The 57,671-nt window shown below is 35.4% G+C and carries 53 protein-coding genes (2 of these 53 cut by a window edge); 28 read left to right on the top strand and 25 right to left on the bottom strand.

The genetic code is table 11. The features are described from left to right. The 3 genes from O4O04_RS06470 to O4O04_RS06460 form a co-directional block, all read right to left on the bottom strand. A protein-coding gene (locus O4O04_RS06470) for an efflux RND transporter permease subunit (protein ID WP_272534947.1) crosses the window boundary here: on the bottom strand, nucleotides 1-1,448 show its start. Its footprint begins 1,528 nt before the window's first position; only the first 1,448 of its 2,976 coding nucleotides appear in the window; its start codon is at nucleotides 1,446-1,448; its stop codon lies off the left edge, out of view. A 3-nt stretch (nucleotides 1,449-1,451) separates the two neighbouring features. Beyond that, nucleotides 1,452-2,090, bottom strand: a complete 639-nt coding sequence (locus O4O04_RS06465; protein WP_272534946.1) for an ABC transporter substrate-binding protein — start codon at nucleotides 2,088-2,090, stop codon at nucleotides 1,452-1,454. Nucleotides 2,091-2,232: 142 nt separating this feature from the next. After that, nucleotides 2,233-2,550 (bottom strand): hypothetical protein, encoded by a 318-nt coding sequence (locus O4O04_RS06460; RefSeq protein WP_272534945.1) that lies wholly within the window; start codon nucleotides 2,548-2,550, stop codon nucleotides 2,233-2,235. A 269-nt stretch (nucleotides 2,551-2,819) separates the two neighbouring features. Here O4O04_RS06460 and O4O04_RS06455 point away from each other — a divergent pair, with 269 nt between their 5' ends. Then, nucleotides 2,820-3,254 (top strand): CoA-binding protein, encoded by a 435-nt coding sequence (locus tag O4O04_RS06455; RefSeq protein ID WP_272534944.1) that lies wholly within the window; start codon nucleotides 2,820-2,822, stop codon nucleotides 3,252-3,254. A 118-nt stretch (nucleotides 3,255-3,372) separates the two neighbouring features. Here the strand turns inward: O4O04_RS06455 and O4O04_RS06450 are convergent, their stop codons facing one another. After that, nucleotides 3,373-3,543, bottom strand: a complete 171-nt coding sequence (locus tag O4O04_RS06450; protein WP_272534943.1) for a hypothetical protein — start codon at nucleotides 3,541-3,543, stop codon at nucleotides 3,373-3,375. 719 nt (nucleotides 3,544-4,262) lie between these two features. Between O4O04_RS06450 and O4O04_RS06445 the strand changes: the two genes are divergently transcribed. The 4 genes from O4O04_RS06445 (at nucleotide 4,263) to O4O04_RS06430 (ending at nucleotide 12,290) form a co-directional block, all read left to right on the top strand. Then, nucleotides 4,263-6,050, top strand: coding sequence for a methyl-accepting chemotaxis protein (locus tag O4O04_RS06445; protein ID WP_272534942.1), 1,788 nt, complete (start codon nucleotides 4,263-4,265; stop codon nucleotides 6,048-6,050). A 152-nt stretch (nucleotides 6,051-6,202) separates the two neighbouring features. Then, nucleotides 6,203-11,449, top strand: coding sequence for a SpoIIE family protein phosphatase (locus tag O4O04_RS06440; protein WP_272534941.1), 5,247 nt, complete (start codon nucleotides 6,203-6,205; stop codon nucleotides 11,447-11,449). A gap of 5 nt (nucleotides 11,450-11,454) precedes the next feature. Then, nucleotides 11,455-11,931: a hypothetical protein gene (locus tag O4O04_RS06435; RefSeq protein WP_272534940.1), complete on the top strand. Its 477-nt coding sequence runs from the start codon at nucleotides 11,455-11,457 to the stop codon at nucleotides 11,929-11,931. Between the two features lie 2 nt (nucleotides 11,932-11,933). After that, nucleotides 11,934-12,290: an STAS domain-containing protein gene (locus O4O04_RS06430; RefSeq protein ID WP_272534939.1), complete on the top strand. Its 357-nt coding sequence runs from the start codon at nucleotides 11,934-11,936 to the stop codon at nucleotides 12,288-12,290. A gap of 390 nt (nucleotides 12,291-12,680) precedes the next feature. Here the strand turns inward: O4O04_RS06430 and O4O04_RS06425 are convergent, their stop codons facing one another. The 3 genes from O4O04_RS06425 to O4O04_RS06415 are packed head-to-tail and all read right to left on the bottom strand — an operon-like array spanning nucleotide 12,681 to nucleotide 15,831. Next, entirely contained in the window at nucleotides 12,681-14,969 is a 2,289-nt protein-coding gene (locus tag O4O04_RS06425; RefSeq protein ID WP_272534938.1) for a DNA polymerase domain-containing protein, read from the bottom strand. Nucleotides 14,970-14,975: 6 nt separating this feature from the next. After that, nucleotides 14,976-15,302, bottom strand: a complete 327-nt coding sequence (locus tag O4O04_RS06420; RefSeq protein WP_272534937.1) for a DUF8156 family protein — start codon at nucleotides 15,300-15,302, stop codon at nucleotides 14,976-14,978. Continuing rightward, the gene (locus O4O04_RS06415) at nucleotides 15,271-15,831 is read right to left on the bottom strand and encodes a hypothetical protein (protein ID WP_272534936.1); all 561 of its coding nucleotides are present in this window, start codon (nucleotides 15,829-15,831) and stop codon (nucleotides 15,271-15,273) included. Before O4O04_RS06415 ends, O4O04_RS06420 begins: the two co-directional genes overlap by 32 nt. A gap of 322 nt (nucleotides 15,832-16,153) precedes the next feature. Here O4O04_RS06415 and O4O04_RS06410 point away from each other — a divergent pair, with 322 nt between their 5' ends. The 5 genes from O4O04_RS06410 to O4O04_RS06390 all read left to right on the top strand — a co-directional run bounded on the left by O4O04_RS06410 (nucleotide 16,154) and on the right by O4O04_RS06390 (nucleotide 19,128). Then, the gene (locus O4O04_RS06410) at nucleotides 16,154-16,525 is read left to right on the top strand and encodes a nuclear transport factor 2 family protein (RefSeq protein WP_272534935.1); all 372 of its coding nucleotides are present in this window, start codon (nucleotides 16,154-16,156) and stop codon (nucleotides 16,523-16,525) included. A 114-nt stretch (nucleotides 16,526-16,639) separates the two neighbouring features. Further along, nucleotides 16,640-17,257 (top strand): succinate dehydrogenase/fumarate reductase transmembrane subunit, encoded by a 618-nt coding sequence (locus O4O04_RS06405; RefSeq protein WP_272534934.1) that lies wholly within the window; start codon nucleotides 16,640-16,642, stop codon nucleotides 17,255-17,257. Nucleotides 17,258-17,374: 117 nt separating this feature from the next. Beyond that, the gene (locus O4O04_RS06400; protein ID WP_272534933.1) at nucleotides 17,375-17,839 is read left to right on the top strand and encodes an AAC(3)-I family aminoglycoside N-acetyltransferase; all 465 of its coding nucleotides are present in this window, start codon (nucleotides 17,375-17,377) and stop codon (nucleotides 17,837-17,839) included. 245 nt (nucleotides 17,840-18,084) lie between these two features. Continuing rightward, a complete protein-coding gene (locus tag O4O04_RS06395) occupies nucleotides 18,085-18,687 on the top strand; it encodes a DUF937 domain-containing protein (RefSeq protein ID WP_272534932.1) in 603 nt (200 codons plus the stop codon). 36 nt (nucleotides 18,688-18,723) lie between these two features. Beyond that, on the top strand, nucleotides 18,724-19,128 hold the full coding sequence (locus O4O04_RS06390; protein ID WP_272534931.1) for a DUF4332 domain-containing protein: 405 nt from the start codon (nucleotides 18,724-18,726) through the stop codon (nucleotides 19,126-19,128). Between the two features lie 118 nt (nucleotides 19,129-19,246). Here O4O04_RS06390 and O4O04_RS06385 read toward each other — a convergent pair whose 3' ends face one another. From O4O04_RS06385 to O4O04_RS06340, 10 genes are all read right to left on the bottom strand, one after another. Beyond that, nucleotides 19,247-19,810, bottom strand: a complete 564-nt coding sequence (locus tag O4O04_RS06385; protein WP_272534930.1) for an SCO family protein — start codon at nucleotides 19,808-19,810, stop codon at nucleotides 19,247-19,249. A gap of 2 nt (nucleotides 19,811-19,812) precedes the next feature. Next, nucleotides 19,813-21,348 (bottom strand): methyl-accepting chemotaxis protein, encoded by a 1,536-nt coding sequence (locus tag O4O04_RS06380; RefSeq protein WP_272534929.1) that lies wholly within the window; start codon nucleotides 21,346-21,348, stop codon nucleotides 19,813-19,815. Between the two features lie 256 nt (nucleotides 21,349-21,604). Then, nucleotides 21,605-22,492 carry a hypothetical protein gene (locus tag O4O04_RS06375; RefSeq protein ID WP_272534928.1) on the bottom strand — a complete coding sequence of 296 codons (888 nt, stop codon included), beginning with the start codon at nucleotides 22,490-22,492 and terminating at the stop codon, nucleotides 21,605-21,607. 121 nt (nucleotides 22,493-22,613) lie between these two features. Continuing rightward, nucleotides 22,614-23,801 (bottom strand): Kelch repeat-containing protein, encoded by a 1,188-nt coding sequence (locus tag O4O04_RS06370; RefSeq protein ID WP_272534927.1) that lies wholly within the window; start codon nucleotides 23,799-23,801, stop codon nucleotides 22,614-22,616. A gap of 443 nt (nucleotides 23,802-24,244) precedes the next feature. Further along, nucleotides 24,245-24,862 carry a hypothetical protein gene (locus O4O04_RS06365; protein ID WP_272534926.1) on the bottom strand — a complete coding sequence of 206 codons (618 nt, stop codon included), beginning with the start codon at nucleotides 24,860-24,862 and terminating at the stop codon, nucleotides 24,245-24,247. Nucleotides 24,863-25,495: 633 nt separating this feature from the next. Further along, a complete protein-coding gene (locus O4O04_RS06360) occupies nucleotides 25,496-25,930 on the bottom strand; it encodes a hypothetical protein (protein ID WP_272534925.1) in 435 nt (144 codons plus the stop codon). A 300-nt stretch (nucleotides 25,931-26,230) separates the two neighbouring features. Continuing rightward, the gene (locus O4O04_RS06355) at nucleotides 26,231-26,863 is read right to left on the bottom strand and encodes a hypothetical protein (protein ID WP_272534924.1); all 633 of its coding nucleotides are present in this window, start codon (nucleotides 26,861-26,863) and stop codon (nucleotides 26,231-26,233) included. Then, entirely contained in the window at nucleotides 26,860-27,603 is a 744-nt protein-coding gene (locus O4O04_RS06350) for a hypothetical protein (RefSeq protein WP_272534923.1), read from the bottom strand. The genes O4O04_RS06355 and O4O04_RS06350 overlap by 4 nt, the downstream gene beginning before the upstream one ends. Nucleotides 27,604-27,629: 26 nt before the next feature. After that, entirely contained in the window at nucleotides 27,630-29,312 is a 1,683-nt protein-coding gene (locus tag O4O04_RS06345; protein WP_272534922.1) for an adenylate/guanylate cyclase domain-containing protein, read from the bottom strand. A 45-nt stretch (nucleotides 29,313-29,357) separates the two neighbouring features. Next, the gene (locus O4O04_RS06340) at nucleotides 29,358-29,609 is read right to left on the bottom strand and encodes a hypothetical protein (protein ID WP_272534920.1); all 252 of its coding nucleotides are present in this window, start codon (nucleotides 29,607-29,609) and stop codon (nucleotides 29,358-29,360) included. A gap of 85 nt (nucleotides 29,610-29,694) precedes the next feature. Between O4O04_RS06340 and O4O04_RS06335 the strand changes: the two genes are divergently transcribed. From O4O04_RS06335 to O4O04_RS06305, 7 genes are all read left to right on the top strand, one after another. Further along, complete coding sequence (locus tag O4O04_RS06335) at nucleotides 29,695-29,889, top strand: hypothetical protein (RefSeq protein ID WP_272534919.1); 195 nt, start codon at nucleotides 29,695-29,697, stop codon at nucleotides 29,887-29,889. A 79-nt stretch (nucleotides 29,890-29,968) separates the two neighbouring features. After that, a complete protein-coding gene (locus O4O04_RS06330) occupies nucleotides 29,969-30,784 on the top strand; it encodes a hypothetical protein (protein WP_272534918.1) in 816 nt (271 codons plus the stop codon). 47 nt (nucleotides 30,785-30,831) lie between these two features. Further along, on the top strand, nucleotides 30,832-31,143 hold the full coding sequence (gene trxA, locus O4O04_RS06325) for a thioredoxin (RefSeq protein ID WP_272534917.1): 312 nt from the start codon (nucleotides 30,832-30,834) through the stop codon (nucleotides 31,141-31,143). A gap of 141 nt (nucleotides 31,144-31,284) precedes the next feature. After that, the gene (locus tag O4O04_RS06320; protein ID WP_272536032.1) at nucleotides 31,285-33,321 is read left to right on the top strand and encodes a cAMP/cGMP-dependent 3',5'-cyclic-AMP/GMP phosphodiesterase; all 2,037 of its coding nucleotides are present in this window, start codon (nucleotides 31,285-31,287) and stop codon (nucleotides 33,319-33,321) included. A gap of 186 nt (nucleotides 33,322-33,507) precedes the next feature. Further along, a complete protein-coding gene (locus tag O4O04_RS06315) occupies nucleotides 33,508-34,638 on the top strand; it encodes an acyl-CoA dehydrogenase family protein (protein WP_272534916.1) in 1,131 nt (376 codons plus the stop codon). A gap of 181 nt (nucleotides 34,639-34,819) precedes the next feature. Further along, nucleotides 34,820-35,266 (top strand): hypothetical protein, encoded by a 447-nt coding sequence (locus tag O4O04_RS06310; RefSeq protein WP_272534914.1) that lies wholly within the window; start codon nucleotides 34,820-34,822, stop codon nucleotides 35,264-35,266. Nucleotides 35,267-35,289: 23 nt separating this feature from the next. After that, nucleotides 35,290-36,714, top strand: coding sequence for a hypothetical protein (locus O4O04_RS06305; RefSeq protein WP_272534913.1), 1,425 nt, complete (start codon nucleotides 35,290-35,292; stop codon nucleotides 36,712-36,714). Between the two features lie 4 nt (nucleotides 36,715-36,718). Here the strand turns inward: O4O04_RS06305 and thiE are convergent, their stop codons facing one another. From thiE to O4O04_RS06290, 3 genes are all read right to left on the bottom strand, one after another. Next, on the bottom strand, nucleotides 36,719-37,378 hold the full coding sequence (gene thiE / locus O4O04_RS06300) for a thiamine phosphate synthase (protein ID WP_272534911.1): 660 nt from the start codon (nucleotides 37,376-37,378) through the stop codon (nucleotides 36,719-36,721). Between the two features lie 258 nt (nucleotides 37,379-37,636). Continuing rightward, a complete protein-coding gene (gene pckA / locus O4O04_RS06295; RefSeq protein WP_272534910.1) occupies nucleotides 37,637-39,229 on the bottom strand; it encodes a phosphoenolpyruvate carboxykinase (ATP) in 1,593 nt (530 codons plus the stop codon). A gap of 195 nt (nucleotides 39,230-39,424) precedes the next feature. Further along, complete coding sequence (locus tag O4O04_RS06290) at nucleotides 39,425-39,691, bottom strand: hypothetical protein (protein WP_272534909.1); 267 nt, start codon at nucleotides 39,689-39,691, stop codon at nucleotides 39,425-39,427. Nucleotides 39,692-39,723: 32 nt separating this feature from the next. Here O4O04_RS06290 and O4O04_RS06285 point away from each other — a divergent pair, with 32 nt between their 5' ends. Further along, nucleotides 39,724-41,154, top strand: coding sequence for a glycogen/starch synthase (locus tag O4O04_RS06285; RefSeq protein WP_272534908.1), 1,431 nt, complete (start codon nucleotides 39,724-39,726; stop codon nucleotides 41,152-41,154). A 183-nt stretch (nucleotides 41,155-41,337) separates the two neighbouring features. On the opposite strand, the gene dusA is transcribed toward O4O04_RS06285, so the two are convergent. Both dusA and O4O04_RS06275 read right to left on the bottom strand, forming a co-directional pair. Further along, the gene (dusA, locus tag O4O04_RS06280) at nucleotides 41,338-42,498 is read right to left on the bottom strand and encodes a tRNA dihydrouridine(20/20a) synthase DusA (protein WP_272534907.1); all 1,161 of its coding nucleotides are present in this window, start codon (nucleotides 42,496-42,498) and stop codon (nucleotides 41,338-41,340) included. A gap of 122 nt (nucleotides 42,499-42,620) precedes the next feature. After that, nucleotides 42,621-43,274, bottom strand: coding sequence for a flagellar assembly protein FlaA (locus tag O4O04_RS06275; RefSeq protein ID WP_272534905.1), 654 nt, complete (start codon nucleotides 43,272-43,274; stop codon nucleotides 42,621-42,623). 104 nt (nucleotides 43,275-43,378) lie between these two features. Here O4O04_RS06275 and ompL47 point away from each other — a divergent pair, with 104 nt between their 5' ends. The 4 genes from ompL47 (at nucleotide 43,379) to rdgB (ending at nucleotide 46,212) form a co-directional block, all read left to right on the top strand. Next, nucleotides 43,379-44,452 (top strand): multi-beta-barrel domain surface protein OmpL47, encoded by a 1,074-nt coding sequence (ompL47, locus tag O4O04_RS06270; protein ID WP_272534904.1) that lies wholly within the window; start codon nucleotides 43,379-43,381, stop codon nucleotides 44,450-44,452. 115 nt (nucleotides 44,453-44,567) lie between these two features. Next, complete coding sequence (locus O4O04_RS06265) at nucleotides 44,568-45,293, top strand: ComF family protein (protein WP_272534903.1); 726 nt, start codon at nucleotides 44,568-44,570, stop codon at nucleotides 45,291-45,293. Continuing rightward, nucleotides 45,290-45,616, top strand: coding sequence for an STAS domain-containing protein (locus O4O04_RS06260; RefSeq protein WP_272534902.1), 327 nt, complete (start codon nucleotides 45,290-45,292; stop codon nucleotides 45,614-45,616). Before O4O04_RS06265 ends, O4O04_RS06260 begins: the two co-directional genes overlap by 4 nt. Then, a complete protein-coding gene (rdgB, locus tag O4O04_RS06255; protein ID WP_272534901.1) occupies nucleotides 45,613-46,212 on the top strand; it encodes an RdgB/HAM1 family non-canonical purine NTP pyrophosphatase in 600 nt (199 codons plus the stop codon). Before O4O04_RS06260 ends, rdgB begins: the two co-directional genes overlap by 4 nt. On the opposite strand, the gene O4O04_RS06250 is transcribed toward rdgB, so the two are convergent. From O4O04_RS06250 to O4O04_RS06240, 3 genes are all read right to left on the bottom strand, one after another. Continuing rightward, on the bottom strand, nucleotides 46,194-47,864 hold the full coding sequence (locus O4O04_RS06250) for a SpoIIE family protein phosphatase (RefSeq protein ID WP_272534900.1): 1,671 nt from the start codon (nucleotides 47,862-47,864) through the stop codon (nucleotides 46,194-46,196). The genes rdgB and O4O04_RS06250 overlap by 19 nt on opposite strands. A gap of 368 nt (nucleotides 47,865-48,232) precedes the next feature. Next, nucleotides 48,233-50,065 carry a SpoIIE family protein phosphatase gene (locus tag O4O04_RS06245; protein ID WP_272534899.1) on the bottom strand — a complete coding sequence of 611 codons (1,833 nt, stop codon included), beginning with the start codon at nucleotides 50,063-50,065 and terminating at the stop codon, nucleotides 48,233-48,235. A gap of 182 nt (nucleotides 50,066-50,247) precedes the next feature. Further along, nucleotides 50,248-51,888, bottom strand: coding sequence for an ATP-binding cassette domain-containing protein (locus O4O04_RS06240; RefSeq protein ID WP_272534898.1), 1,641 nt, complete (start codon nucleotides 51,886-51,888; stop codon nucleotides 50,248-50,250). Between the two features lie 80 nt (nucleotides 51,889-51,968). On the opposite strand from O4O04_RS06240, the gene O4O04_RS06235 reads away from it, so the two are divergent. From O4O04_RS06235 to O4O04_RS06210, 6 genes are all read left to right on the top strand, one after another. Then, entirely contained in the window at nucleotides 51,969-53,843 is a 1,875-nt protein-coding gene (locus O4O04_RS06235; protein ID WP_442915931.1) for an OmpA family protein, read from the top strand. 14 nt (nucleotides 53,844-53,857) lie between these two features. Continuing rightward, on the top strand, nucleotides 53,858-54,571 hold the full coding sequence (locus tag O4O04_RS06230; protein ID WP_272534895.1) for an LIC_11485 family protein: 714 nt from the start codon (nucleotides 53,858-53,860) through the stop codon (nucleotides 54,569-54,571). 10 nt (nucleotides 54,572-54,581) lie between these two features. Further along, nucleotides 54,582-55,523 carry a tetratricopeptide repeat protein gene (locus tag O4O04_RS06225; protein ID WP_272534894.1) on the top strand — a complete coding sequence of 314 codons (942 nt, stop codon included), beginning with the start codon at nucleotides 54,582-54,584 and terminating at the stop codon, nucleotides 55,521-55,523. 42 nt (nucleotides 55,524-55,565) lie between these two features. After that, the gene (locus O4O04_RS06220) at nucleotides 55,566-55,892 is read left to right on the top strand and encodes a hypothetical protein (protein WP_272534893.1); all 327 of its coding nucleotides are present in this window, start codon (nucleotides 55,566-55,568) and stop codon (nucleotides 55,890-55,892) included. 118 nt (nucleotides 55,893-56,010) lie between these two features. Next, nucleotides 56,011-56,772, top strand: a complete 762-nt coding sequence (locus tag O4O04_RS06215) for an electron transfer flavoprotein subunit beta/FixA family protein (RefSeq protein WP_272534892.1) — start codon at nucleotides 56,011-56,013, stop codon at nucleotides 56,770-56,772. Nucleotides 56,773-56,782: 10 nt separating this feature from the next. After that, a protein-coding gene (locus tag O4O04_RS06210; RefSeq protein ID WP_272534891.1) for an electron transfer flavoprotein subunit alpha/FixB family protein crosses the window boundary here: on the top strand, nucleotides 56,783-57,671 show its 5' portion. It continues 71 nt past the right edge of the window; the window shows 889 of its 960 coding nt (coding positions 1-889); it begins with the start codon at nucleotides 56,783-56,785; its stop codon lies beyond the right edge, outside the window.

The raw sequence follows: 57,671 nt of genomic DNA, 5'->3' as shown, positions 1-57,671 counted from the left end.
ACAGCGATAATTGCTCCGCTCAAAATTCCTGGAAATCTATAAAATGAATACAAAAATGCGGAAGGTGTCTGTTCTTTCTTGGTTAGAAGAAATGATGATCGCATCTTAGGGAAGAACTTAAATATCAAAACAATTTGCAAAGCAGTGACCGAATACATAGCAATTGCAATGATTATGATTCCATAAGTCGCGATAAGTCCGAACTCACTAAATCCTCGAAACTCCGATAGGGCGAGCACAACAAATGCTGATGTAGTCGTTAGCGCTGAGATAAAAGATGCAATACCTGTATGGTAAATTGTTGCTTTAATCGAACGAAGTGTATCTTGATCTTGACTGAACTCTTCTCTGAATCTATATAAAAACTGTATACCATAATCAATTCCTAAACCCATAAGAATTGACGCGATAATGCTTGTTACAGTATTCAATTGTCCAATAAATACAGCTGTTAGTCCGAATGAGAACAGTATCCCAGAAATCAATGAGAACATTAGAATAAAGATGAAAATTGGATTTCTAAAGAATAACAATAGCAAAAGTGAAATTCCAATCAAAGATGTAATCGCAATTGGCTTGAGAGCATTCATCAAAGTCTCATAGTCATCCAGATGCAGTCGATAAGTCCCTGTGTATCCGACTCGAACTCCTGACTTCTCAATTTCTAATTCTTGAACTATGTCTTTGAGTTTGCGATCCAGTCGTATATTAAATTCCGTGTCCGTGAATGATCCAACCGGCTTAATAAGCATAAGCAACATTCCCTTTTCCGGGGAAATATTGTATTCATCAAAGATATCTCTCTTCGCTAACTTTTGGTATTTTCCGAGAATATCATCAAACGTAGGATTGTATTCTTCATCCGATAAATTTATAAAAAACGGATTGGCTCTTTCTACTTCTTCATCAATTTTTCTTTTTACCCGCTTGCGGACTTCTTTCAAATCTTGATTCTGAAGGAATAGAGGCAATCTTTCTTGTAGGAAAGCTACATCATATCGATAGGAAATGTATTGAACAAATTCTTTTTCTTGCAATAATCTTGCATTCAATTTATCCGAAGTAGTCTTAAGTAATTTTTCTTGCTCCGTATAGTATTTTAGATTCTTAGATCTAATTGCAAAAGCAGAAGCGAGCTGTTGATTAGCCTTCTCAATATCACCTGACTTTCTTGTAACAAAAGATTCTTGCAAAGCCTCTGTCATACCTTTCTTATCATCAAACTTAAGACTTAGAATATAGAAACCATTGCCACCAATCATCTCAATAACCTTTCGAGTTTTGACGATAGAAGGATTATTCGGAGGCAAAAGTTCCATATTATTCGTGTTAACTGTCAATGTAGAAGTCTGCCAGATCGACAGACCAAGAAAAATAAAAAGAACGATGGATGACTTGATTGGGTTGAGTAGAACTTGTTCTACAACATTGGAAAGAAATTTTCTCATAATCTACTTTGTTGCTTCTCTTTGAACTAGCGCGATGGTTTTCTTGATTCCATTCTTCTTGATAGAAGGCTCAATCGAACGAATACGATTTGTCTCGGATGCGTATTTACCTTCGGATAAAAAATCCACGACATACCAAGAACCCTCAATCTCTTTTAGAATCCATGAAAAAGTTACTTTCTCCGATCCATCATATATAATGGAGGATCCTAGAGTTGCCGTTTTGCCTTTGAAGGATGGCTTTTCGTAATTGATATCAATCTTGTCAAAATACTTAAGCGCAATTGGAAAAGATCGGTTTATAATAAAATTTGAAATTGCGGCTTCAAATTCCTTTCGTTCTGATGCTGAAATTTTACCAGAAGATTTGAGCAATTGGTTGGAAAATTCAGGAACATGAATGAGCTGAATCGCTTTGTCATTTTTTTTATAACGAATGAATCCTATTAGTTTTTTTACGACTTTCGTAACTTGTTCATCAGCTTTGCCAACTTCCTCTTTATCTTTGGAGTCATTGGCTTCAACTTCTGTTGGCTTCGATTCTGGAAGAATATCCGAATCATTTGCCATAGCGGGCGATGAGAAAACTAAACTGATAAAAAAAAGATAAACTAAAAATTTATTAACTGATTGATTGATCATTATTGTTCCATCCATAAATATATTACTATTTGGTACCAGATTAATTCAAGAATCATCTGGTCATAGCTACAAAATTGTCGTTAGAGTGGATTTTTCGTCAATGGATTTAGGATTGAACTTAGAAATTTCCTTAAAATAAATTCTAGCCTGAGTCGCTCATCCAGGATGAATGTAAGATTTTGTAGAATTTTTCAATTGTAATGGTGAGGTTCTTTGATTTCCAATGCGGGGTCTCTTCGATTTTTTCCTGAACATGATGGACAACAGAACGTATGAAGGATGTCCTATCCGACTTGGCACTCATATTCAAAGCTTCCATTGTTACCCCACGTCGAACGAGTTCTTTCTTAAGGCTCGCAGAAATAAGCATAACGGCTTCTTCTTGTGTAAGTCTCAGATCCTGAATCAATAATTTGGCTGATTCTTGAATGAGACCTAGTTGTCTTTCGCTGATTCCCATACGATTGATATCCTCTCTGAAACTAGTAGTTAGAAATCCAATCTTTTGCAGTTTTTGTCAAGTGAAAAAATGACAATAATTCCTTAGCGATATAGCCGAAAGCAAGCTCAGCATACAAAGCTAAACATAGTTCAGTTATTTGTATGAGAGAACAAATTGTTCACAATTTAGCAAAAAAAATCGTTCCCTTCCCTATGTAAGTCTAAATAGCTATAGAGCATTCCATTTATCATAAGATATATGTCGTGACGTTTGGAGATTATGTAAAGATGAGAAACCGTGAAAATCTAGAAGTAGTTAAACGCAATCTAATGGACAGTAATGTAGTGATAGGCTTAGTCGGCGCAAGCTCCAATCCAAATAAATTTGGTAATATCATACTTCATCATATGCGAAACAAAGGATACGATATGCGACCGATCAATCCAAGAGCAGATTCTATAGACGGAATCAAGTCTTATGCTACCATTCAAGAACTCAGTGATGCTGCGACTCAATCAGGCAAAAAATTACAAGCGCTCAATTTTGTCTTACCATCAAAGCTCGGTGCAAATCTTATCGCTGAGGGTATAGCCGCAGGTGTGAAGGACTTTTGGTTCCAACCAGGTGCTGAAGGTGAAGAAGTGTATCAAAAAGCGAAGGAATCTGGTATTACACCTGTCTATATTGATTGTATTATGGTTGAGATGCCGACTAAAATCTAATTCAAAATTCTTTTCAAAATATAGTTAATTTTCTATGTATTCAATTCTCGCAATTGACTTCGGAAATTTCTATTTTCGTTTTATTATACAGAAATAATTATCATAGACTACACTAGTCTTATATTACTGCGTTTTCTAAAACTTTTTCAATCTCTTCCAATATTTTTGTTGCTTGGGCTGATCCGTTCTTTGCAAAAAGTTTGCATGCATCTCGAATTGTTTTTATATCAGTAAAGTTCATTTCTGTAATGGAAAAAGTTTTCGCTTCTTGTTGTATTTCTATTTTCATTAATAAATTATAAAATACTATAGAATACTCGCAAGCTCTTTTTTAAAACATTTAACCACCACAGCACAATTTCCTTCGGAAAGTTATGCTGGACAGGCAAAGGGTTCAAAGAATACTCAGAGTTGTGCAAAGGAAAGAATTACAAAAATACAAATTTAAGAATTTTATTTTAGTATTACCAAAACAATAAAAACCTTCACACTACATGGTACTATTTGTGAACTTTGTTGTAACCTCAGTGATCTTTGCGATAGCGAAGTGACTTCCTTCGTTCCGTCCAGTGGCCAGCTCGGTATGCCAAAGCCGTAACGAAGGAGCCACTTCGCACAATGTAGCTATCTATAAACTTTTCTCTACATCAACAAAATACTTCGTGAACTTTGTGCGATCTTTGTAATCTTTGTGGTAAACTCTCAGTATTATTTTTTCTCACACCACAGCACAATTTCCTTCGGAAAGTTATGCTGGACAGTCAGGTATAGGGCACCAAGAATACGCAAAGTTTTGCAAAGTGAAAAGTTAGGGAATGCAAATATAAATATCCCTATTAGTAATATTTTAATCCCTACTTGTATTTTATTTATTCAGATAACTATGATTACTGTATAATATTCAATTTTTTATCGCGAAGTCTTATTATATTCAAAAAATAATGTATTTTTTCTTGTAAACAAATTGTATATAAAATGACTGTTGAATCTTAGTTCCATTCAACACTTATGAATATAGATTTCTTTATTTTACGTTTATGCCTTAGGCTGGAAGCACAGACTTATGCACTAACACTGCCCACTGCAACTATTTTTGTTATTATTGCAGGCGGCTACGTCGGAGAGCGTTTAATTTCATTAATTCTCGGAATTATTATTGCAATTATTCTAACAATATCCATACCAATCTACCGATACTTCTGGCTCAAAAAAAGATTAACCGCATTTCAATCGAATAATCAATTTGAATTGAGATCAACAATGAAACATTTACTGAATTTTCCAAGGATTGAGATGAGATTCGTTACAATTCAATGGATCTTTGGAATAATATTATCGAGCATTATACTAAACCATTTTGGTAAAATGCAAAACCATGAAATAGTTGTTAGTATATTTTTATTTTTTATGATTTTCGGAATCAATGCAAGTTCTCATTATTTAGCAGCGGAAATTGAATGCATAGAGCTTCTAAGCCAGGAGGAATTTTCGAAAATAAAAATTGATTCATCTGAACTAAGACTTGTATCCATTAAACAGAAAACTCTCTTTATGATCATTTCTATTTTGCTGATGCCTCTGTTCTCACTATCTTATTTGCTTATTGTGAATAAAATATTTCCTGATTTCAACAATCCTTACCCTGTTGAGTACAGCTTACCTTTTTTTATAATATTTATAATTTTAACGAGTTATCTGGGTATTCGACTACTCATCAAATCAATAGAATTCAATGTAAATTCTCTTGCTTCAATCATAAATAATATTGCTCAAGGTAACACCAATTGTACTATGCCGATTATTTCGCTAGACGAATTGGGGCATATAAGCTTTTCAATGAATCAATTTATTGCAAAATTTAGAACTGTAATTTTGGCGATTGATAATCAGTCAAAAAATTTGTTTGAGCAATCCACTTCGCTAGTGAAAGCCGCTAGTGATCTGAATAGAATTACAACGGAACAAGCATCTGCTTATGAGGAAATGAGTGCGAATCTTGAAGTAATCACTCTATCTAGTAACGAAGTCTCTGAACAGGCGAAAAAACAATTAGACATTTCTTTAGAATCTTCTCGTGCCCTTGAGAATCTAAATTTATCCGTCGAGTCCGCTCGCAATGAATCTATAAATGCAAAAAATATTTCGGATATTGTAAAAGTACAACTCCAAGTTAACTCAGAAAAGATTAAAAATACATTAGCTTTTATGAATGATATTCAAGAAAGCACTCACAAAATTTCATCGATATTGATTATCATTCATGAGATTTCAGAACAAATTGGACTTCTATCCCTCAATGCTTCAATTGAAGCTGCAAGAGCCGGGGAACATGGAAAAGGCTTTGCAATAGTTGCAAGAGAAATTTCCAAACTTGGAGAGAATACTTCAAGCAACGCATCTCAAATTAGTCAATTCGTTAAACAAGCAGTAAGCAATGCCAAGCAAGGCATGACTTCGATTCAAGATGCTGCCAATTCGTTTGGATTAATGGAAGAAAAAATCAAAGAAACTATTCTGAGAATTAATACAATTTCAGACTTAACAGAAAATCAAATTGAAATTAGCAAAGCAGTTTTAAACCAATTTAATGAAGTAAATCTATTGGCTCAGGAAATTCGAAGTTCGACTGTCGAACAATCTGAATCAAATCTGGAAGTATCAACTTCCATTCAGAACTTGTCTATTGAAACCCAAAACCTAGCAATTAATTCCGAATTGACTCACTCAATTTCAAAAGAATTCAAACAACAATCAATTGATTTACAAAAGGAATTATCTTATTTCGAAATTCATTAAATAAAAAGGTCATTATAAATTTTTTAGATATTTTCCTTAGATATACTAACAAAACTTTGTTTTTTTCGAGGCAACAGAGTATCTAATTCATTTATTCAATATTATTTAAGCAATTATTTTGTAAAAGTTACACCAGGGAAGAAAAGTCACCAATGAAATACAAAGAACTCAAATTAATTCACAGAAATGAGAATACAACCATCAGTCGCTATTCGAATGATAATGGAGAACTCATAGTTATCAAGAAAGCTAACGGGAATCGAATTTCCGTGGTTTCTCAATTGCGCCACGAATACGAATTAACAAAAAAGTTAAAAATAGCTGGTGTAATCAAACCTATAAAATTTGTTTCGAATCCCGAAGAAACTTATCTAGCCTTCCATGATTTTGGTGGAGAAGTATTATCTGAATTTATGAGGAAGGCTAATTTAGATATTGATTCGATTTTAAAGATAGGAATCAATATAGCTAAGACACTCGGTGAGCTCCATAGCAAAGGTATTGTTCATAAAGATATCAATCCAGGCAACATACTTTTAAACGAAAATGATTTTAAAATTCAAATTATAGATTTTGGAATATCAACTGAAGTATCACGAAATGTTCAAAGTCTAGTCCCTCCTAAGGAGCTAGAAGGTAGTCTTCTTTATATTTCTCCCGAACAATCAGGGAGAATGAATAGAATTTTAGATTATAGAACAGATTTGTATTCTTTAGGAATAACAATTTATGAAATGCTGACAGGAATTTTGCCATTTAAATCAAATGATCCAATGGAAATCATTCATGGTCATATCGCAGTTATACCTAAATCACCTTCGGAAGTAAATAAAAATATTCCTACTATTCTATCTCAAATTGTCTTGAAGCTTTTGGAAAAGAATGCAGAGAATCGCTATCAATCGGGTTTTGGTTTAGCAGAAGATTTAATGAAATGTCTTGCGAATTTAAAAGAACTAGAAAGCTCAAATTTTCCATTGGGATTAAAAGACAATTCAGGTAGGCTTCAAATCCCACAAAAATTGTATGGACGAGAAGAAAAAATACATTTATTACTCTCAACATTTGAAGAGGTTTCAAAGTATAACAAACGTAAACTAATCATGGTAACGGGATTTTCTGGAGTGGGTAAGTCTTCTTTAGTTCAGGAAATATACAAACCCATAACAGAGAAAAATGGTATATATTTATCCGGCAAATTTGATCAATTTCAGAAAAACATTCCTTACTATGCCTTAACTCAGTTGTTCAATCAATTCTGCAATTATCTACTGCTAGAAGATCAAGAAGTTTTAGGAGTGTGGAGAACCAGAATTATGGATGGCATAGGAAACAATGCGAGGGTTCTCTATGAAATTATTCCTGATTTAGAATTGCTTCTTCCCAATCAACCGGACATTCAAGAGTTAGGAACTCAAGAAGCACGAACTCGATTCAACTTAACATTTCAAAATTTCTTTCAGAGTATATGCACAAAAGAACTTCCATTGGTTATTTTTATCGACGATTTACAATGGGCAGATACTGCATCTCTCAACTTACTTGCTTCATTATTATCTTCGGAAGCTAACCAATATTTCCTACCAATTGGCTCCTATCGAACCAACGAAGTAGACTCTAGCCATCCTTTAATATCAACTCTTGAGGAGATACGTAAGTCTGATGTTGAAATAATTGATCTCAAATTGGAAAACCTTACTACAAAGGATGTTGAGAATATACTTGTAGAATCATTGAAAACTAAACCGAGTTCTATAAGTGAACTATCTTCGCTTCTAGTGAATCGTACTAACGGGAATGCTTTTTTTATTAATCAATTTTTACTTTCCATGTATGAGGAAGGCCATCTTCAATTTGACCATGATAGTCAAGAATGGAAATACAATCTAAAAAATATCGAGATGATGCAAGTCAGCGAGAACTTAATCGAACTTATGACTTTCAAAATACAAAAGTTGAGTAAAGAGGCTCAACGTGTATTACAATTATCTTCTGTTATTGGGAATCAATTTGATTTGGAATTTCTTTCGATCATTCATGACAAAGAAGCTGCTCCCACTCTGGACGATTTATGGGAGTCTATTAAAGAAGGTTTGATTATACCTTTAAATGAAAATTACAAACATATTCGATCAGGAATGAAAGAAGGGATTCAATTTTCCGAATGTGAGTTCAAATTTTTGCATGACCGTGTTCAACAAGCTGCTTACAACTTAATTCCCGAATCAGATAAATTGTCCACTCATCTAAGAGTCGGGCAATTATTACTAAGCCAGACGACAACAGATAAGTTAAAAGATAGTATCCTCGAAATAGTAACGCAATTGAATATGGGTCGAGATTTGATTGAATCAAAAGCGGAAAAGATGCAATTGCTTGAGTTGAATCTGGAAGCGGCAAAGAAAGTACAAGCATCGAATGCCTACGATGTTGCAAAGAGGTTTATTGACATTAGTCTCTCGCTATTTTCTATGGATTCTTGGAAAACCCAATACGATCTATCATTAAAAGTATCAGAGTTTGCTGTAGAGATTGGTTACGTGTTGGGAAACAAAGAGTATTTGCTCTCTAACCATTCAGCAATCAAAGAAAATGCAAAAAGCATAGTCGATGTTATTCCGAGCGAGTTGAATTTGATATTGTATTATTCAAGTGTCGCTGAATTCGGAAATGCAATTGATCTAGGTTTATCCATTCTAAAGCAATTCAAAATATCTCTGCCTAGAAATCCATCTCCGGCTATCATTTTATTTAATCTATTGAAAACGCAAATTGCGATCGGTCGAATATTAAAAAAGAATAATTGGGAGATTAAAGATTTAATTAACCTTCCCGTGATGACGGATAAAGAGTCCATTTTAATTATTAAGGTTGTTTTAAATATAATCCCGTCTGTCTTTTTCTTATCTCCGAATCTATTTCCGCTTTTAGTTTTTTTCAGTATGAGATTTGCATTGAAAAATGGATACATTGTCGATTCAGCGACATGCATATCGTGCTATGGACTCATTCAAACAGCAGTACTTTCGAAATCAAATATTGGCTACGAATATGCTATGCTTGCGAATGCTATTCTTGAAAAGTTAAAAGTAAAGTATACCCTTCATATCACTCCAATAGAATTTGGGATCAGACATAGAAAAGAGCATTTTAGAAATAGCTTACCGTCTTTGCAAGATATGCTCTCCACTTCACTTAGCCAAGGATATTTACCTGAGGTTGGCTATTCTATCTGGCTTATTTTTCTTATCAAATATTGCAGTTCTACCGAATTGCAATCACTTTACACAGAAACGGTAAACCAACTAAAGCGTTCCGCACACTTGAATTTGGGAAGTGTTGATTCTGTACTTTTAACTTTTGCTAACTCAATGGTTAAGCGATTGGGAGAAAAAAAATATTCTGACTCAATATTAGAACGAACCGAATGGGAAGACCAACTTAAGATCAGGATTGAATCTTTGAATAGTTTTGATATTGCAGTTGTATCAGCACTTGGACTAGATTATTTCGGTCGTATATGCAACCATGAATTAGTTCTTTATACTTATTCAGTTTTTGTAAAACACAAGGATGCCATGGTTGGTTATCCTATAAACAACAATGTCTGGTTCTTCACAACCCTTGCGATGTTAGAAGCATTAGATAACAAAAGTCCTGTTAAAGAATTTACGGTCCAACAGATGAAGAAAATCATAAAGGTAAATTGCAAAGAACTAGAGCGATGGTCCATAGATGCACCCATGAATTACCTACACCGTTGGAGAATAATCGAAGCAAGATTATTGATCTATAAAAAAGGTTCACGAGATGCTATTGAAACTAAATTTGAAGAAGCTATAGCGCTAGCCAAAGAAAATGAATTTACAAATGAAGAAGCACTAGCAAATGAATTGGCATGTGAATTCTCATTAGCAAATGGGAAAAAGCAATATGCAAAATTGCATTTACGAGAAGCAATCGCCTTGTATTCAAAATGGGGAGCGAATGCAAAAGTTAATCAATTAGAGGAGAAATATCCAGATCTAATTGATAGAAAAAAAGAAGTAACACAACGACTCAATACAAATTCAGAAGAAGAATCTAAGTTGGGTCGAGCCACCGTAATTGAATCAAAACGTATCGATCCTTCCAATTTAGATTTTTATTCTGTATTAAAGTCATCTAATGCGATTGCTGAGGAGATTCAGCTAGATAAACTGTTAGCTCGAGTAACATCCATACTCGTAGAAAATGCAGGAGCCGAGAAAGGTTATTTCATACTGAAGGAAGAAGAATCATTCAAAATACAATCATCTTATATAGATGGAAAGATCAACGTCTTGCAAAATGAAAATTTAGAATCAAGTTCCAAGATTCCAATGTCAATCGTTAACCTATCTATTCGAACCAGAAAACTAATCGTTGTCGATGAAGCACTTAGAGATCCAAAATTCCAAAAAGATGAATATATAATCAAGAATCAACCGATTTCGATCTTAGTTATGCCAATCTTTCATAAGTCTGAAATGATAGGTTTAGTCTATATGGAAAATAATAGAAGTGCAGGTGTTTTTACAGCAAAGCATGCCGAGACTCTTCAATTGATTGCTTCACAGGCTGCAATTTCTATTGAGAATGCAAAGTTGTATTTGAATGTTCAAGAGGTTACTGCAGAAAGATCCAGAATTCAAACTGAAATGGAGTTAGCACAAAAAATACAAACATCATTACTTCCCGAAAAAGCAGAACTAAAAGGTTATGAAGTATTAGGCTATATGAAAACAGCCGATGAAGTTGGTGGTGACTATTATGATACAATACTCGGCGATGGGGAGAGACAATTCGCAGTTATTGGGGACGTATCTGGACATGGAGTCACTTCTGGTTTGATCATGATGATGGCTCAGACCACACTTCATACAATCATTCGAAATGACAAAGAAAGCAATACATCGCTTATTTTAACAAAGGCAAATCAAACCTTAACAAGTAACATTGCCAAACTAAAAGAAGAAAAATATATGACCATGCAACTTATTGAAGTTGAAGCTAATGGCAGAGTGAAATATTCGGGAGCACATTTGGATTCCATTGTCTATCGAAAGAATACAGCTACGATAGAGAGGTTGGAGAGCAATGGCTTTTGGCTTGGGATGGAGGACGACATTGCTCCTTTTTTAAAGGAACGAGAGGCTTCATTGAGTGAAGGTGATCTATTATTTCTATATACTGATGGAGTCACTGAAGCAACTAAAGATAACTATGAGCTATTCGGATTTGATCGTCTATCTGCTATTATCCGAACAAATGGTTCTAATTCACTTGAGGAAGTTAGAGATGCTGTATTAGAATCACTCAAAGGCTATGAAACGCCCGATGATGTGACAATGTTAATTTTAAAGAAAACGAAAGGCTAAGAGGAATGATGAGTACAAAATTACAGATTGAGATTGCACCAATGTGGTCAATAATCAGCGAAATCAAAGATAAAATTAGAATTGCAATGGCAGGTTTAAATCAAGGAGAGATTGATTTTGCAGTAATGACAGCTTCAGAGCTACTAGAAAATGCAATTAAATACGGAGTTGCAAACGAGAACATTTCCCAAGTGGGATTTGAATTCGACTTAGGAACGAACAAATTAATGGTGAAAGTCAAGAATGGAGTCAATGCAAATGACTCAGTTGATGATTTGATTTTCATGATGAAAAAGATCAAGAATACAGATAACGCTCGAATGCTTTATATAGAAAGATTACAAGAAATAATGGAAGATCCAGCACAGTCTGGAAGTCATTTGGGTTTGTATAGAATTATTAGTGAAGGTGGATATGATTTAGATTACAATTATAGCAACCAAACTTTAGAAATGATTGCTACAAAAAAAATAGGAGTATAAAAATGGATAACTTAAAAATCGAAAATTTTGAAATTAAAATTTCAGCACAAGGTGATTCAGTGATGATGCAATGGCTAGGGCGAAGCGAGTCAAGAAATCCAGCAGAATATCTTAATCCTTACTTAGAAAATTTCATAAGCAATATTCAAGGAAAAAACTTAGTAATTGATTATACAAAATTGGAATTTATGAATTCTTCAACTGTTCCTCCAATTATTAAGTTAATCAAATCTTGCTCAACGAATGATATAAAAGTTACTATTCATTTTAATAAGATAGTCGAATGGCAAAACGCATCATTCAAACCATTGCAAACTGTATGTATGAATTTAAAAAACATTAAGATAGAGGGTATTTAATGATTTATATTTATTGTAAATGTCAAAGTTTATATGCTATGCTCTAAATGCGATTTTTTGCAGCTTAAGCATCCGAGAAGCCAGATTAGATTCGGATGCGAATTTCATCGAATCCCTTTGTGCACTTTGTGCTGACCTCAGTAATCTTTGCGGTAGCTACGTGACTTCCTTCGTTCCGTCCAGTGGCCAGTTCGGTATACCAAAGCCGTAACGAAGGAGCCACTTCGCACAAGGTTGCTATCTATAAACTTTTCTCTACATCAACAAAATACTTTGTAAACTTCGTGCGGTCGTCGTAATCTTTGCGGTAAGTTATTCTTATTTTTTCTCACACCACAGCACAGCAGAATTTCCTTCGGAAAGTTATGCTGGACAGGCAGAGCCACGGAGCTAACAAAGGAGCTCAGTTACAAAAGGCAAGAGATGCTGTCTCTCTCTAAGACTTCGGAAATACTGCCATGTAAATAAATGCTCCGTAACTTCTTCTAGTGCTTGAACCAACATATCGCGGTAGAATTCTTTGTGAATGGAAAGTGATCTAGTATCTGCTAGACGAAGAGCGACTTCTTCGGGAATATACTCTCTCTTTTTTCGGTAGCCTTGAAGAACTAAATACTTGATCTTTTCACCTGCTTGGACAGTAATATTTTCATCTAAGAGAGCAGCGAGTGAGATTGTGGACGAATTGTTCGCTTTATATTTGTCTGGTGATTTCGTAATTGTTCTCTTTAAGAATAGATCAGCTAGTGCTACGCGATTGCTCTGCAGTTCGTTCTCGTAGTGATGATAAACCGTATCAATTAGATCGCGCTTTGCTATCAATTCATCCTTGGTGCTGCATGTTCCCATGATTTCCAAAACATCTGCTTGAAAGTTTTTGACAAAATTGGGAATATCTTTTCTGCGAAGAAAGATTCCACGAATTTTGAGCTCACCTGATGCAAATTTACCGAGATAACGATTGACCACGCCAATTTTGGAATCGATTTTGGATGCAGGAAATACCAACCAATCATAGATTCCTTCTACTTTGAGTTGGATCTTGGTTCGTTCGCCGATATTTTTGCAAAGAGTAGAAAGCTCTTCTTTTGAAAATTTCTCTTCATTTGGTTTAACAATAAAAATAGAATCTGTGATCGCGTGCAAAAAAGTATAGCCCGCATCCTCTGCCATCTCTTTTGCTAAGAGAAGAACTTCTCGCCCGATGGCTGTGACTGCTTCATGACTTTCGATTCTACCAAACTTAGCATTTCTATAACCGAGATAACCAAAACTTGTAACAAACATCCACTTTAGCGAATTCTGTCTTGCTTCATAAATTTCTGCATTGGGTGATTTGCGTTCAATCTGTTCTTTATAGTATTTTCGTCTAACAAGTAGTTTATCGAGAGCTTCTGAGACAACACCTCGCCTCTTAGCGCATACATGAAAGCTCGTCCCAGGAATCAGGAATTCTGCTTCCTCAACAGTACAACATGGACAATTGACAGTTTCGGGACTAATATTGTAATTGGCCATGATAGAGGGATACATCTGAGCAAAGTCAAGTTGTGTTACATTTTGTAACAGAGAACCATAACTTGTATCGGGCAGACATACGAGTCCACCCTTATCGACTCGTATCAATTCGTATGCAGACTTAGGTCTCTCAAGAGCTGACTTCTGCCAAGGCACGAGATAATTCTTACGCAGGGCAACATCCATTTCAATATTTGTGAGAGCTGTTCCCGTGCTGGAACGTGCCATTTTCTGAATAGGAATTCGGCTGAGTCGTGCAAGCTCGATTACACCATTGATAAAGGATTCTTTATAGACAAAAGAATTGGACACGTCGATATGCAATCTACCAAACAAAGGATAGTTAGGTGCTCTGTAGATAGTCTGACCGTATGATTCGAAACTCGTACCTAGAGTCTGGATTTTTCTTGTGATTGCGTAAGGATCTCTGTCAAAAAGAAGCTTGATTCCATAGCTCTGAGACATTTGAAACAAAAATGGAAAAATCGCTTGATCTCCAAAAGAGCTAAGAATTATATCGGGATCCTTTTCGCGAAGAATCTCATTGATGCGACCGAGTAAATCTCTTGGATCAGGACGAAAGACTTCTTCGTTGTATCCTTGTGAATTGGAAAAAACCAGAGGATTGGACTTCGAATAACCGATTCGATGATTGGTTTTGAAGCTGAGTTGTAGAATGCGAAAATTCGGAACAGTATATTCGTAATCCTGAATATTTGTAAGTGATACAATTTCTTTGATGCGGGAGCCTTCATGTAGCACGCGAACTTTTGCCAGAGGAAAAAGTCCCTTAGAATAGAGATAGGATGTCGTGATATCAATATCCGAATGGTAGATATCCAATTTCTCGTAGAAGGCATAGAGCTTCTGATAGATTCGCTTGAGGACAGATGGTCTGGAAAGATGGATCTCTAGAACGGATCGAATCTCATTTTTGTAAAAATCCAACTTATCAACTCGCTTAGGTCGAGATCGCAGTGAGTTGAGCTCAATTAGGCGAGCAATAAATTTCTTCTCGTAAGCCTCACTTCCCGAAATATAGAAGGATGGGTAGTAAACATCCTGGAAACACCGAAGCTCATCCTCGCCTTGGATCCAAAGAGTAATATTGCCTTCCAAATCATAGAGATCAAAAAGTATACCCTCAAAGCTCGCGACCATGGAACACTAACAAGAATCAGTAGAAGTCTGGTCAAGATCGGCATGGTCGATACCCCTCGCACGAATTGACGCAATATCAGCTTCAAGCTTGGCAAATTTCTTATCCATATCATTCAATGTTGTCTTAACCTCAATGAGAGATGATAGCAAAATCGTCTCGATCGAATAAGGATTGGATGCCATGACTCCAGCCGCCAAATGCCCCTTAGCAGTTCGCATGATATCGTCAAATGCCTCTTGATGCTTACGCGCAAGTCCACGACGAAAATCTCCAAAACGTTCGTCAGCTAGACTCTGAATATTACGAGAATAAGGACCTACTGTTCTTCCCATTATCAATCTCCTTCTGTCTGATTGGTTCAATCAATTTACAGTGAACTGCTTCTTTTAGATGTAAAATATACGTGTCATAAGCTAACTCTTCTTTGGTTCTCGATTCCGAAATCAAAAGGGAAAATCCCTCTTCTTGCAACTGATTGAATTTTGCAACCAAGCTCTCGAGTAAGAACCTGCGTTCATCCTCTTTAATATCTTTGTCAAAAAATTCCTTAGACGGAGCAAGAAAGGCATAGAGACGAGACTTTCGTTCTAAGTTATCACGATCCAGCAGTAGGCCGTTGATAAAATCCATAAGTTGGTATGGGGTAAAAGCCCTCTGAACAAGCACTTCATGCAAGACGGGAAAATCCAAACCCTTGGTTGAATCTGCCAATCGAAATGCACGAAAACTCATACCACAATCCACCACATGAATCGAAACACCCTTCGCACTCAAAGAAGCGAGTAGCTCGTGCGTGACATGGTTTGCCTCCTTACCAACAAGAAGGATTGCGTTTTTTGTGTCGGAAATTGAGGATTCCATAAAGTTCAATATAAAACTTCGACAAATCAAGTAAACAAATAAATAGTAAATATAAGTATGCTTAAAAAATTTACCGAAATGGCAAGCTCGCAATAAGAATATTTCTGAACTGGCTCCTTATTTGATGACACGAGTAATGTGACATAATTTATTCCCGTCCGCTTATGCCAGCAGGGAACATGATTCCCTCGTTGATTGATGAAGATTGCAATGAGAATTACAAAGTCCAAATCACAATCCCATGAATATACTTTTTAGATTGAGGATGCAATATTTCTTTCAAAAAAGTTGCCTTCTCATAAGACAATTTAAAATAAAATAAATGAACATTCTCAATACTATCACAGAAAATGAAGATCAATTAATCATTGCGATGAAGTTAGGAAACGTATCCGCACTAGACAAATTGATTCACAAAGATTTGGTCTTCACTATTCCTAACGGACAAACCGTAACAAAAGAAATGGATCTCGAGAACTATAGAAAGGGTTTATTTAAAATCAAAGAAATCACACTCAAAGACAGAAAAATAACTATCGTTGATAATATTGCAATTGTAATTTCCGTTATACATTTAGAGGCAAGTTATGGTGCTCATGAAATTAATGGAAATTTTAGCTATATGAGAATATGGAAAGAATTCGATCAGAATTGGCAAATAATCGCAGGCAGTTCTGTAGAAATCATAGAATGAAAAATTCAAAATTATAGAAAACAATCAGATTTTCCATTTGACAGGCTTACAGTGTAATCCAAGTATGATCTATATTAGGATCTTTTTTTGATTTTATAAAAAAAGGAAAATACATTGACAACTAAAAAACTTCATTACATTTCAGGAATGGTAATTACCCTCTTCGTCGGGTTGCATTTATTCAATCATATATCCAGTATTTTTGGTGACGCTATACATATTGAGATCATGAATACTCTTAGAATTTTCTATCGAAATATAATCATAGAAACAATCTTACTCAGCGCCGTGGCAGTGCAGATTTTTTCTGGAATAAAACTCTTTAAAAACAAAAGAAAATCTGCTTCAAACAACTTTGAGAAACTTCAGATTTGGTCTGGTCTTTATTTAGCATTCTTCTTTGTGATACATATTGGTGCCGTTTTGACAGGAAGAACCTTGCTCAACCTCGATACAAACTTCTACTTTGGTGTTGCCGGCTTAAATTCCTTTCCTTTCAATCTCTTTTTCATACCTTATTACAGTCTTGCGATCATTTCTTTTTTTGGACATATTGCAAGCATTCACAGCAAAAAAATGAAGATTAGCATTTTAAACCTAACTCCCAAAGTCCAGGCTAAATTCATCTTCATTTTCGGAATTTGTATCACTGCTATGATTCTATTCGGATTAACAAACCATTTCCAAGGTGTGGAAATTCCCAACGAATACAAGATACTAATTGGAAAATGATGACTGTATAAATTAAAAATCGAATTTTTCAAAAATCTAGCAAATCGATTTTTAAATTAGAATCTCAAGAAATATCTTGATTTTATTTTCGATCAATGTATTTCTATATTAAAAATTATGCTTATTGAATACAAAACATTGGATTTTGGTGATGTAGCCTTGCTTCAAGAACTGAACTTTCTTTTTGGTGAAGCTTTCGAAGACCCAGAAAGATACCATCATTCGCCTCCCAATAAACTTTATCTCGAAAACCTCCTAAAAAAAGATAACTTCATTTGCTTGGTCGCGCTCGAAAATGGAAAGGTTCTTGGCGGTTTGGTCGCTTACGTTCTTGAAAAATTTGAAATGGAACAAAAGGAAATATATATCTATGACCTTGCTGTAGCTGAGCTCTACCGTCGAAAAGGGATTGCGAGAAATCTAATTTTAGAATTGAAAAGAATTGCGAGCGATAAAAATGCCTATGTGATATACGTTCAAGCGGACTACGGCGACGATCCCGCAATTAAGTTATATGAATCCCTAGGAATTCGGGAAGAAGTTTTGCATTTTGACATAGCAGTGGACCAAAAGAATCAATGAATGGAAATGTTTAATATTGTAATCGATATTTCGTTTACAGAAGCATATAATATCCGACTTTTCTTTCAAGCATTCAATACCTTATAAATAAATAATTACAAAATTTAAAAAACAAATTCGTGTTGGATTTAGTTTTGAATTTTCCTCCAATACCAATCTAAAATAAATCAGTTTAAAAACAAAAATTATCACCCGAAATAAATAAGTTTTTGACATTTTAGAATATAAAATTAATTTCAACCACTATGAGTCTACAATTATTACCTACAATTCTTGAACTTCTGAATGGATCAACCAGTGATCAGATGTCAAGCAAACTCGATCTCAATTCAACCCAAGTAACCACAGCTGCAACTATCGCAATACCTTTGATTATACAAGCTATGTCCAAGAACTCTCAAGAAGAGAAAGGAGCTGAAAGTCTTGCTAAAGCATTAGCAAAAGACCATGACGGTTCAATTTTAGAAAACGTAGCTGGTTATATAGAAAAAAGTGATCTTAAAGAAGGACAAGGAATTTTGAAGCATCTTATCGGATCAAATAGTTCTGGAATCGCGGAAACTATTGGCACAATGGCTGGTATTGATAAAGATAAGTCAACACAGATCCTTTCTATGCTTGCTCCAATTGTTCTTGGTCTTTTGGGTAAATATATGACACAGAAAAATTTATCCCCAACTGAGCTTGCAGCAAATCTCGCTGAAGAAGAAAATGAAGTAGGTTCTGCTGTTCCAGGCGCAGTTTCAATGTTCAAAAGCCTACTTGATAGTAATGGTGATGGGCAGATCGGTGATGATGCTTTAAAAATCGGCGGTCAGCTTCTGGGCGCATTTTTAAAGAATAGATAATTTTTTATTGAATAGAAGAATAAGGAAAACAACTAAATGGCAAAATTAGAAGAAGTAGAAGGTATCGGACCTAAATATGCTGATACATTACGTAAAGCTGGAGTAAGATCAACAAATGATTTACTAAAGAAAGGCGGAACTCCCGAAGGAAGAAAGCAAATTGTAAAAGACTCAGGAATTAGTGCGAAATTAATTCTTGAATGGGTGAATCATGTGGATTTATTCAGAATCAAAGGCGTAGGATCAGAATATGCAGATCTTCTTGAAGAAGCAGGCGTTGATTCAGTCGTTGAACTTTCAAAAAGAGTGCCTAAAAATCTTTATGAAGGAATGCTCGCAACCAATGCAAAGAAAAAATTGGTTCGAATAGCACCTGCACTTGTTAAAGTAGAAAGATGGGTTGCTCAAGCGAAGAAGCTTCCAAGAGCAGTATCTCACTAAAAAAACCTTTAAACAAGGTTCTGATTAGAACGAGCTCTATTCTTATTTCTTTTGTCTGTTCTTAGAATACGCATTAGAAAAAAGATAGAGCTTATTTTATTGTATTGTATTGAAAATTTCAAAGTAATTTAGACAATTTTTGAGAATTTTGCACGATTGGCAAAATCTTACCCTCATTGATATCATTCAAAATATAGGCCTCTGATCCATTTGGAGAGGTTAATATAAAATCACCTGAATGGTGACTATTCATTCCTTGGTATAAGAACAATTTTAGTTTTCTAAGGGAATTTGCAGGATCGCCAAATTTATCTATATAACCGGTCATTTTATAATTTTCATTCGTTTGAGAATCCAGATAATCTTGTAGTTCAGACGGAGATAGCAAAGGATCCGTTGATAAAAATACCAATTGGATATTTTCTCTTTTGAAAATTGGAGATAACGAATACATCTTCTGTATAGCGACTGGACAAGTTGAACCACATCCAACAAAGCCAGAGTAAATTAACGTCCAATGATCTGAACTTCTAAGATCAAGAGTATTCCCTGATTGATCGATCCAGTGATTCTCCAAGTCTATATTTACTTCTCTTGCACCAAAAATTGAACTAACATCCACAATAGAAAATAAAGATATACTAATTATCCCGACTATAACTCCTATGATCTTGAGTTTCATAGCTATGACTTCAACGCATTTTCTAAATTCTGGACATCATCTCGAATCAATTCAAATATTTTGCGGCTTTCCTGAATTGAATCAGCGATTGTTGACGTTGTACTTAGATTTTCTTGTGTTTTGAGATTTATATCTAAAATCGATTTGGATATTTCATCCATGCTATGAGCTTGCTCTTTGGAAGAGACCTGGATTTCATTGGCAAATTTGAAAAACTTTTCAATAGCTGAGTTCTGATTAGAAATCAAAGATTTAGTCTTCTCAATCTCTGTGGATATTTCCAACGAAGACTGAACGGAACTTTCAATACTCATTAGGAATTTTTTTTTCTTCTCATCAATTTCGATTGTTTTGTTATAGTTCGATTGAATAATATTCGAAATTTTATTAGAAATAGTGGAAATATCTTTTGTAGCCTTGGCTGTAGAATCGGCGAGCTTTGCAACTTCTTGGGCAACCACCGCAAATCCACGACCAGCATCTCCTGCCCTTGCCGCCTCAATAGATGCATTTAATGAAAGTAGATTCACTTTGTCCGCTATGTCTCCGATTAAATTCAAAATTTCGTTCATACTTTCTGAATCTTCTACACTCGTTTGCATTGATCGAAGCAAAATTTCAAAATTCGAACCAGTTTCCTTTACATTCGAAGCTGCTCCGTTGATTAAATTTCGATTTTTATTTATTTTTTCTACAAATTGATTATTCTGATTCTCCAACTGGTTGTTGAGCTGGATAATATGATCTATCTCTTGAATTTGTTTATTGGCACCTACAAGCATATGTTGAGTTGATGCAGCCGTTTCTTCTGTTGCAGCGGAAATTTCTTCTACATTCGTTGATTGATCCGCAAAACTCGAACGAAATTCTGCGGTAATTTTATCAATCTTATCTGCATTATTCGAGAAATCAATCGTATTTGTCTGAACTAGATTAACGATCCTTTTTATATTCCCTGACATTTCCATGAGCGTATCATTTGTATTAATTTGCTTATCAATCTCCGAGCGAATCACATAAGCCAGATAAATTAAAATAGCAGTTTCAAAAACAACAAATCCAGCATGGAGAAAGACAATATCCCATCCACAACCATAATTGAATACACGAATAGGAATTTCGTTGATTTTGATTTCAAGAGATTGAAGCAAATTTCCAGCAAGATGATGGACAGCAATAAATCCCGCAGTAAATGGCAGAATTTTCCAATCCATATATATCAATAGAAAAGCCAAGGCACCAAAAATATGAAAATGCATTTCTATCCGACCCAATTGCGCATGGATCAAGATTGCAGAAAAGCTCATCAAAAACAATCCATTCATAAAGGATAAAATATATTTGCCCTTAAAAATATAATGAGAGATAACAATCAATAATCCTAAAGCGCAGCTCATGATTCCAACCTGATAGATGGTTCCGTGATCCCAAGCAAAGAGTAAACTAATTGGTATATGCAGTAGGAGAAGAATTAGAAAAAATTTATCGGATTTATGTCTGCGTGATTTTATAATTTCTGAAGATTCGTTGGATTTCATTGTCTAAAGTCCAGACTTTAATAAGCGCTTGTGCGAGACAGAATTTTTTAAGAAATAATTTATTTTAGCTTTGTGAACAGTTTGCCATAACTGATCTAATATACTAATATTTCTATTTTATTACATTATTTAAATTAGATTTTGATAAAAGTATATCAAAATTATTACAATTTTACATTAATTAAAACGATCGTTCAACAACATCTAAATCTATCTAGAGCTAATTTTATTTAGAGTTTTGATATTTCCAATCTGATCATAAATTTTCTAACTCCGTGATGCGCTTTCTTCGATACGAAATTTCATCCAAAATCCACGGTGCATGAATAGACGTTTGAACTTTTTTCTCAATTGAATTATAAATTTTATCGATTGCTTGTGACTTTCCAAGATCTATATTTTCTCTCAATCTTATATCAGATTGCAACAATTCAAACAATACACGGTAAAACTCTTTACCTTTGGAGTTAAGAGATAGTTTCTCAAATTTACTATATATTAATGAAGCTTGGTCAATACAATTCTCATCTATCAATAAATCGAAATGCAAACGAATGAAAACAATTGTTGGCATAGGAATTTTGATCTTGGCATCATCGCGCTTCAATGCACCGCTTAAATAAGAGAATTCTTGTTTTGAAGGACATCTTCCAGTTTTTAAAATATCATCAATTTTTACCCAAGTATATTTTTCCTTTAAGAAACCCGAAGATTTGTTATTCAAGTTACTTAATTTCTTATTTACTCGATCAAACTCTTTTTGGTCATTCAGCCTTCTTGCAAAATACAACTGATAACCTAGGACTGTACGGTAAGTTCCATAGTGCTCATTGGATTTAGATACCAATTCTTCTTCCATCTTTCTCAACACGTTCTTAGATTCTTCAACGTATCCATATCTCTCTAAAATATTAGAATAGTATAATTTAATGGTAACGTCATCCCAGAATAAAGCCAAATAATCTTCGTATTTGCCGATAAAGTCTTGCGGGTTAATCTCAAAATAACCGTCATGCAAATCCATGAGTTGGTTTCTTTCGGAACTGTACCTTTCTGATTCATGGACGTCATTCGGACTGATTGCATAGGCTGAGAGCAGACTTATTGCAGCTAATAAGAATATTTTGATCTTGAGCATTTGCATATTTAAGTATAACCTAAATTATTACTACAATCTAATGACTAGTTATATCAAGAACATATTTTAAAAATTCACTGTTTGAATAAATAATCGTATAAAAATAAATTAATCAATGTAATTTTATCTATGGCGTTGCTAAATTTCGGCCACCAGTAATTAACACATTTCCATCATTTAATAGAGTTGCATTCTGGCCATGTCGCGATCTTGTCAATTGAGGACCTTCGATAAAAGCGTTTTGCACGGGATCATAGAATTCGGATCTATTCAAAGCACCTTTACCAGATCCCCAAAATCCTCCAGTTAGCAAAACTCGGCCATCGTTTAGGATTACTGGCTCCCGATCGATAGCAGCATTATTCAATTTTGAAGTTATTAATGAAATAGTGTTGGTTGTTGGATCATAGATTTCAGCCGTATCAATAAAGGCTGTTCCGTTTCGGCCAGAAGCAATCAACATTCTTCCATCTAAAAATTTTACTACATTAGGTGAATTTCTAGCAACCGTCAGTTGATTCTTTTTTTCAAATTCTAATGTGATTGAATTTAATACATCAATACTTTTTAAGTCATCGGTTCCGTCATTTCCGCCAAAAATAATTGGTATTTCTTCATTCGTATTCAATAATCTAATCCCAAACTCTCTAGCTTCCACTAAATTTCCAATTGTAGTAAATGATTTAGTTGCTGGGTCGTACAATTCCATTTCCTTTCTTGCCATTCTAGCTTTCGGATCATAACCTCCCACAATTAGAACTCTTCCATCGGCAAGTAAACTGGCTCCATGACTGCACCGACTGTAATTCATAGACCCAACCACAGTGAATACTTTCAAATTGGGATCGTATATTTCCGCCTTGTCCAATGCCGACTCTCCAAAAATACAATAGCCACCAGCAATCAGCACAGTTCCATCCTTCAAAATAGTCTGACTGTGTAAGTTTCGCCTGAAATGCATATCAGGTAATCTTTCCACAGCATTGGTCGAATTATTATAAATATCTGCAGATGAGTAAATTCTGTTTGCGCCGCTAGAGCCACCAGTAATCAACACATTTCCATTTTTGAGCAACGTTGATTTGTGTTGAATTTTAGCTTCAGACAATCGAGAAGTATTCATTTCAAATAGTTGCGAATTAGAATTGAAAATTTCTATTGAATCAAAATATCCAATTCTATCATTACTTAAATTTATCAGAGATAGAAGAAGTAAGCTGTAATCATCGTTTTCTTCCTTTTCACAATTTATAGTATTGAAGATCAGAATAAAAACTAAGATATTTCTTATTGCATACTGATTGAATTTATACATTTACTTTTACCAACCTTTTGGAAAAAATCAAAACTACAGACTAACAAACAATCGAATCTCTATATTTGCATCAAATCCTAGGACTATTACCATTTACTCCCGTTAAAAAGAAAGCTAATATTCTATGTTATGCGTGATGATTAGACTATTCATATTTAGAGTCAATCATAAATATTGACTATTTGCAGCAATCAATTTAGCTAGCGATATATTTTGAACAAAAGATTTTCATAAAGAATATCTAATCTTTATATCTTTTCGAAAAAAATATTAAAATCAACATTAAGTCAAATTGCAATGCAAAGCAATATAACATTAGATTATATTAACTATTCAAATACAACAATATTCTTAATTTTCCATACTCTACTCTGCCTTACTTGAACTCAGAATTAAGCTCTACTGAAAACCGATATTGCCTCAATTGACTTAAAATCTAAAAACTAATATTGCAGGTAGTATTCTAAACTTTTTCCAGTATCAAGGTGCAATTTGATTTTGATATCATTTTCCTGTTGGTCGAAAAGCATGAACGCTTGGTAATTTTTGAATTCCCGATATTTCGTTTGCACTGGACTTCTTACCGCCTTCATCAAGGAGAAATTTTCATCAAAAAATATTGAATATTTTTCTTTAGGATTTTTTGGAAACCGACTATGAAAAATAAATCTACCATCTGATTTGAATTCTACAATATCGTATCTTATGAAAAATTCACACTTCGTTTTCTTAGATTCAATTGAGAGAATTTCATTGTCTTTGATAGAAAGAAAATCGACCTGAATGATTTTTTTATTTTCGGATTTTGAAATTTCATTACATTCAATAAACTTTTTAAACTGAAAGTCTGTAACTCTCACATTCATGTCCCGTGAAAGATGATCAATGTCATCCAGAATTTTAACCTTTGTTTCAAATAAACCAAATTCACTAGGTTGATAATTGTATTGTACTATTTTAGCAGAATCAAAAGTACTACAAGAATGCATTAGAAATAATAGACTGAGGTATAGAACTAATCTAGGGACTAGCTGGAATAAATACTTAAATTTGTTGATCATTTCTTTCATAATTTCAAACTAGCTATCTTATAACCAACCTATCACTAAAAGATATTGCAATCCAATGAATGAATCAATGTATACATTAATTTATGCTATACTATCTTGGAGACAATTTCCAACTTTGTCATCAATCTTTAATTTCATCCTGATATTTCGGTCCAATTCCATTATTTGCTTTGGGGTATTTTTTCTTTAATGAATTATATTTAACGTAATCTGTATTCTGATAGCAAGGCTCTCCATTCGCAGTCTCGACGTAACAATCAGTATAATCTAGAAAGCTCAAGACTTTGCAACTGCCCAGCAGGAAAAATAAAATATAAAAAGGAAATCTCATCATTTTCAAGTCAAAAGTATAATTTACTTTCTCATATACCGCTCCTTAAATATCGAGTTGCTGGACGGAATTTTTGGATAGTCCTTTCGCAATGTTTCGTAATTTACGATATCCTTATAATGGTAACAGCTTTCTTCCTTAAAATTCTCTACATAACAATCATTATATCTATTTTGCTTAACGTATTCCTCTGTTACCAAACAGTCAAAATAGAAAAATATATTCAATATAAAGATTATTTTCCACATATTAGCATTTACTGAAAAGGTAGGATGACATTGATCATATAAATACTACTTTAGATCGCATGCCTGAATCTCTCCTTCCGTGTTTGAATTGTCCAAAAAATACATTTTCTTAACATCACAAATATTTTCATAATAAAGCAATGCCGTATAGGCTGAGCTATTTCTTTTTCTAATCGAATTTAACTCAATTATAAGACTATTGATGCAATTGTTAAAACTTTTCTTCTCATACCTTGGTTCACGGCAAAATCTATTTTCTATTTGATAATCAAAATCTAGAAATTCAAAAAAAAATGCTTCTTGTCCAATATTCTCTGAGAAAAGCAATGCAACAAGTCTCAGCCTACTTTTTGCCTCTTCATAAGAATACGATTCATCTCCTGACACAGCTATGTTCTGACTGCAAGAAACATTTATTATCGCAATTATATGAATGATAAAAAATGCCCTAATCGTATTATTAATTGCGATTGATTTCATTATATTCTTCAGTATTATTAAATTCACTAGAACTGCTAAATCTGATTCTTACCAACGCAAATATTCTATATAGACTGCGCAGATTCCATTCATAATTCACTGTTATTTGCAAGTGATAAGAATTTCAGCTGCTATATTTTTTAATATAGCAGTAATTATATCCATTATTCTTTAAATTTTCATTTGCTTTCAAGCAATTAATACTTACAAAAATAAAAAAAATAATAATTATCACTATTTTTCCAAACCTTAACATTGAGAAATTCTCAGGTCTAATATATCGAAATTTTAAAATCCCAATTAGTAATTGTATTCTGATTGGTCTGTTGAATCTAGAAATTTCAGATTCAACTCCTCACCATTGCTATTCTTCAAGGTAACATTGATATCATTTTTTGCGAATTCAGAATCAATAAAGAATAGGACTCTTGTATTCTCGATTAGACGGAAATCAGAGAATCCCGCTATGCCTTCGATATATTTACTATAATTTTCTTTTGGATTTTCAGGAAAAATTCTAGATCGAAAAGAGTTTCCATTTGCAATTTTTACTAGATTGTATTTGGAATAAACACGGCAGTAACCGTCCTTTACTAGAATATTACTGATCTCTGGATATTTGAGATTATGAATATCTAGAACAATCAAATCTCTAAACCGATCGGGATCTCTTAGGCATATTTCAATATCTGACATGATTTTTTCATTGAATTCGTTGTTCAAATCGGACAAAATCAAACCAAACTCAGAATCCTTTACTATATTTAATGAATATTTATATTTTTTCTTTAAACCAATATTTTCACTCGATTCATATGCCTTTGCAAAATTTTCTAGTCTACTTTTTTCGGAAAAGCGAAAAGAGAAGCAACAATTCGCTATATTGAAAACTGATACAACTATGAATAGATGAATCCATTTTCTACCGTTCAATCGACTAAGCAATTCGTTTTAGCTAGAATCTTTTCTGGATCTATATCTAAAGCTGGTTTTTTATAAAGAATTAGAATTTCTTTTTTCTCTCTTGAGGCGATTTCAATTTCCTTACCAATTTCCATTTCACTGGATTCTAACTTGGAAGTAAAAATCGGATTCGAAAAGCTATTTTCTGGTTTCGTCTCACCGGACGTTGCTAGGGAAATAACATCATCAATATATTCAAGACCCTTACATTTATTTTCTTTGGCGCAAGCAACAATGGATCCGACCACTAATAATGTACTAACTGAAATTACAGATATGTTATAAGCATTCTTTAAATTACCTTTCCAATTGATGCATTTTATGGATTTAGGATAATCTAATGGAACAATGGGTGATAGTGATTCATCACGATAATTGACAGATAGATCTTGTCTGACTATCTTCTTATTTTGCTTTGTAGAATTTTCTATGATCGCAATTGTAATTATATAATTACTAGAGAGATGATATGCTGCGGAATCGATATTATCCACTACAAGATTATGAAATAATCCATAAATCAATTTATCGGATGGCTTGAGGTATAAGATTTCATACTGAAGACCATTTTTCGTAAAGGAATGTTTTTGCTCGATTTCCCAATTATTTGTAGATTTAGAATTCACGGGAAGTACGATAGTTTGCTCTTGCTTATCAGCACTAAGACAGCTCAGCAAGAGAAAGGAAATGAGTAATAGCTTAGATTTCATTTCTTTCTCTGCTAGGTGACTGAATTTCAATATCCATAGAATTCTTCTCGTTGAATTTTACCAAGGCTTACTCCAGAAAGACTCAACTCTTCGGCAATTTCTTCCACAAATACTGGATTACCAGTTATATAGAAAATTGCTGAATGGATATCATTGACTTGCCTTGCTATCATGCCCATATTCAATCTGCCTTTTTCGTATTTTGTATTCCAATCCTTGGGAACGGCGCTCGTTATAGTTGGGCAATATCGAAATCCAGTATCTTCAGAATCAAGTCTCACCCATTCCTTGTAATAAATCAACGAATCAAAATCTTTACTGGATTGAAGAAGTAATATATCATTCTCCGGAAATAAATCCAATCGATTGCGAATCATACTGTAGAATGGAGTAATTCCAATTCCTCCTGCAATAAAAACATGCTGAATATTCGGCATCGGATAGAAACCTAGATTTCCCATAGGCTCGCTTGAATAGACCGACATGCCTTTTGTCATACTTAGTAGTTTTTTCTTATATTCTGAATTGGTATTTTTAGTAATGATTCGGATTTCATTTTCTTCTGGTGTGGACGAGATCGAGAAGCTATGACTCACCATTTTACTCAAGTCCAGTGACTGATTCTCTACGTTTGAATCTAATTCAGTTTTAGAATTGAGATCCAAATAGATATCAATGAATTGTCCAGGTTTATAACTGAATTGAGGCGGTTTATCAAATGCGATAGAATAAATTTCCGAACCAATCGACTGAATCTCTCTCAATTCCAGTCTTCCACCTTGGTTCAAATATTTTCGAACTTCTTCTCGATTAACAGCTTTAACTTCGTATAAATGAAATTTTCCCGTCTTCCCTTTGAGTGGTGCGATAAACCTTTTACCGATCGTTACATATTGATTCACATGGTCGTATACTTGCTGGCTAATTAGAATAGATACTCCAGCTTTCTTGGTCATGGATTCAACGCGACTCGCTTGGTTTACGGCATCTCCAATTAAGGTAAAAGCTGCATTCGAATGATGGCCTAGCTCTCCCACGATAACATTTCCGTAGTGAATTCCAATCCCAATTTTGAATTCGTGATTAAGTTGCGACTTCGCATATTCGTTGATGCCTTCTAGAGCGTCTATCATTTTGAGACCTGCATCAACAGCACGTAAACAGATAGAAACTGGGTCATTTTGTTTTAGACCAAAATTCGCCATCAACCCGTCTCCAATGTATTTATCCAGATAACCACCGTTATCCAGAACAATTTGTCCCATCACCTCGAAATATCGATTGAGTATATGGATAATATCATAAGGAAGATTGTTTTCGGAAAAAGTAGTAAAGCTTCTTATATCACTGAATAGAATTGCTAAATTATCTTCCCTTCCAGTTGTTTTTTGCTTGCGAAGTTTTATATCTTCATAGTCTAGATTGTCTCGAACTAAGAGCCGAATTTCCACATCGCCTTGGACTTTTGCCTGACAACCCAATCGAATTCCATCTTCAAAACCACGCTCTAGTATTAAGTTAGATTCTGCTTCAGTGGGTTTAGATAAATGTTCAGGATTCTTTAAAACCAAAAAACGACACGTTGAACAACGTGCGTTTCCACCGCATGCATGAAGATGATTTATTTTATTTCGAAGGGAGAGCTCAAGAACAGAAACTTCAGCTTCCGTTTCGATCAATGTATCATTGTTATATTTAACTTTTATCATAGGGATGTGTCCCTATTCTATTTGAATCAAAAGAAATGAAAGGATTTAATAACGAGAAGCTTCTGGAAAAGGTGACTTAGGCTCATCAGCAAAGCGAACCCTCCATTCCCATTCTGGAGCATTTAAATGGACCCAACCCGCACCATGATCCCACAATCCTTCTGCAAATAGATCAGAAATAATATGTGAATTCATATATTTGTAAGACTCCATTATGTCTAGTAGGTCTCGCTTCTCAGGGAGAACGAAATAGGGAGTCGCCTGCGGTTTTTCAGCCATTAGAATCAGGTTGGGCATCTGAATCCAAAAGTCCAATTCTTTTTATAAAAAATGCTTGCCCAACTTTAATTTTGAGCTATAATTAGCCCATAAGGAGATACTAATGGAAATCGGAAGTCAAAACATTCACCCAGGTCATCCTCTCACGACTCAAGCTAATTTGAAAACTGAGATGCAAGTGCAAGATAGAGGTCCAGATTCAATCCCGCCTGTATCCCAATCGAATTCGAGCTCGGAGTCAAATACAAGTTACGACAATACCAAATCCCAAGGTAGATATTTAGATACAAAAGCTTAATCTCTCTTTGCTCTTTTGCGGAATAGATGATCGATTTCTTTATTCTGGCCAAGATTGATCCGATAATTGTAAAGGTATCATGGCTTTAACTAAAGAGCAAAAACAAGAATTCAATGAAAAGGTAGCCGAGTTCAAGGTTGCCTTAGACGAGCTAAAAAAAGAGCTCAACGTCTACAAAATCCAACTCAAAAAAAATCCAGATATGTCTCCCTATTATAGTATTGCGATGACTCTCAATACGATTAAGACAATCAATACGAATCTTTTGGTTAATGACCTCTCTGTTGCCATTCAAGGAATCAACGCAGTCAATTATTTGGAGACTGCACGTAAAGAAATCTATAACGCAATATCCTATCTTGAGCAAGCTATTGGTAACGAAGTGGAAGGATCTCTAAACGAGAATCGGGAAATGCTCGACAAGATGACTCGCATCACTCCCACCCAGCGACTCAATTTGATAAAAGCTCTAAAAGAATGCATAAAAAAAACCATCAATGCATTTGGAACCAATAGTAAATGGAAATGGAGTTGGCCCGAAGTTTCTTATCGAATGGTCGGAGCGGCAAAAAATATTTTTGACTTTCGAGATTTCGAGAAAGGAAAAGATTTAGACAACCCCAATTATTATGTACAGCGCGAACACTTTAATCTCATCATAGAACTTGCCAACTCAGCAGCTCAAGAATTTAGATCTAAGTTCGACTTATCCACACAAGAGACAGGTGATCTAAAAAGATCGATTATTTTATTGGATTTGAATCGTCGAATATTCCAAATCACAGGTGAGACTGATGATTTAGAGAAAACGAAAACAATTATTGAGTCATTGAAAGAAAAAGTTGAGTCATTAGAAACCTCCGATGAAGAGAAAAAGAAAAAAAAGAAAAAATAGACTGGGAGAGTCCACAGTCCAATTATTGACTAGGAAAGGAGAATTATATGGCTATTGCTGAAGTAAATGACGCAAACTTCGATGTTGAAGTCTCGAAAGGACTGGTATTGGTGGATTGTTGGGCGGAATGGTGTGGACCTTGCAGAATGGTTGCTCCAGTCTTGGATGAGTTGTCTGGAGAAATGGCAGATATTTCCATCCGTAAGCTCAATGTTGATGATAATCAGACAACTGCACAGAAATTAGGAATCCAATCTATTCCAACTCTCCTGCTTTACAAAGATGGGAAATTAGTAGATAAGATGATCGGTGCACTTCCTAAACCTCAAATCAAAAAGTTCATCGAAAATCATAAATAGAAGATAGGTTAAGGCGGTAGAACATTGGTAGTAGCTTCGGAAAAGAAAGAATACATTGAATTACCTAGAGGAGGATACCTAGTCGATACCTCTGAAGGCTATATTCAATTTGGTTCTCCTCCAGAAACCATCAAAGATACGATGGATTTCGAGAAGAAGTCGCCATTGGTCTACGTATTACCTAATAAATTTTTTAATGTAGATAAGGGGATTTCAGTTGCTGAATTGGAATTTCCTATCTACTATAACTTTTTCCTTCGCAAAAAAAAGACTTATATTATCTGCACACCAGAGCAAAAACTCCAACTAACAACTGTTCTTAAAGAATCGCTAATGGGTCCAGAAATCGTGGATCTTGCTAGTGAATATATTGATGGTGAGCAGACTTATGGATATCCAGACATGGTTGCTGAGATGGCATTCTTTAGAAGCTATAAAAGCCTAGACGATGTCGTTGAATTTGTATTGTTCGAGAACAATGCGGTAAATTTTGGAAATGTCAATATTTTAAAATTGGAAAGTGGTGATTTCAATCTTTCCGACAAAGGCAAAACATACAATATCCCGGGTGAAGTTGGATTCCATATCAAGTATGACATTGGCAAGAGGCTTGAAGAACCGTTCCAAGCACCATTGCTCGGAATTACCTGCCTTGGCCCGTCACATGGATTTGATCCAGATGACAATACGTCTGGATTTATTTTATGGATCAATCACCAAGGAATAATGGTTGATCCACCTGTAAATTCAACTGAATGGCTTCGTGAATCCAATGTGAATCCTAAGCTAATCAATATCGTAATATTAACACATTGTCATGCAGATCATGATGCTGGAATCTTTCAGAAGATTTTGGAAGAAGGTAAGATTACTATCTATGCCACTCCTACAGTAATGGAGAGTTTCCTTCGCAAATACTCAAGCCTAACATCCATTCCTAAGAAAGAATTGATGGAATTGTTTAATTTTATGCCAATCGTAATCGGCAAACCAACTATGATTGGAGGAGCTGAATTCCAATTCCATTATGCGTTGCATTCCATTCCATCTACAGGATTTCGTTTCTTTTTTCACGACCAATCATTTCTATACACATCCGATCACTTAAACGATCCAGATGTCTTGGACAAAATGCACGCCGAAGGATTCTTACCTGAATCTAGATGGCGTTACCTAAAGGACTTTCCTTGGGATCCAAATATCATCTATCATGAAGCGGGAGTTCCGCCGTTACATACTAAGATTTCTTATCTGGCATCCCTTCCCCTTGAGATTCAGAAAAAAATAACCGTCTACCATATCTCCAAAAAAGATATGCCAAAAGACTCCCATCTAACACTTGCTACTTTCGGAATTGAGAATACTCTATATCCAGAGATTACACCTCCCTTTTACCAGGAAGCTTACAATCTTTTGGATATTCTTTCACAGATTGATATTTTTCAAGGTTATCCAATTGAGAAAGCCAAAGAGTTTTTGTTGATTGTAAAAGAAGAAAAATACAAACGTGGTGAGCAGATCATCAAGAAAGGCACTCCCGGAGACAAATTCTACATCATCGCATCGGGCAATGTAAAATTTGAAGGATTGGGCGCAGATAAAGATACTCCAATCAAAAGATACGGAACCTATGAATATTTTGGTGAAGCATCACTGATATTGAATACACAGAGACAAGCAGATGTATTCGCAGAAACGGATACAGTAGCTCTCACCATAGAAAAAAGCAAATTTTTACAATTTATTAGGGGCTCAGACCTTAAACAAAATCTCGAGCGCCTAAACGAAGTTAGAGAATCGAATTCTTGGAAAACTTTGATGGCCTCGAAAAACTTTCGTGGTGTTACGAGCCATCAGATCACTCAATTAGAACTCATCATGTTTCCCAAGCATTATCCTGCACACTCAGCACTCATTCGTGAAGACGAACCTTTTGACAGTGGCTTTATCATTCGAGATGGAAACATTGATGTTTTTAGAAATGGTAAGTTGGTGAGAGAATTGGGTGTTGGTGATTTCGTTGGCGAGATCTATAAATTAACCAAAAAAATGCCATCCAGTTATACTTTTGTTACCAAGTCTGACTGCGAAGTTTATATACTTTCTCAAGACGACCTAGTGCAATACCTCAAGAAAAATCCTGGTGTTTATATGCGTATGAACGCAGTGTATGAATAATAGGAAATTTTTTCTGAACTGATACGTGAACGGATATCTAAATTCATTCATTGTTGATAAAAAGTGGAATGAGACTTGGATTGGAATTCCGAACTAATATCATTTTACAAAATTTTCCTTATTAAAATAAAGTCACGTAATAGAACAAACAAATAGTTTTGTTAATAACAATAAATAGGAGTCTCCATGGAGAGAATCATAGAGTTTACAGAAGAACATAATCAATTTCGTGAGATGACACGGAAATTTTTTGAGACAGAAGTCGCACCTCACCATGAAGAGTGGGAGAAAGCACATATAGTACCTAAGGCAGTTTGGCGCAAAGCTGGAGAGAACGGTCTACTCTGTCCAGATATTCCTGAAGAATACGGCGGATCAGGCGCAGATTTTCTTTACAATATTATAATCATCGAAGAATCATCAAGAGTGGGGAACAGTGGATTTTTTATTTCCTTACACAATGATGTAATTGCCCCGTATATTGCAACATATGCAAATGAAGAGCAGAAAAAACGCTGGTTACCAAAATGTTGTACTGGCGAAAGCATACTTGCAATTGCTATGACCGAACCTGGAGCGGGATCTGACCTCAAGAGTCTTCGCACGCAGGCAGTAGATAAAGGCGATCATCTTGTAATCAATGGATCCAAGACTTTTATTTCCAATGGACAGCTTGCTGACCTTATAATAACAGCAGTTAAACATGATAACGGAACAATTTCCCTTGTTATGATTGAAGAAGGTATGAAAGGATTCGAGCGCGGAAGAAATCTTGATAAGATCGGACTGAAAGCTCAAGATACTTCGGAATTGTATTTTCATGATGTAATAGTTCCGAAAGAGAATGTTATTGGTAAGATGGGACAAGGCTTTCGCTATCTTATGCAGAAACTTGCTCAAGAAAGACTAGTTCTCGCAGTTGCAGCGGTCGACGCGACAAGACATGTTCACAAAATCACACTTCAGTATATAAAAGAACGTCATGCTTTTGGAAAAAAAATCGGCTCATTCCAAAATACCAAATTCAAAATGGCTGAGATGGCCACGGAATTGGAAATGGCACAAGTATTCTGTGATCAAGCGATTCGTTTGCATATGAAAGGTGAGAACATTACAGTAGAAGCTTCTATGGCTAAATGGTATGCCACTGAGATGCAAAAGCGACATACTGATGAATGTCTTCAATTCTTTGGAGGTTACGGATATATGATGGAGTATCCGATTGCTCGGGCATATCTTGACGCCAGAATCCAAACTATTTATGCGGGAACTACCGAGATTATGAAAGAAATTATCGGCAGGTCTTTAGGACTGTAAAATATCAGAAATTGACTTTTACAATTTTATGATAAACTATGCTTGTAGATAGTAAATACAAGCGTAGTGCTAAAACCTGGCAAAATTCTCGAACGATTAATACTTTTTATAATTCACATTTTTACTTTCTTTAATTTTTACAAGACTCTAAATAATCATAACTTAAATATGGAGTTTAATTATGAAAATTGTAAATCAAATAGTGACAATTTCAATTTTTGTTTTAATGATCTCACAGATTACTCCAGTAAAAAAATCTATAGGAGAATCAAAAGACTATAAAAAATATTTTCAATCGATAGAATTAAATTTCTTTGATTCAAGTTATGATATATTTAAAGAATTATTGGATATACGAAAGTCAATCAGACCTGAAGATCATATTCAAATTGTCTTACTGACAGAAAATAAAAACCCAAATATTCTCTACGATAATTTATCAAAGTTTGCCCTTACTCCCAACCCCATAGAAATAACATTTGTCAAAAATGTAGAAGAGTTTCAAAATTATGATAGTTACCATTTAGTAATTTTTCCAAAGATTGATTTAGCTTTTGGCAAATATTTAAAAGCTGATTATTATAAACTTCAAGAAACAAAAAACTTAGTTCTATACAAAAGAAAATAAATTCGATTGATTACCAACCATTCATGAAAAAATTCCTTTGCATACTTCCAATTGGCTTTTTATATTTTTATATTACCAATCTAGTTGTTTTAAATTACAATTTAGGTCATGGCTCAAACTCGATTCACTGGATCTTGCTGTCAATATTTATAATTTTTGCTTTTATTATTATAACAAAAAATGGATACAAACCAAACCAATATAAATTTAATTCATCTGATTCAAACTATACTGTACAGAGCATTTTAAAGAAATTTAAATTTAAAGTATCATACAATTTCTTAGCGAAATGTTTAGTCATAGCCTATTCTATTTATTTATGCAATTTATACTTTTCTCTGTATTCAATAAATCCGCTTGGACAATGGGATGCCTACGTTATGTGGAATTTTAAGGCTTTCAATTACTCAGCTAGATTTTTAGGAGATCTTCCCTTTATTTTATACCAAGAAGATCTAACCTTTCATTCTGATTATCCTATATTCCTTCCTATTTTTCTTTCTTATTTCTTTATACTGAATCAAAATTATACAATTTTTATACCGATCGGTTTTTGCATATTGTTATATATCTGCTACATAATCATGATTTATAAATCATTAAAAATTAGTAACGTAACTGATTTCCTATTCGGATCAATTTTCATTTTGATTAGTTTTGCTATTCCAAATTTATGGACGATGCTAACCGATCAGTATGCGGATCTCCCACTCGCTATATTTATAATGCTTGGGATATTTTTTTATTATGAGTCTGTTTTTAGATTCTTTACAGACAAATTATTGATAAATATTTCGGAATTCAATGAAAAAGAGAAAGGCAATCAAAACAATTTCTTTTTACAGGGAATGGAATTTAATTTTATTTTATTTCAAATTAGTGCTGGGATATGTTTTGGTCTTCTGCCAGGCATCAAGAATGAAGGTGGAATCATCTATTTAGTTTTTTTAGTTTATTTCTTATTTTCTTTCATCTATTATTACTTTGTCATCAAAATTCCTAAAACTCGATTTTATCGAATCCTACCCTTTATTTTAAGTCTCTTGATAGTTGGAGGATTATCTTTTGTTTTAAAGTCACTCGCTCCAAAAACAATTGAGTCAGATTTTCCTGCTTTATCAAATATAGTCCTCAATCCTTCTGGATTACTTGATTATTTCAATTCTGAACGAATATCTTTAATTCAAAAATATTTTAATAATTATTATTTAAAGAACACATTTTTAATACCATTAATATCTATTCTGCTAATATTACGTAGCAAGACCAATGCATGGAAATCAATTATTCTACCGCTAATCGCAATATCATTTATCTACACAATATTTTTCTTTTTCTCACTCAGGGAATTAGAATGGCATTTAGATACGGCATTTAATCGAATTCATACTCAATTGATTCCGTCCTATATTTTAGTAGCAATCATGAGTTTGTTTGATGACAAATGACAATTCAGATTTTCATTGATAAGATATTTCTGAAATCTTCGCAAACAGATTTTGGATTTTCTGATGTAATGATTTCTGATATCACAGCTAAGCTATCAGCCCCAGCATTTATAACTTCACTTGCGTTTAATCTTTTGATTCCTCCAATTGCAACCAATGGAATATTTGTTCTAGCTCGAACTAAACTAAGACCATCTAAATTCCAGGCACCTAATGTGTCCGTTTTGGTCGGAGTAGAATAGATCGGACTCACGCCCAAGTAATCAATCTGAACCCGTGAATGTATCTCGAGTGCATGCTCCAAATCTTCTAAGGATTCAATCGACCATCCGATTATTTTATCTTTTCCAAGAATTCTTCGAGCAATTTCTACAGGCATATCACTCTGCCCTAGATGGACTCCGTCCGCATCAAGTGCCAAAGCTAAGTCAACACGATCATTGATTAAGAAAAGGGTTTTGGTCTTTTGACAGATTTCATGGATTTTTTTTGCTTCAAGCCAATGAGTAGAATATTGGAAATTTTTTTCCCTGTATTGAACTATTTGTACGCCACCTTCTATAGATTCTTCGACTATGCGAGCGAGCCTGCCCTGGGGAGCAAGACTTGAGTCAGTCACTAAATACAAGGATTGTTTTGGGAAATTGAGTCGTGGCGATTCCATTCAGTTATTCTTATAGAAAATAGTTGTTCCGATTCTTAATTTTCAACAGCTCAATGAACTGTAAATTCTTTGGTGATGAATTATAGATAATAATAGATATTTATCTACAATTAGAGATATTTTTAGATAAACTCTATTGAAATAAACTGTTTCTAATGTTTCAGATTTTGTCTGAACAAAAAAAATCCTGGATTCACATTTTCTCGTGTATCCAGGATCCTTTGATTTTAAAATTTAGATCGAAAGTTACTTATAAAATTATAACTTTGGACCAAATTCAGTAAAATCAAAATCCTTAGAGCCAGTTGAATATTTTTTGAAATTCTCAATAAACATTCCAGCAAGTTCCTTCGCAGTTTTATCATATTCTGCTTTATCCGCCCAGGCAGCTCTTGGATCTAGTAGATGATCATCTACTCCAGGAATGGATTTAGGGAACTCAACTTGAAAGATCGGATGTTTGATAAATTCAGCCTTCTCAATCTCACCATTGAAGATCTCATCCAGAACTTTTCTTGTAGCAGGAAGAGACATTCTCTTGCCTACTCCGTACTTTCCACCCACTAATCCAGTGTTTACGAGGTATGCTTTTACATTATGTTTTCTCATCTTCTCACCGAGCAATTTAGCATAGTATGTTGGATGGAGTGTCATGAATGCTTGACCAAAACATGCAGAGAAAGTAGCTTGTGGCTCTTTTACACCACGCTCTGTTCCAGCAACCTTAGCTGTATAACCAGAAAGAAAATGATACATCGCTTGATCAATAGTGAGCCTGGATACAGCAGGTAACACACCAAAGGCATCATATGTCAGGAATACGATATTGTTTGGATGTCCGCCCTTGCCCGATGGTTCAATATTATCAATATGGAAAATAGGATAAGAAACTCTTGTGTTTTCAGTCTTTGCTGCAGAAGAGTAATCAACTTTTTTAGAATTTGGATCATAGACAACATTTTCCAATAAAGCATCCTTACGAATCGCTTTGTAGATGTCTGGCTCAGTTGCTGGATCTAAATTGATGGTTTTTGCATAACATCCACCTTCAATATTGAAGATACCATTGTCATCCCAACCATGTTCGTCATCACCGATCAACTTACGATGAGGATCTGTTGATAGAGTAGTTTTACCAGTTCCTGATAATCCAAAAAATAGAGTAGTGTCTCCATCCTTTCCAATATTTGCAGAGCAATGCATTGTAAGAATATTTTTGAGAGGAAGGTAATAATTCATTACTGAAAAAATTCCTTTCTTCATCTCGCCGCCATATTCTGTCCCACCAATGATTGCGATTTTTTTCTTAAGATGAAAAATAACAAAAACATCAGAATTCAAGCCATGCTCTTTGTAATCAACGTTCTTCACGCTACTTCCATTGATGATAGTAAATTCCGGTAAAAGATTTTGAAGCTCAGATGCTTCAGGACGAATGAACATATTGGTACAGAAATGATGTTGCCATGCTCTCTCAGATACAACTCTCAGTGACAGTCTAGAGTCTTTGTTCGCTCCAGCAAAACCATCGAAAACATAGATCGATTTGCCTTTGAGGTGGTCTACGACCTTCTTATACAATTTATCAAAAATTTCTTCAGAAACCTTCACATTCACAGGTCCCCACCAAAGATTATCTTTGGAGCTAGGCTCTTCTACGAAGTATTTATCTTTTGGAGATCTTCCAGTGAATATCCCTGTATCCACCATCATGGTTCCATTGTCAGAAATTACACCTTCTTTGTTTTTTGTTTCGTGTTCATATATTTCTTGGTATGGAAGATTATGAAAAACTTCTGCGGGCTCGATTCCGAGTTCTGCGAGTCCTTTGATCTGCGTTGAAATTGCCATGAAAAACTCCTCTGCTGTCTATTAATCTAGAATTTTACGAGATTCCAGGGAGTCAATCGAAAAAAGATAAGCCCACTGCAGAGAATATAAATCCTATCATTTAGAATTTATATAAATAGCATATAATCTCTGAATCTACTCTAGTATGTGGATCTTGGTTTAGAAATTATTTATCTATTTGTCATAGCTACTTTGCTAGTTATCTCCAATTGGAGAATGTCTCAGATCGTTCGAATCCCGTTCCTCTAGGGAATGCGAATGCTCAAATGATTTGCTTTCTATATTCAATCTATCTTTGCCTAAATTGTGAATATCGGCTGGACTCATGCATTCATAGGATAAACCAAATGCCAAAGTAATCAATCCAGAAGCAAAATACGAAGCAGACGGAAGCTTGATCTTCATGGAGATTAGACTTGGTTTTTTCTCACAGAAATTCGAATAAAAAGAATTCGCAAGCAATCATGGCTCCTTCGATATTGGAGAAAATTTATATGAATATCTTCCATACAAGTGCAGAATTCTATCCTTATATAAAAATGGGTGGGTTATCCGATATGTTAGCTTCTCTTGCCAAGGAAGAAGCGAAAAACAATAAAGTCATGGTAGCACTTCCCATGATTTCCGGACTTCAAGATCAGCCTAAATTTACTGGTAAAAAATTTTCATGCATCCATCCAAATGCTGTTATCGGGAGCGAATCTTCATTTATTTTGAGAGACTCTATATTTCTTGAAGCCAAAATTGGAGATGTATACTTATATTTTTTTGATTCTCCTCTGTTTCGCAATCTCAATCGTATATATGAAAATTCTAATGAACATTATAGTTTCGCATTGTTTTCCTATGCATGTTTCCATTTAAGTCTCGAATTAAAAGCAGACATAGTTCACTGTCACGACTGGCATACTGCAATCACATCTTATTTCCATTCATCGTCTGTCGATGGACTTCCAACAGTTTTTACCATTCACAATCTTGCCTATCAAGGAACTCATCCGGAGCATATATGTGGTTTTCTAAAAGGGGAACCGTTCTATTTGAATCTGGATATCATGAAGCATGATGGCAAAATCAATTATATGAAATCGGCTATTAGTACAGCAACAAAAGTAACAACCGTATCTCCAACTTACAGAGATGAGGTGCTATGGGAGCCTCAAGGCTGTGGTCTTTCCTTTAATCTGAGAAAAAGGGGAGCAGATTTTCTAGGAATCTTAAATGGTATTGATGAAGATGAATGGAATCCAGATTTAGATTCAAGACTTATTCAAAATTTCAATCGAACCACGATCTCCCAAGGGAAGCTTGCAAATAAAATAGCCCTCTATGATGAGATTGGTAGGAAAATCGATCCGAGCAGACCTTTGATTGGGCTCGTTGGTCGCCTAACTTGGCAGAAAGGATACAAGTATTTCCTTGAAGCTTTTTTAGAAAATGCAGAATTGCCATTCTATTATATTTTCCTTGGATCTGGAGATCCCAACTTAGAAGGTGAGCTTTTTCATTACTCACATCATTTTCAGGATAGAATCTTTTTCTATAAAGGATATAGCGAACAATTTGCACGAAGGATTGAAGCTTCGAGTGATTTTTTCCTCATGCCATCCTTATTCGAACCTTGTGGACTCAACCAAATGTATTCCCATGCTTACGGAGCGATCCCAATCGTGAGTCGAGTTGGAGGACTGCGTGACACGATTAAAGAAGATCTCTATGATGTCGAGAATTCCACAGGACTGCTTTTTGAACCAGGAAGCACGACTTCACTCAAGGCTGCATTAACGCGAGCGCACGAACTCTACGAGAACAAAGAAAAAATAGAAAAAATCCGAACTCGAATTTTCGCACAAGACTGGACTTGGAAAACAAGATTGCAGGAATTCACAAATTTATATCAAGATGCGATAAAGAAAAAGGGATAGATATTCTGTAATTAGGTTCAAATGTTTCAGATCACATAATTGCAGTTAAAGAACTAAATTTGACGAAAGGTTGGTTCAATTTGTCATTGGAAATGTATCTAGTAAAAGTTTAGTGCTTATCTTTATTTTGGGATTCAATTGATTTTTAAGAGGACTGGGCTTAAGCCCCGTCCTCAGCTATCCTCAGGTCGCCATAACCTGGACTGCACGACGAAATAAATCGACCGCTGACTTTTCCCTATGCATATGTTCGGACAGATATCTTCGATATTGTCGACTGCCAGGCAAACCATGAAAGAACCCAATTGCATGACGTAAGACTTGGTGAACATGGCCGCCAGATCGAACATGCTCTTCCAAATAGTTTTCGATTTGCTCTGTCAAGGAAACTAAATCCAAAGTATGTGATTCCATTTGATCATGACTAGATGCATCAGATCGAATCGTATTTTTAGGAATTGTATCTTCCATTTGCAGCTGTGCTATAGCGGTAACTCCGTCTTTTGCAATTGAAGATTGCAATTTCGTAGTTCCATCGAATGATCTTGTCTCAACTTTTGATTGTTCTAGTTCTTTTCCGATCCAATGATTATTGGAATCAAAAAGTCGATCTACATTTAAGAATATAAAAGGATTATCATATGCAGCTCGCCCGATCATCACACTATCAATAGAATCAGTTTTCATCACATCAACGGCTTGACCTAAGTTTAAAATTCCTCCATTCATCTCAATTCGTAACTGAGGAAAATCTTGTTTTAGGCGATAGACATCCTCATATCGCAAGGGAGGAATAGTTCTATTCTCTTTGGGACTGAGCCCACCCAGAATTGCAATTCGTGCATGAACAATAAAATGTGTAACTCTTGCCTGAGTGGATACAATTCGTACAAACTCTGCTAAATCTTCATAAGATTCCTTACCATCGATTCCAATTCGGTGCTTAACTGTTGATTCCAATTGAGAACCTTCTCGCATAGCAATCATTAGCTCAGAAACTAATCTAGGATCTTTCATTAGGCAAGCTCCAAAATTTCCATTCTGAACGCGATCGCTAGGACAACCTACATTGAGATTGACACTGTCGTATCCGTAATCTTTTGCAAAGCTCGATGCTTTATAAATTTTTTCAGGATCATCTCCACCGATTTGGAGAACCACCGGATTGTCCTCACCTTTACCAAGAAGTTTATCGCGATTGCCACGAATAATTGCTTCAGCCGTAACCATTTCCGTATACAAAATAGTTCGCTTGGTAAAATTACGCATGAGAAATCTATAATGACGATCCGTCCATTCCATCATGGGCGCAATCGAAATGGGAAATAGAAGCGACTCATTCACATTTTACATTAGATAGAAATTCAATCTTGATTCAAATCTTTTATTGAAAGAACAAGCATGACATAAATGTTTTCCAAAGAATCATTCTGCCGAGCTATCGATTTACATCTGCCACAAAACTATTATTCAAGAAGTGAAGCTGGATCAGGAAGCAGTCGATATTTTTTTCTAGTCGTAACGGATATATCATCAAAACCAACTAGAATTTCGGAACCATAAGGGGTCGAACTTTGAGGCTCATAAATAAATCCGATGAAGCGAATCACTAACTTAGAATTCAGAACGGGATCATTTTGATTGAGCCTTTCTCTGATGGTCAGCTTCACATTCCTCCATCCACGAAAGTTTAGATTGCTTAAGAAAATCTTTTTGTTCTCATAATCGTGAGTCTGTAAGATAATTGATACAGATCCTCCCGATTTACTGGAATAAATAGGGAACTCCATTTCCTTCAAAAATTCAGAAAATTCTATCGGCTCAGGAAAAATAAATTCTGCCGGATAATTTGTATCTTCAGAGAATCGAAATAGCAGTGCTCTGCGAGATCCTGGGATTGGAGCTGTGATATTGGATGTCATCCAAACCTCTGGCAGTGGATCTTCTTTATATTTTCTCACTCGAAAATGATCTGATGTCAGATTGATTGTCTCAAAATCTTCAACCACATAGGTCTGATAAATTTTACTTTCCCAGTTTTCTTTCCCTGACATGTCGACTAGAGGTAAGATGATTCCAAAAAAACCTAATAAATAAGAAAAAAATCGTGTCCAGTCCATTATTTTCTTAACTATCGGTTGACAGGATGCTTTCCTTACTCTGTTGTTATAGATAAACATCTAAAATTAGACATATTTTTAGCATTTGAGAGGAGAGAAATAGAATGGCGGTGTCCGCATACAAGAAAATCATTGCGTTAGCTCTAGTCTTCGCATCCGTATCCCTGTTTTCACAAGCGAATGAAAATCTTGAAGACGAGGTAGCTGATCCAAAAGCAACTTCTTCTTCGGAATCAACTGAACCTAAAGAAAACACAGAACCTTCACTGAAGAAAGAAGCTACTTCAACTTCAACGACTCGTTCTGCCACATCCACAAGCACTAAAGAATCTGAAACAATTGCGAATAATGCAGACTTGTACATCAATTCAAGAACAGCTTTTGAACTCAAAGCATCAGATGATTCTTCGCAAGTTGATTATATTGAATACCGAGTTAACACTGGAGACTTCATTAAGTACTCAAGCCCTGTTACAATCTCTACGGAAGGTGTATCTCAGATCACTTACCGCGCAGTTGATAGAGCAGGAAACATTGAGCCATCTAGATTGTTGACTGTTGTTGTAGACAATACACCACCTTCAGTTCTCATTATGCCAGTTGAACCTCTACATATTACTCAAGGTGCAAACTATGCATCTAAGTCCAATACGTTTACTTTCAAAGCTGATGATGCTCTATCTGGTGTCGAGAAAATTGAATACTCTATCAACGAATCTGGATTTGAAACTTTTGCTGCTGATAGCCCGCTTAAGTTGGAAAAATCTGGATCGAATTTGATTCGTTACACTGCAACTGACAATTCTGGTAATAAAAGCAGAGAGTCTAGCATCGCAGTAATCATTGATGAGAAAGCACCAACTGTTGAGATCATCCCAAATGTTCCTCTAGTTGAGATCGATGGTAAAACATATTCTAAGAAAGGAAATGTATTTACAATTCGTGCATTCGATGGTGAGTCCGGAATCAGAAGAGTCCTTGTAAAAGTTGATGGTGACGAAGAATTCCGTCCTTATGTAGATGGTATCGTTGTTGATGCACAAGGTGAACACAAAATTGAAGCAAAAGCAATTGACAATGTAGGAAATGAAAGCGAGCTAAAAGCTATTTCCTTCCTAGTTGACGTCAATCCTCCACAATCTGAGATTAAGAAAATTTCTGCTGAACCTGCAGAATAAAATTTAATTACAGATATTTATGGAAAGGAGCTAAATTTTAGCTCCTTTTTTTATATCCAATTGATTTTCCGTTCTAGAGCGAACCTCTCCTTCTCAAGTTTAGAAATACATTTCTATGAAGTTGACTGAGAAAATTTTGAACTTTTTCTTTCCAAGCCATTGTTCTATTTGTAGCTTTCAAGATATGTCTGCAAACCTTGTCGGAGTTTGCAAAAGTTGCTTATCTAAGGCGAATTTGAATCCATCAACGCAAGTAAATCGATGCAGTATCTGTCAATTTCCCCAAGAGATTGGTAGTGATTGCGAATATTGCAATAGTCGAAATGTCTTTTATGATTCGATCATTGCGCTGCGAAACCGAAATGAAATAGAGAAAAATCTTATGAATTCTCTAAAATTGAATAATGCAAAGATTCTGATTCGCTTTTTTTCCTTAAAATTAGGTAAGATTCAAAAAAAAATAAAAGAATCCAATATCAATACAATTGTTTTTGTCCCTTCACATTCGTCCAATTTGACCAAGAGACCTTTTGTGATACCGAAAATCATTGCAACAAGAATAGCTGCTAAATCTAAACTTCCTGTATATTCTATGTTCGAAAAAGGTTCTGCAGCTAAGCAATCTACACTTGTTCGACGAGAACGTTTTTTTCATGCACGTGATGCATTTAAATTAAAAAAAAATGCTAGAATTTCTGAGAACTCAAGAATATTGTTGGTGGACGACGTTTTTACAACTGGTGCAAGCGTAAATGAGCTCGCAAGAATTTTGCGCCAAGCAGGTGCAGAATCGGTTGTGGTTGTAGTAGCTTCCAGAAAGGAAGAAGGGATTGAAATATGAATGCTGATCTAAAATTTGACATCAAAATTATTCGATTCCAAGGTGCTATCTTGCGCAGAGATTCCGAAAAGATTGAAGCGGATCTCGTGCAATCTGAAGAATTGGATGGCAGAAAAGTAATTCTTGAATTAACCAAAGTCCACCATATTTGCTCTTCAGCTCTTGGTGTTCTGGTAGCTTTCAAGAGAAAACTAAAATCTCAAAATGGTGATGTAAAATTAGTCATCAATGATGAAGATATTCTTCAAGTATTTGAAATCACTATGCTTGACAAAGTATTCGAGATCTATTCAAATTTAGATTCTGCAATTGAAAGTTTTTGAAACGTAAACTAGCAATTGCTACAGGAAACAAACATAAATTGATAGAAATTCAAGCACTTCTTCAAGGGCTTGAATACGAAATATCGAATCCATCTCAGTTGGGAATTGAAAACTTTGCACCCATTGAAGACGGATCCAGTTTTCAAGAAAATGCAAAAATCAAAAGTGAATCACTCTTCCAATTATCCGGTGAACTTAGCTTAGCTGACGATAGTGGAATCTGTGTTGAAGCATTGGACGGAAGGCCAGGAATTCATTCTGCTAGATACGGTGGCATTCATCTTCAAGATTTCGAACGAAATGAACTCCTTCTTTCTGAACTCATTGGATGCAAAAATCGAAATGCGAAATTTGTATCTGTCATTGCCTTTACAGATTCAAATGGAACCCAATATTTTACAGGGGAAGTTCATGGCATCGTAGCTGAAAGTTTCTCTGGGAAAGGTGGGTTCGGTTACGATCCAATTTTCTATTATCCACAACTTGGCAAAACATTTGCTGAGCTATCAGCAGAAGAAAAAAACAGAATATCTCATCGAGCGATAGCTTTGGATAAGTTTAAAAAGTTCATAATAGATTACTCTACTTCAAAATAAAAAAGAGTAAAATCATCATTTAGATTTCCTTTCGTATAATCAAAAATGTATTCTTGAATTGCTTCTAAATAATTTAAATTATTCAAAGCGAAAATTTCCTTCAATTGTTCAATAAATTCATCATAGCCCAAGAAAATGGAGCCGTCCCGTAATAGTTCATATGCACCATCAGTAAAAAATAGAACTTTATCAGATGATTTTAGTTGAATCGAATATTCAGAGACTCGGATATTTCCACCAGAATAAATAGGAGTTCCTGTTCCATCTAGAACATACAATTGATTATCTCTATACAATATACCTGGAAAATGTCCAGCATAGCTATATATTAATTCTTTAGTTTTCGGAGACCAACGGATAACTACTCCACATATGAACTGCTCCATATTGATTCCATAGATTGTATCTCGAATAGATTCAAATAATTTATCAACAGGAACTGGATTAGATTCATGATCATCTCCAACCCAACGAAAAGCAAGACTCACCACTGCTGTAAGCAATGCTGCAGAAGTTCCATGTCCTACAACATCCGCCAATAGAAAATCAAAACTACCATCACGATTTTTTTTAACCGAAAGTAAATCTCCACTTACTTCGAGTAATGGATTCATACTGTATGAACAATTTAACCCAGAAACAGAATTGAAATTCGGCAATAGATATCTCTGAGTTTCGGCAGCAATTCTGAGATCATCTCTTAGAATATTGTACAATTTTCTATGTTTTTCTTCAGATCTTTCAAGCTCAAAACTTTGCATCTTACGGTCAGTAATATCATTACTAATACTTAGAAAGCGAGCTGGGGTCTCAGAATCATCAAATAATGGAATTACTGTGCGATCAATCCACCGAATTTCGTTTTTTAGATTCTTAATCCGTACATCACCGCGCCACATCTTCCCTTCATCTAGAACTTTTTGAATACTGGCAAAAAATATTGCCGGATGATGCTTTGAATCAAAGATCGATTCTGTCTTACCAATCAACTCTTCTCTAGAGGTTCCAACTATTTTGCAATAGAGATCATTGACATAAAGGATGGAGCCTGATAGATCCGTAATCGAAATTGCAGAAAATTCTTGAATCGCAGCTTGAATATCACTGCTCTCTCTCTGTGATATTTTTCTTAGCCTATCCAATCGCAATATTTCCGTTAGATGCTTAATGCGAGAGTATATTAGAAAATAACCCAAGAAAAATGAAATGGTAGCATAAGAATGGAAATAAGCTAATTCAGGAAGAAATTCTTCAAAGTTTTCTGAATTGATTTTCCATGCGATACAAATCAAGTCCACAATAACTAGGATAACAATATAGGAAAATAGCTCTTTGATCGTTTTGATCGAAACAGACGCAATTACGATTAGAAGGAAAACGGAAAAGAAATAAACATTAAAAAAATCATTTAGATAAATGAGATAAATAAATATTGGAGTAATGCAAAAAATTGCATACAAATAGATTTTACGAATATGAACCTGAATCCAACGAATTCGGTAGGATAGAATCAACAATAAAACAGGAGATGAAGGAACAATTATTCTAGCCCATAGCGGTCGCTCTAATTCGGGATGAAAAATATTGACGACTACAGATAGCGATGGTACGATTACTGAAAGCAGAATGAGAATGTTGCGATAAAAGGACAATTCGGAATTTCTAGAATTACCCTTCTCTGAAATTGTTGTAAACGTATCTGACACCAAAGTCAAAAATCCAATCTAACATTGTTTGATCAATAACTTTTTGATCATAAATATTTTTTATTAATTAAATATAAAATTAAACCTTATTTTCTAAATTAATTGGGATTTATTGACAATAGATAAGGCTGCTTAAATACTCAGCATAAGTTTAATTAAAAATACCTAAAAATACTATGAAATATTTGCCTTCAGAAAAATCTATTCCATCAATCAAATATTCAATTAAACGAATATTTAGTCATTGAAAGGAAAAATTATAAAATTAACAAATGTAATCTTTAGAATGATTCTATATTTTTGCTATTTTCAATTCATTCAATCTGAAGAAATAGTAGGCTGAGATCGTCTTGGAAATTATTGTCCGAAAAATCGATCAACTTTTTAAAAATATTGGCAATTGGATTCTTATCCAAATGTTTTAGTTCCTCGGCAGCAATTTTGATAAATGAATCATAACCAAGGATATCAGAATTTGTATTGGAAAGCTCATAAGCTCCATCCGTAAAAAATAAAATTCTATCATTTGCATATAATTGAATCGAGTATTCACAAAGATTCAACTTATACTCGGACAAAAGTGGAGTCCCCTCCCCTTGTATAAAAATCAATTCACCATCTCGCAGCAATATTCCAGGAAGATGACCTGCATAAGTATATTTCAAAATTCTTGTATTAGCATTGTATCGTAGATAGACCCCGCTAATAAATTGATCCATCATTATATTTTTTATTCTATCTCTTATCGAGACTAGAATTGTATCAAGTGGTTGATCATTATGATTCAATTCCTTTGCATGATCATAATAGGCCATCACAACCACAGCAGATACAAGAGCTGGTGCAATTCCATGTCCAGCGATATCAGCAAGAAATATTTCTACACAAGTCTCATTGACATAATGAGGAAGTATGATATCACCGCTGACTTCCATAAAAGGATGAACAAATGATTTGATAGTTAGAGAAGGAATATTCTGCGGCTCGGGGATAAGAATTTTCTGTGCTTCGGAAGCAAGAAGCAGATCGTGCTTAATGGAATTATAAAGACTACGATATTTCTCTTCAGATTGCACAAGCTTGACTTCATTCAATTTTCTTAGAGTAATATCATAACCCACTACAAGAAATCGCTCTGGAATAGTTGAGGAATCAAAGATTGGGACAATTGTTGTGGACATCCAATATACATGCCCGTTTCGTCTTAGATTACAAAGCTCACCCGACCATACATTCCCGGATTCAATCATATTCCATAATCTAAGAAAATACTCTCGCGAATGCTGCCCTGAGTTCAGAAAGTTTTGTCTTTCGCCTTCATCAGCAATATTAGAATATCCAGTTATACGAATGAAATTTTCGTTTGCGTAAATAATATTCCCAGACTTATCTAAGATAGCGACCATAGATGAAGTTTCTAATGCTAGTTTTATATTTTCTAGCTCTTGTCTTGCCTCATCTAAAAACCCCTCTACTCTATTTTTAAATTCTTCCGTTTTCTCCAATCGAATGATTTGTTCTAAGCGAGAAGAAATTATAGAATAAGAAATCAACGATGCAACAAATATATAGGCGTGGAATATATAGATCTTGGAAAATTCTAGTTCAACTGGATTTGGATATTTACTAAAAATAAACAATCCAATCATATCCAAAATTATTATATACAATAAAAAATAGATCAATTCACGCTTAGTTACAATGGAGATGGTTACAGCAAAAATTGTAAAAATAAAAGAAAATATATAGAAAGAAAAAAAATCATTCCTATAGATTAGATAAATCAAAAATGGAGATGCGGAATAACCACAAGCAAAATAGAATTTACGAACATTTCGTCTTACGAAGGGAGAAAAATAGGAGAGGACGAAGATAATAAGCGGAATTGCAAAGAATAAGATTCGAATCCATAGCGGCCGATGAATTCCAGAATAAAAATTGGAAATCGCATAACTAAAAACTGGAATGATAATGGAAGTGATAAGAAGGATTTTTCGATAGAACCCGATATCAAAACTTAATTTTTCCTGGTTGCCTTTTCGAAATCTGTTTACTTGAGAATTCTTAGGAAAGTATAAATCTTCCTCTGCCTGAATAGAATTTCTACTTTCAAAATCAGAAAATAGAAATCGCAATATCTTACTCAAAAACAAAAACCTGAGAACTATTGCTCATTGTAATATCCTATGGTTCAGAATGTTCGCTTAGTAAACAATTTCGCAAACCTATCTTAAAAACTATTAAGAATGGCTCCCGTATATTTCTGTTCTACCGAATAGGAATTAAGGAAACAATGTTTTTTTGATATTTGATTTCAAGAAAAGAGAAATTATTTCGATGAAAGAACAGGTCCACCTGTGAGTCTTTTGTAAAACTCAGCACCTTCTCGTTCTAAATACTCATCGTAGGTTCCCTTGAAATCAACGATCTTACCTGGAGATACTTCAATGATTCGCGTACACAATGAACTGATAAATTCTCTATCATGCGATACAAGAATCACCGTTCCATCAAATTCAGTGAGTGCGTAATTGAGTGACTCGATAGATTCTAGATCCAAATGGTTTGTTGGTTCATCAAGGGCAATCAGGTTGTCGCCAGCTAGAATCATTTTAGCGATAATGATTCTAGACTTTTCCCCACCAGAAAGCACACTGGTGGATTTGTTCGCCATATCACCGCTAAATAGCATTCTTCCTAAAATAGCTCGAATGTCTTGGACTTCGAATCCGGGTTGAGAATTCTTCAGTAGCCATTCAACCAATGTATCTGCATCTTCACCAATTCCATCCCGATGATCTTGTGGAAAATAGGATGCAACAACAGAATCTCCCCATTTGACAACACCTGAATCAGGTTCCAGTTTCTTCATGAGCATCTTCAATAGAGTTGTCTTACCTACTCCGTTTGTTCCGACGATTCCCACTTTTTCACCTTTTCCAATCATCAGATCTAAATTTTCTATTACAGGTTGCTCATAGGATTTGGAAATTTTCTCAGCCTCAATCACATCTTTACCAAGTGGTTTGAGAGCCTTGAATCGAATATATGGAGATACACGTGATGACGGACGAATGTCGGAGAAGTCTGCTTTGATTTTCTCAATCTGTTTCTGTCTGGAAGTTGCTTGCTTCGACTTAGATGCGTTAGCGCTAAATCTACTTACGAATTCTTGTAATTCTGCAATTTTTTCTTTCTTACGCTTATTATCATTCATAAGCTGTTCACGCGCTTGTGTGGACGCTTGCATATACCCATCGTAATTACCAGGGTATACTCGAATTGTATTATAATCTAAATCGGCAACATGGGTTGATATGGAATTGATAAAATGCCTATCATGGGAAATAACAATAACAACTCCTTCATAATTATTGAGGAGGTTTTCTAACCAGAAAATAGTTTTGATATCTAAATGGTTTGTGGGCTCATCTAATAACAAAACGTCCGGTTTTTGGAATAGAACTTGTGCAAGAAGAACCCTAAGTTTGAATCCACCGGTTAAAGTAGAGAGCTCTTGTCCATGAACGGCAGTTGGTATAGCTAATCCTTCGAGCAACTCTCCCGCTCTACTCTCAGCTTCGTAGCCGTCCATATCGGCAAACATTTCTTCTAGCTCACTGACTCGCATTCCTTCTTCATCAGTCATACTTTCTTTTGAATAGAGAAGATCTCTTTCTTGAGCAACTTTCCAAAAAGCTGGGTTTCCCCGAAGCACTGTATTGATTACAGTTTCTTTCTCATACTCATAATGATCCTGCTTGAGGTATCCAACGATTTTATCTTTATCTACAGCTACTGAGCCAATAGTTGGTTGCTCAATTCCTGCAAGAATTTTCATAAATGTGGATTTACCAGATCCGTTGGCTCCGATCAAACCGTAGCGGCAGCCTGGTTTAAAATTAATGGAAACTCCATCAAATAGAGTTTTCTTTCCATAACTCATGGTAATGCCGGTTGCGCTAATCATACGGTCATTTTCTAAAATCGATCTCTACTGCCAAATCGTTTCTATTAAGCAATTTTCCAAAAATACCGAAAATATCCTGAATGGCTGCGATCTTTTCCTTAATTTTGTATTTATTGATATGTTTCAGTTTGCACGCGAATGAAAAATTCTACGTTCTTACGGGCCAACTCCTGAACTCAGGACTGATGTTAAAAAACGAACAAGGAATCACAGAATTTGCTTCTCATAGCTTCGGAATTGAATTCTCAGAATTGACACTTAAGAAAATTAGAATACTCTGCGAAAGAAATGGAAAAAAATGCAGACCCCTCCGTTATGAGATCGAGCCATTTACAGAAGATACAACTGCACCCGACTGGATCTTAAAAAAGATTCCAAAATATGTAACGAGGGGAGAATTTGCCTTCAACCCACAGGTAACCCCCGATGGAAATAAGATGTTCTGGACTACACTTGTTCGCCCGCAAGGTAGCACAAGGTCTACTCAGAAAATTTGGACTTCAGAAAAAGATGAATATGGTTTCTGGAAGCAAGGATGGCAGATGGAGACTCCACTCAATAATAAAATGCCATCTGCTGTAATATCAGCTCTACCAGGTGGCAATGAATTATTTGTGTTTGGAAATTTTGGTGAGACAGAACTACTTGATGATCTAAAATTAGAAATGGATCAGAAATCCGCAGAGTTAGTTAAAAATGTTCAGAGCAGAAAAGAATTTGAATACAAAATCAATAAACTAAAAAGCCAATACCAAGAAAAATCAGAAAAAATCTTCAATCGAGCACCACTCTACAAAAGCAATCGTGACAATAATTATTGGACAGCTCCCAAACCAATTCTATTTCCAAGCTTTTATAATCTTTATAGAAAACCAGAAAATCCCAACCAACAGATATTTGGTGGATCGGCTCTATCATCTTCTGGCAAAACTCTAATCTTTTCGGCTCAACAAAATTCTAATTATGGAAAGTTGGATCTCTATGTGAGTTTTATGGATTCCAATGGAATCTTTGGTGATGGAATCAATCTTGGTGCGAATATTAATACAACCGAAGAAGAAATGGCTCCTTTTCTTGCACCGGATGATAGAACTCTATATTTTTCCTCCAACGGACATGGCAAAGATTTGAGTATTTACTTCACTAAGAGAATCGGTAACGGATGGAATCAATGGAGCAAACCTGAAGAGATATCCACTAAACTAAGGGGTGTTAACTTCTTTTCCATTCCAGCTAGTTCTGAGTGGGCCTATGTTTCTCGGGAGGGTGAACTTTTCTTGGCAAAGATTCCAGAGAATTTTCGTCCAGAACCTGTTGTTGTAGTACAAGGTGTAATCTTAGATCATGATAACAAGCCATTGTCAGCTGAAATACGTTATGAGTCACTCAATCAGAAGAAAATCTTAGGCAAAGGAATCTCTGATCCCAATACAGGCAAATTTTCCATCATTCTTCCTTACGGAGACAATTATGGATTCTTTGCAGAAAAAGATGGATATCTACCCGTTTCAAAAAATTTAAACCTAACAAGCATTAACATTCCAAATTCAAATAATAAAAAACCGCTTGAATCAACCTATGAAGTTGTACTGAACCTACCAAAAATCGAAAAAGGCAGAGAAATCACTCTAAATAATTTGTTTTTTGAATTGGGAAGTGCTGAAATATCCAAAGAATCTGAGCCTGAATTGAATAGAATTGCAATTATACTCAAGGAAATGGGCAACCTTCAGATTATTTTGGAGGGGCATACAGATGATATTGGACAAGATGACACAAACCTTACCCTCAGTGAGCTTCGAGCAAAAGCCGTCAAAGAACATTTAGTACGCTTGGGAGGACTTGATCCCGGTCGAATCGATACAGTTGGTTATGGTGAAGGCAAGCCAATCGTTAAGAATGATAGTGAAGAAAACAGGTCTAAGAATAGGAGAGTTGTTTTTCGAATTCGTTAAACATTCAATACAAAATGAAATTAGATACAACTGGAATTGATCCCAAAAAAGCCCTTGGCGCACTAGATAATCTAGCCAATAAAATTCCTGATGATATTGCGAAACTCCTCAAGAAAATTGCCATTGCTCTTTTTGCTTTTTTTGTCTGTGTTGCCGCTTACTACGGTTGGAATTTAGGTTATGGCGACACAAGTGCAGAAGGTCTCAAAATTGCCGAAGATTCAAAATCATTATTTATCGAAGACTTGGAACGAGAATACAATCGAAAGAGAAAAAATATTCGAATCAGTGATGTAGAGTTAGAAATTTCTCGCAGAGTAGATGAAAATATGATCAGAGATTCGATTCTTTCCAACAGAGACTTGAATGCAGATGGTAAGTTGTTAGATACTAACAAAGATCCTATGAATGAAGGCGACCTACGATCTCAACAAAGAGATTACGGACTTCCTCCTGCTTTGCAATCGCCAACCAATCCAACCAAAGAATGGTTACCTGGACGAGATGAATCTCAGGACGAAAGACCTGGCGGTCTTGAGCGAATCGAAAAACAAATTGAAGAATCGGAAAAAACAACCGAACGTTTGGAATCAACCCTCAATAGATTAGAGGCAATTGAGAATCGTTTGCCAAAGAAAACCAATTCTGAATCGGAATCCAATAAGGGACCAGACTCCAATCAACCAACTAAAGAAAAACGAGAACTTCTTAGGGCACCAGCAAACTAGAACTGAGACCATGAAAATATTTTATTTATCCAGTATTCTTTTTCTTATTACATGTTTTGTAGCACTGGGCTCGATTGATGCAGATGAAGAAACAATTTTTCTACCATTCCCTGACTTAACAAGGGATCTTGAGCCTGAGAAATTTCATGACAATTCCAATGCAATTGATCTGGAAGCGCAAAAAAAATCTTCCTCGAATTCGAATGATTTAGATTCAACTATGAATGCGATTCCAAAAACGCAATCGGACGACAAGGTTTCAAATTCTAACATCAAAAATTCCAAAACGCAAACGAACTCCAATTCTAAGATTAGCAATTCATCATCGAATACAAAATCATCTCTGAGCAAGAACTCGAATAGTACCAAGAATCAAAAAGTTGCAACCGCGAAGACAAGCAAAGTACCGAATTCAGCAAATTCAGAATATTCGACTACTGCAAAAGCGACAGACAAAACCAAAATAGCATCCAGCGAATTTGGTGATTTTTCTGATTTTCCAACGAGTGACGAAGATAAGGAAGCATTTCGCAAAGCGATGGAATCTGTTCGTTCCATCGAATCTAAAGATCCAGCGAAGGCAATCTCAGAGTATGAAAAGCTTCTCACAAAATTTATGAATCCACCAACTGTGGCAAGAATCAGAATCTATATGGCATGGAATTATTTTCATCGTAAACAATTTCAAGATAGTTTGATCCAAGTTTTGGAAATTCTAGACAACCCAGATATTCTAGAAGGTCGAGAATATCCAATTGCCTTGTATCTAGCTGGAAGAATTCATGAAGAGAAATGGAATGGTGCCATCAAAAATTCCGCCCTAACCTACTATAAATTATTTCTTGGATATCATAAAAAAGGACTGAGCAATTTTACCGAGAGCAGATTTGCCGATGAAATCAAAAAAAGATTCGAAAACGATCGCTCCCTTCGTGCGGATAGAATCATCTAGAAAAAACTTTCCATAAATTCCCCTTGCAATTCCGACTATGGATTGAATCCTAAGAATATGGTTGCATCTGGTATTTGGGTTGTATTGCTCGTCATTTTTGGTTATAAAGTTTTTTCTTCCAATAAGAATGATTACAAAAGTCTTTTATTTTCCACTCGTAAAGCTATTCTTCAGCCACTAGCTCCTGGAAATTGGGTCTTTATAATTTTCTATCTTTTGATTCTGCTTTCTCCGCTGGTTTTCGGTCTGGCAATCTATCTGCGAACCGATGCCAATGTGGTTGTGGTTTTGGTTTTCTATGTCTGGCTATACCAGTGGATTAAAGCCGTGTGGAATTCTTATGAGTCAATGGATGACAATCCATCTTAAAAATCCTCAATTGATGCAAACCTTGTGAGTTTTGATGGATTTTTTCCCTAAAAAAATCCTTCCCAGCTAGCTCACTTCTTGAATTCTGGAAATTATACAAAACCAACGGGGTTAAAGAATGAAAATCGTAGTTCTAGTTAAACAGGTTCCCGATACGGAAACCAATATCAAAGTTGGTGACAAAGCCATCAACGAATCAGGAATCAAATGGATCATCTCCCCTTATGATGAATTTGCAATTGAGGAAGGAATTCGGATCCGCGAGAAAAGTGGCGGAGAAGTAATTGCTGTCTCCGTTGGTCCAGACCGAGTTGTAGAAGCTCTAAGAACAGCTTATGCAATGGGTGTTGATCGAGCAGTTCATATCAAGGTAGATGATTACAATAGTTTTGATAATGCTTTCACATCTGATGTTCTAGCTGCATTTGCTAAAGCGGAAGGCGCAGAACTCGTGATAGGTGGAAGACAATCAATCGACACTGACAGTTCTCAAGTTGCAATTCAAATCGCTGAGCGACTATCCATTCCTCATATTGCTATGGCATTGAAGCTTGAATTCAACGGAAGCAATGTAACAGCGACCAAAGAAATCGATGGTGGAGTTGCAGTTGTAGAAACTACACTTCCGGCAGTCGTTACAGCACAAAAAGGTTTGAACGAACCAAGATATCCTTCTCTAAAAGGAATCATGACAGCGAAGAAGAAACCAATCGAAACCAAAACACCAGCAGATCTAGGTGTTAGCGGTGGAAAAGTGGAAACAGTTTCTCTTGAGCCGCCTCCTCCACGTATAGCTGGTAGAAAATTGGATGCAGCTGACGCAGCTGGATTTGCTCAACAACTTGTTAAAGCTCTCAGAGAAGAAGCTAAGGTAATCTAAGGAGAATCGCATGAGTAACGTACTAATCGTAGGTGAAGTAAAAAACGGAGAATTGAAAAAGATCTCCAAAGAGTTAACCTCTGCTGGTCGCAAGATTGCCGATGCATTGGGTGGAAAAGTTATTGCACTTGTTATCGATGACAAAGCAGATTCAGTTTCTGCAGAATTGAAAGCAGTTGGCGCTGACATCATCGTCAATGCAAAAGCATCAGAATTCAATCCAGAAGGATTTGCAAATATCGTTCATGCAGTATCTCAAGAGAAATCGGCGAAGGTGATCCTTTTGCCACATACTCCTCAAGGTAAAGACTATTCTCCACGCGTTGCAATCAAATCCAATGCTGGAATCATTGCGGACGTTGTAGGTCTGTCTGTTGACGGTGGAAAAGTTGTAGCGAAGAAACCAATTTATTCTGGTAAAGCTTATGGTAATTTCAAAGTAACTTCTGACATCCAAATCTTCACAGTTCGACCTAACTCACAAGAAGTTACAGAGAAAGCTGGAGAGGGTGCCGTGGAAGCAAGCTCTGCAGGATTTGGCGATGTGAAATTGAAAACCAAATCTGTTGATGCATCTGGTGGATCTAAAGTTCAATTGACCGAAGCATCCATTATTGTATCCGGTGGTCGTGGAATCAAAGGACCAGAAAACTGGCCAATCCTTCAAGACCTAGCTGATACTTTAGGTGCTGCTTTAGGTGCTTCTCGTGCAACTGTAGATGCGGGTTGGATTCCTCACTCTCACCAAGTTGGACAAACAGGTAAGACTGTATCTCCAAACTGCTACATCGCTTGCGGAATTTCTGGTGCGATTCAGCATTTGGCTGGTATGGGTTCATCTAAATACATTGTGGCAATCAACAAAGATGGCGATGCTCCAATATTTAAAGTTGCAACCT

Source organism: Leptospira sp. GIMC2001, assembly GCF_028462125.1.
Classification (GTDB): Bacteria; Spirochaetota; Leptospiria; order Leptospirales; family Leptospiraceae.
This window is presented reverse-complemented; position numbering and strand designations above follow the sequence as displayed.

What these genes read in the sequence shown, in the direction of transcription:
- trxA (WP_272534917.1), top strand. Translation starts at nt 30,832, where the DNA reads ATGGCTATTGCTGAAGTAAATGACGCAAACTTCGATGTTGAAGTCTCG.
- O4O04_RS06380 (WP_272534929.1), bottom strand. Translation starts at nt 21,348, where the DNA reads ATGAAATCCAACGAATCTTCAGAAATTATAAAATCACGCAGACATAAA.
- O4O04_RS06430 (WP_272534939.1), top strand. Translation starts at nt 11,934, where the DNA reads ATGGATAACTTAAAAATCGAAAATTTTGAAATTAAAATTTCAGCACAA.
- ompL47 (WP_272534904.1), top strand. Translation starts at nt 43,379, where the DNA reads ATGGCGGTGTCCGCATACAAGAAAATCATTGCGTTAGCTCTAGTCTTC.
- O4O04_RS06360 (WP_272534925.1), bottom strand. Translation starts at nt 25,930, where the DNA reads ATGAAATCAATCGCAATTAATAATACGATTAGGGCATTTTTTATCATT.
- O4O04_RS06410 (WP_272534935.1), top strand. Translation starts at nt 16,154, where the DNA reads ATGAACATTCTCAATACTATCACAGAAAATGAAGATCAATTAATCATT.
- O4O04_RS06235 (WP_442915931.1), top strand. Translation starts at nt 51,969, where the DNA reads ATGGCTGCGATCTTTTCCTTAATTTTGTATTTATTGATATGTTTCAGT.
- O4O04_RS06370 (WP_272534927.1), bottom strand. Translation starts at nt 23,801, where the DNA reads ATGTATAAATTCAATCAGTATGCAATAAGAAATATCTTAGTTTTTATT.
- O4O04_RS06390 (WP_272534931.1), top strand. Translation starts at nt 18,724, where the DNA reads ATGGCAAAATTAGAAGAAGTAGAAGGTATCGGACCTAAATATGCTGAT.
- O4O04_RS06345 (WP_272534922.1), bottom strand. Translation starts at nt 29,312, where the DNA reads ATGATAAAAGTTAAATATAACAATGATACATTGATCGAAACGGAAGCT.
- O4O04_RS06465 (WP_272534946.1), bottom strand. Translation starts at nt 2,090, where the DNA reads ATGATCAATCAATCAGTTAATAAATTTTTAGTTTATCTTTTTTTTATC.
- O4O04_RS06305 (WP_272534913.1), top strand. Translation starts at nt 35,290, where the DNA reads ATGAAAAAATTCCTTTGCATACTTCCAATTGGCTTTTTATATTTTTAT.
- O4O04_RS06285 (WP_272534908.1), top strand. Translation starts at nt 39,724, where the DNA reads ATGAATATCTTCCATACAAGTGCAGAATTCTATCCTTATATAAAAATG.
- O4O04_RS06265 (WP_272534903.1), top strand. Translation starts at nt 44,568, where the DNA reads ATGAAGTTGACTGAGAAAATTTTGAACTTTTTCTTTCCAAGCCATTGT.
- O4O04_RS06440 (WP_272534941.1), top strand. Translation starts at nt 6,203, where the DNA reads ATGAAATACAAAGAACTCAAATTAATTCACAGAAATGAGAATACAACC.
- O4O04_RS06415 (WP_272534936.1), bottom strand. Translation starts at nt 15,831, where the DNA reads ATGGAATCCTCAATTTCCGACACAAAAAACGCAATCCTTCTTGTTGGT.
- O4O04_RS06350 (WP_272534923.1), bottom strand. Translation starts at nt 27,603, where the DNA reads ATGAAATCTAAGCTATTACTCATTTCCTTTCTCTTGCTGAGCTGTCTT.
- O4O04_RS06215 (WP_272534892.1), top strand. Translation starts at nt 56,011, where the DNA reads ATGAAAATCGTAGTTCTAGTTAAACAGGTTCCCGATACGGAAACCAAT.
- O4O04_RS06365 (WP_272534926.1), bottom strand. Translation starts at nt 24,862, where the DNA reads ATGATCAACAAATTTAAGTATTTATTCCAGCTAGTCCCTAGATTAGTT.
- O4O04_RS06420 (WP_272534937.1), bottom strand. Translation starts at nt 15,302, where the DNA reads ATGGGAAGAACAGTAGGTCCTTATTCTCGTAATATTCAGAGTCTAGCT.
- O4O04_RS06240 (WP_272534898.1), bottom strand. Translation starts at nt 51,888, where the DNA reads ATGATTAGCGCAACCGGCATTACCATGAGTTATGGAAAGAAAACTCTA.
- O4O04_RS06320 (WP_272536032.1), top strand. Translation starts at nt 31,285, where the DNA reads ATGGATTTCGAGAAGAAGTCGCCATTGGTCTACGTATTACCTAATAAA.
- O4O04_RS06445 (WP_272534942.1), top strand. Translation starts at nt 4,263, where the DNA reads ATGAATATAGATTTCTTTATTTTACGTTTATGCCTTAGGCTGGAAGCA.
- O4O04_RS06225 (WP_272534894.1), top strand. Translation starts at nt 54,582, where the DNA reads ATGAAAATATTTTATTTATCCAGTATTCTTTTTCTTATTACATGTTTT.
- O4O04_RS06375 (WP_272534928.1), bottom strand. Translation starts at nt 22,492, where the DNA reads ATGCAAATGCTCAAGATCAAAATATTCTTATTAGCTGCAATAAGTCTG.
- O4O04_RS06450 (WP_272534943.1), bottom strand. Translation starts at nt 3,543, where the DNA reads ATGAAAATAGAAATACAACAAGAAGCGAAAACTTTTTCCATTACAGAA.
- O4O04_RS06335 (WP_272534919.1), top strand. Translation starts at nt 29,695, where the DNA reads ATGGAAATCGGAAGTCAAAACATTCACCCAGGTCATCCTCTCACGACT.
- O4O04_RS06230 (WP_272534895.1), top strand. Translation starts at nt 53,858, where the DNA reads ATGAAATTAGATACAACTGGAATTGATCCCAAAAAAGCCCTTGGCGCA.
- O4O04_RS06400 (WP_272534933.1), top strand. Translation starts at nt 17,375, where the DNA reads ATGCTTATTGAATACAAAACATTGGATTTTGGTGATGTAGCCTTGCTT.
- O4O04_RS06455 (WP_272534944.1), top strand. Translation starts at nt 2,820, where the DNA reads ATGAGAAACCGTGAAAATCTAGAAGTAGTTAAACGCAATCTAATGGAC.
- O4O04_RS06310 (WP_272534914.1), top strand. Translation starts at nt 34,820, where the DNA reads ATGAAAATTGTAAATCAAATAGTGACAATTTCAATTTTTGTTTTAATG.
- O4O04_RS06260 (WP_272534902.1), top strand. Translation starts at nt 45,290, where the DNA reads ATGAATGCTGATCTAAAATTTGACATCAAAATTATTCGATTCCAAGGT.
- O4O04_RS06330 (WP_272534918.1), top strand. Translation starts at nt 29,969, where the DNA reads ATGGCTTTAACTAAAGAGCAAAAACAAGAATTCAATGAAAAGGTAGCC.
- pckA (WP_272534910.1), bottom strand. Translation starts at nt 39,229, where the DNA reads ATGGCAATTTCAACGCAGATCAAAGGACTCGCAGAACTCGGAATCGAG.
- O4O04_RS06315 (WP_272534916.1), top strand. Translation starts at nt 33,508, where the DNA reads ATGGAGAGAATCATAGAGTTTACAGAAGAACATAATCAATTTCGTGAG.
- O4O04_RS06275 (WP_272534905.1), bottom strand. Translation starts at nt 43,274, where the DNA reads ATGGACTGGACACGATTTTTTTCTTATTTATTAGGTTTTTTTGGAATC.
- O4O04_RS06340 (WP_272534920.1), bottom strand. Translation starts at nt 29,609, where the DNA reads ATGCCCAACCTGATTCTAATGGCTGAAAAACCGCAGGCGACTCCCTAT.
- O4O04_RS06435 (WP_272534940.1), top strand. Translation starts at nt 11,455, where the DNA reads ATGATGAGTACAAAATTACAGATTGAGATTGCACCAATGTGGTCAATA.
- O4O04_RS06385 (WP_272534930.1), bottom strand. Translation starts at nt 19,810, where the DNA reads ATGAAACTCAAGATCATAGGAGTTATAGTCGGGATAATTAGTATATCT.
- O4O04_RS06395 (WP_272534932.1), top strand. Translation starts at nt 18,085, where the DNA reads ATGAGTCTACAATTATTACCTACAATTCTTGAACTTCTGAATGGATCA.
- O4O04_RS06460 (WP_272534945.1), bottom strand. Translation starts at nt 2,550, where the DNA reads ATGGGAATCAGCGAAAGACAACTAGGTCTCATTCAAGAATCAGCCAAA.
- thiE (WP_272534911.1), bottom strand. Translation starts at nt 37,378, where the DNA reads ATGGAATCGCCACGACTCAATTTCCCAAAACAATCCTTGTATTTAGTG.
- O4O04_RS06425 (WP_272534938.1), bottom strand. Translation starts at nt 14,969, where the DNA reads ATGGTCGCGAGCTTTGAGGGTATACTTTTTGATCTCTATGATTTGGAA.